Annotated in this window: 64 protein-coding genes (2 of these 64 cut by a window edge); 34 read left to right on the top strand and 30 right to left on the bottom strand. The window is 37.1% G+C overall.

From position 1 onward, the window contains the following. From hisB to AC1DNH_RS15535, 6 genes are all read left to right on the top strand, one after another. Positions 1-1,047, top strand: partial view of a bifunctional histidinol-phosphatase/imidazoleglycerol-phosphate dehydratase HisB gene (gene hisB / locus AC1DNH_RS15560; RefSeq protein ID WP_477625495.1) — the 3' portion only. 87 nt of this gene lie to the left of the window's left edge; the window shows 1,047 of its 1,134 coding nt (coding positions 88-1,134); its start codon lies beyond the left edge, outside the window; it ends in the stop codon at positions 1,045-1,047. 227 nt (positions 1,048-1,274) lie between these two features. Further along, positions 1,275-1,868 (top strand): imidazole glycerol phosphate synthase subunit HisH, encoded by a 594-nt coding sequence (gene hisH, locus AC1DNH_RS15555; protein ID WP_477579266.1) that lies wholly within the window; start codon positions 1,275-1,277, stop codon positions 1,866-1,868. A gap of 1 nt (position 1,869) precedes the next feature. Next, positions 1,870-2,619, top strand: coding sequence for a 1-(5-phosphoribosyl)-5-[(5-phosphoribosylamino)methylideneamino]imidazole-4-carboxamide isomerase (gene hisA / locus AC1DNH_RS15550; protein ID WP_477579264.1), 750 nt, complete (start codon positions 1,870-1,872; stop codon positions 2,617-2,619). A 172-nt stretch (positions 2,620-2,791) separates the two neighbouring features. Further along, positions 2,792-3,547, top strand: a complete 756-nt coding sequence (gene hisF / locus AC1DNH_RS15545; protein ID WP_057932516.1) for an imidazole glycerol phosphate synthase subunit HisF — start codon at positions 2,792-2,794, stop codon at positions 3,545-3,547. Between the two features lie 107 nt (positions 3,548-3,654). After that, positions 3,655-4,257: a bifunctional phosphoribosyl-AMP cyclohydrolase/phosphoribosyl-ATP diphosphatase HisIE gene (gene hisIE / locus AC1DNH_RS15540; protein ID WP_477625494.1), complete on the top strand. Its 603-nt coding sequence runs from the start codon at positions 3,655-3,657 to the stop codon at positions 4,255-4,257. An 81-nt stretch (positions 4,258-4,338) separates the two neighbouring features. Continuing rightward, complete coding sequence (locus AC1DNH_RS15535) at positions 4,339-5,235, top strand: WD40 repeat domain-containing protein (RefSeq protein ID WP_477625493.1); 897 nt, start codon at positions 4,339-4,341, stop codon at positions 5,233-5,235. 56 nt (positions 5,236-5,291) lie between these two features. Here the strand turns inward: AC1DNH_RS15535 and AC1DNH_RS15530 are convergent, their stop codons facing one another. Further along, positions 5,292-6,050, bottom strand: coding sequence for a carboxypeptidase-like regulatory domain-containing protein (locus tag AC1DNH_RS15530; protein ID WP_477579260.1), 759 nt, complete (start codon positions 6,048-6,050; stop codon positions 5,292-5,294). 39 nt (positions 6,051-6,089) lie between these two features. Beyond that, positions 6,090-6,875 carry a C40 family peptidase gene (locus tag AC1DNH_RS15525; RefSeq protein ID WP_477579258.1) on the bottom strand — a complete coding sequence of 262 codons (786 nt, stop codon included), beginning with the start codon at positions 6,873-6,875 and terminating at the stop codon, positions 6,090-6,092. Positions 6,876-6,985: 110 nt separating this feature from the next. Between AC1DNH_RS15525 and AC1DNH_RS15520 the strand changes: the two genes are divergently transcribed. Beyond that, entirely contained in the window at positions 6,986-7,438 is a 453-nt protein-coding gene (locus tag AC1DNH_RS15520) for a universal stress protein (protein WP_477608387.1), read from the top strand. A gap of 323 nt (positions 7,439-7,761) precedes the next feature. On the opposite strand, the gene AC1DNH_RS15515 is transcribed toward AC1DNH_RS15520, so the two are convergent. Further along, complete coding sequence (locus tag AC1DNH_RS15515) at positions 7,762-8,112, bottom strand: 4Fe-4S dicluster domain-containing protein (protein WP_025143125.1); 351 nt, start codon at positions 8,110-8,112, stop codon at positions 7,762-7,764. 78 nt (positions 8,113-8,190) lie between these two features. On the opposite strand from AC1DNH_RS15515, the gene AC1DNH_RS15510 reads away from it, so the two are divergent. The 9 genes from AC1DNH_RS15510 (at position 8,191) to AC1DNH_RS15470 (ending at position 16,573) form a co-directional block, all read left to right on the top strand. Beyond that, positions 8,191-9,207 carry an acyl-CoA reductase gene (locus AC1DNH_RS15510; RefSeq protein ID WP_477579254.1) on the top strand — a complete coding sequence of 339 codons (1,017 nt, stop codon included), beginning with the start codon at positions 8,191-8,193 and terminating at the stop codon, positions 9,205-9,207. Positions 9,208-9,283: 76 nt separating this feature from the next. Next, positions 9,284-11,230: a gliding motility-associated C-terminal domain-containing protein gene (locus AC1DNH_RS15505; RefSeq protein ID WP_477579253.1), complete on the top strand. Its 1,947-nt coding sequence runs from the start codon at positions 9,284-9,286 to the stop codon at positions 11,228-11,230. A 51-nt stretch (positions 11,231-11,281) separates the two neighbouring features. Continuing rightward, a complete protein-coding gene (locus tag AC1DNH_RS15500) occupies positions 11,282-11,485 on the top strand; it encodes a hypothetical protein (protein ID WP_029278679.1) in 204 nt (67 codons plus the stop codon). Position 11,486: 1 nt separating this feature from the next. After that, positions 11,487-12,170 carry a cell division ATP-binding protein FtsE gene (locus AC1DNH_RS15495; RefSeq protein WP_477579251.1) on the top strand — a complete coding sequence of 228 codons (684 nt, stop codon included), beginning with the start codon at positions 11,487-11,489 and terminating at the stop codon, positions 12,168-12,170. Positions 12,171-12,298: 128 nt separating this feature from the next. Next, complete coding sequence (locus AC1DNH_RS15490) at positions 12,299-12,880, top strand: nucleotide exchange factor GrpE (RefSeq protein WP_029278681.1); 582 nt, start codon at positions 12,299-12,301, stop codon at positions 12,878-12,880. An 89-nt stretch (positions 12,881-12,969) separates the two neighbouring features. Beyond that, a complete protein-coding gene (dnaJ, locus tag AC1DNH_RS15485) occupies positions 12,970-14,130 on the top strand; it encodes a molecular chaperone DnaJ (RefSeq protein ID WP_029278682.1) in 1,161 nt (386 codons plus the stop codon). Between the two features lie 238 nt (positions 14,131-14,368). After that, a complete protein-coding gene (locus AC1DNH_RS15480) occupies positions 14,369-14,665 on the top strand; it encodes a hypothetical protein (RefSeq protein WP_477625492.1) in 297 nt (98 codons plus the stop codon). A 33-nt stretch (positions 14,666-14,698) separates the two neighbouring features. Then, complete coding sequence (locus AC1DNH_RS15475; protein ID WP_477579247.1) at positions 14,699-15,415, top strand: DUF72 domain-containing protein; 717 nt, start codon at positions 14,699-14,701, stop codon at positions 15,413-15,415. A 243-nt stretch (positions 15,416-15,658) separates the two neighbouring features. Further along, positions 15,659-16,573: a Ppx/GppA phosphatase family protein gene (locus tag AC1DNH_RS15470; RefSeq protein ID WP_477579245.1), complete on the top strand. Its 915-nt coding sequence runs from the start codon at positions 15,659-15,661 to the stop codon at positions 16,571-16,573. A 54-nt stretch (positions 16,574-16,627) separates the two neighbouring features. On the opposite strand, the gene AC1DNH_RS15465 is transcribed toward AC1DNH_RS15470, so the two are convergent. The 10 genes from AC1DNH_RS15465 to AC1DNH_RS15420 all read right to left on the bottom strand — a co-directional run bounded on the left by AC1DNH_RS15465 (position 16,628) and on the right by AC1DNH_RS15420 (position 24,779). Next, positions 16,628-17,305 carry a peptidase associated/transthyretin-like domain-containing protein gene (locus AC1DNH_RS15465; protein ID WP_477579243.1) on the bottom strand — a complete coding sequence of 226 codons (678 nt, stop codon included), beginning with the start codon at positions 17,303-17,305 and terminating at the stop codon, positions 16,628-16,630. A 52-nt stretch (positions 17,306-17,357) separates the two neighbouring features. After that, on the bottom strand, positions 17,358-17,924 hold the full coding sequence (locus AC1DNH_RS15460) for a Maf family protein (RefSeq protein WP_477609122.1): 567 nt from the start codon (positions 17,922-17,924) through the stop codon (positions 17,358-17,360). Positions 17,925-17,993: 69 nt separating this feature from the next. Beyond that, positions 17,994-18,383: a Spy/CpxP family protein refolding chaperone gene (locus AC1DNH_RS15455; protein ID WP_086545265.1), complete on the bottom strand. Its 390-nt coding sequence runs from the start codon at positions 18,381-18,383 to the stop codon at positions 17,994-17,996. A gap of 102 nt (positions 18,384-18,485) precedes the next feature. Beyond that, entirely contained in the window at positions 18,486-19,316 is an 831-nt protein-coding gene (locus tag AC1DNH_RS15450; protein WP_477579239.1) for a universal stress protein, read from the bottom strand. Positions 19,317-19,791: 475 nt separating this feature from the next. Next, entirely contained in the window at positions 19,792-20,319 is a 528-nt protein-coding gene (locus AC1DNH_RS15445; protein ID WP_215125761.1) for a KdsC family phosphatase, read from the bottom strand. 71 nt (positions 20,320-20,390) lie between these two features. Continuing rightward, positions 20,391-20,633: a Fe-S cluster assembly protein IscX gene (gene iscX / locus AC1DNH_RS15440; protein WP_057932363.1), complete on the bottom strand. Its 243-nt coding sequence runs from the start codon at positions 20,631-20,633 to the stop codon at positions 20,391-20,393. Between the two features lie 98 nt (positions 20,634-20,731). Next, positions 20,732-21,064 carry a 2Fe-2S iron-sulfur cluster-binding protein gene (locus tag AC1DNH_RS15435; protein ID WP_029275355.1) on the bottom strand — a complete coding sequence of 111 codons (333 nt, stop codon included), beginning with the start codon at positions 21,062-21,064 and terminating at the stop codon, positions 20,732-20,734. A gap of 40 nt (positions 21,065-21,104) precedes the next feature. Next, a complete protein-coding gene (locus AC1DNH_RS15430; RefSeq protein WP_477609124.1) occupies positions 21,105-21,869 on the bottom strand; it encodes a Rossmann-like and DUF2520 domain-containing protein in 765 nt (254 codons plus the stop codon). Between the two features lie 4 nt (positions 21,870-21,873). Next, on the bottom strand, positions 21,874-24,339 hold the full coding sequence (gene ccsA, locus AC1DNH_RS15425) for a cytochrome c biogenesis protein CcsA (RefSeq protein ID WP_477582578.1): 2,466 nt from the start codon (positions 24,337-24,339) through the stop codon (positions 21,874-21,876). Between the two features lie 5 nt (positions 24,340-24,344). Further along, on the bottom strand, positions 24,345-24,779 hold the full coding sequence (locus AC1DNH_RS15420; RefSeq protein WP_477582580.1) for a cytochrome c maturation protein CcmE domain-containing protein: 435 nt from the start codon (positions 24,777-24,779) through the stop codon (positions 24,345-24,347). A 255-nt stretch (positions 24,780-25,034) separates the two neighbouring features. Here AC1DNH_RS15420 and AC1DNH_RS15415 point away from each other — a divergent pair, with 255 nt between their 5' ends. From AC1DNH_RS15415 to AC1DNH_RS15405, 3 genes are all read left to right on the top strand, one after another. Continuing rightward, entirely contained in the window at positions 25,035-25,715 is a 681-nt protein-coding gene (locus AC1DNH_RS15415; protein WP_477582582.1) for a hypothetical protein, read from the top strand. Positions 25,716-25,950: 235 nt separating this feature from the next. Further along, positions 25,951-27,987: a hypothetical protein gene (locus tag AC1DNH_RS15410; RefSeq protein WP_477625491.1), complete on the top strand. Its 2,037-nt coding sequence runs from the start codon at positions 25,951-25,953 to the stop codon at positions 27,985-27,987. A gap of 63 nt (positions 27,988-28,050) precedes the next feature. Further along, a complete protein-coding gene (locus AC1DNH_RS15405) occupies positions 28,051-29,394 on the top strand; it encodes a hypothetical protein (RefSeq protein ID WP_477625490.1) in 1,344 nt (447 codons plus the stop codon). A gap of 395 nt (positions 29,395-29,789) precedes the next feature. Here the strand turns inward: AC1DNH_RS15405 and AC1DNH_RS15400 are convergent, their stop codons facing one another. The 4 genes from AC1DNH_RS15400 to AC1DNH_RS15385 all read right to left on the bottom strand — a co-directional run bounded on the left by AC1DNH_RS15400 (position 29,790) and on the right by AC1DNH_RS15385 (position 33,449). Continuing rightward, a complete protein-coding gene (locus AC1DNH_RS15400; protein WP_029275363.1) occupies positions 29,790-31,211 on the bottom strand; it encodes a Glu/Leu/Phe/Val family dehydrogenase in 1,422 nt (473 codons plus the stop codon). Between the two features lie 651 nt (positions 31,212-31,862). Next, the gene (locus tag AC1DNH_RS15395; protein WP_477625489.1) at positions 31,863-32,081 is read right to left on the bottom strand and encodes a CcmD family protein; all 219 of its coding nucleotides are present in this window, start codon (positions 32,079-32,081) and stop codon (positions 31,863-31,865) included. Between the two features lies 1 nt (position 32,082). Continuing rightward, complete coding sequence (gene ccsA, locus AC1DNH_RS15390) at positions 32,083-32,745, bottom strand: cytochrome c biogenesis protein CcsA (RefSeq protein WP_477584512.1); 663 nt, start codon at positions 32,743-32,745, stop codon at positions 32,083-32,085. Between the two features lie 38 nt (positions 32,746-32,783). Continuing rightward, positions 32,784-33,449, bottom strand: a complete 666-nt coding sequence (locus AC1DNH_RS15385) for a heme exporter protein CcmB (RefSeq protein ID WP_477584514.1) — start codon at positions 33,447-33,449, stop codon at positions 32,784-32,786. Between the two features lie 242 nt (positions 33,450-33,691). On the opposite strand from AC1DNH_RS15385, the gene AC1DNH_RS15380 reads away from it, so the two are divergent. Next, positions 33,692-34,171 (top strand): methylated-DNA--[protein]-cysteine S-methyltransferase, encoded by a 480-nt coding sequence (locus AC1DNH_RS15380; protein ID WP_477584731.1) that lies wholly within the window; start codon positions 33,692-33,694, stop codon positions 34,169-34,171. Between the two features lie 19 nt (positions 34,172-34,190). After that, entirely contained in the window at positions 34,191-34,580 is a 390-nt protein-coding gene (locus AC1DNH_RS15375) for a cupin domain-containing protein (protein WP_029275368.1), read from the top strand. 41 nt (positions 34,581-34,621) lie between these two features. Here AC1DNH_RS15375 and AC1DNH_RS15370 read toward each other — a convergent pair whose 3' ends face one another. The 4 genes from AC1DNH_RS15370 to AC1DNH_RS15355 all read right to left on the bottom strand — a co-directional run bounded on the left by AC1DNH_RS15370 (position 34,622) and on the right by AC1DNH_RS15355 (position 37,400). After that, positions 34,622-35,020, bottom strand: a complete 399-nt coding sequence (locus AC1DNH_RS15370) for a hypothetical protein (protein WP_477584730.1) — start codon at positions 35,018-35,020, stop codon at positions 34,622-34,624. 185 nt (positions 35,021-35,205) lie between these two features. Further along, the gene (gldC, locus tag AC1DNH_RS15365; protein ID WP_057932380.1) at positions 35,206-35,541 is read right to left on the bottom strand and encodes a gliding motility protein GldC; all 336 of its coding nucleotides are present in this window, start codon (positions 35,539-35,541) and stop codon (positions 35,206-35,208) included. A 141-nt stretch (positions 35,542-35,682) separates the two neighbouring features. Further along, positions 35,683-35,955, bottom strand: a complete 273-nt coding sequence (locus AC1DNH_RS15360) for a hypothetical protein (RefSeq protein ID WP_477584729.1) — start codon at positions 35,953-35,955, stop codon at positions 35,683-35,685. Between the two features lie 98 nt (positions 35,956-36,053). Beyond that, on the bottom strand, positions 36,054-37,400 hold the full coding sequence (locus tag AC1DNH_RS15355) for a DEAD/DEAH box helicase (RefSeq protein WP_477608391.1): 1,347 nt from the start codon (positions 37,398-37,400) through the stop codon (positions 36,054-36,056). Positions 37,401-37,667: 267 nt separating this feature from the next. Between AC1DNH_RS15355 and AC1DNH_RS15350 the strand changes: the two genes are divergently transcribed. From AC1DNH_RS15350 to AC1DNH_RS15335, 4 genes are read left to right on the top strand one after another with little or no spacing between them, the layout of a single operon-like run. Continuing rightward, positions 37,668-39,002 (top strand): dihydroorotase, encoded by a 1,335-nt coding sequence (locus AC1DNH_RS15350; RefSeq protein ID WP_477608393.1) that lies wholly within the window; start codon positions 37,668-37,670, stop codon positions 39,000-39,002. A 34-nt stretch (positions 39,003-39,036) separates the two neighbouring features. After that, positions 39,037-39,234: a DUF2683 family protein gene (locus AC1DNH_RS15345; protein WP_029275374.1), complete on the top strand. Its 198-nt coding sequence runs from the start codon at positions 39,037-39,039 to the stop codon at positions 39,232-39,234. Continuing rightward, positions 39,225-39,494, top strand: a complete 270-nt coding sequence (locus tag AC1DNH_RS15340; protein ID WP_029275375.1) for a Txe/YoeB family addiction module toxin — start codon at positions 39,225-39,227, stop codon at positions 39,492-39,494. Before AC1DNH_RS15345 ends, AC1DNH_RS15340 begins: the two co-directional genes overlap by 10 nt. Before the next feature lie 3 nt (positions 39,495-39,497). Further along, positions 39,498-40,571, top strand: coding sequence for a DUF3810 domain-containing protein (locus tag AC1DNH_RS15335; RefSeq protein WP_477584726.1), 1,074 nt, complete (start codon positions 39,498-39,500; stop codon positions 40,569-40,571). Between the two features lie 36 nt (positions 40,572-40,607). On the opposite strand, the gene AC1DNH_RS15330 is transcribed toward AC1DNH_RS15335, so the two are convergent. Beyond that, a complete protein-coding gene (locus AC1DNH_RS15330) occupies positions 40,608-41,189 on the bottom strand; it encodes a MiaE family protein (RefSeq protein ID WP_477608399.1) in 582 nt (193 codons plus the stop codon). 94 nt (positions 41,190-41,283) lie between these two features. On the opposite strand from AC1DNH_RS15330, the gene AC1DNH_RS15325 reads away from it, so the two are divergent. The 6 genes from AC1DNH_RS15325 to AC1DNH_RS15300 all read left to right on the top strand — a co-directional run bounded on the left by AC1DNH_RS15325 (position 41,284) and on the right by AC1DNH_RS15300 (position 47,099). Beyond that, a complete protein-coding gene (locus AC1DNH_RS15325) occupies positions 41,284-41,472 on the top strand; it encodes a hypothetical protein (protein ID WP_477625488.1) in 189 nt (62 codons plus the stop codon). Positions 41,473-41,567: 95 nt separating this feature from the next. Continuing rightward, a complete protein-coding gene (locus AC1DNH_RS15320; RefSeq protein ID WP_477625487.1) occupies positions 41,568-42,374 on the top strand; it encodes a glycosyltransferase family 4 protein in 807 nt (268 codons plus the stop codon). Positions 42,375-42,523: 149 nt separating this feature from the next. After that, positions 42,524-44,380 carry a molecular chaperone DnaK gene (gene dnaK / locus AC1DNH_RS15315; RefSeq protein ID WP_477608403.1) on the top strand — a complete coding sequence of 619 codons (1,857 nt, stop codon included), beginning with the start codon at positions 42,524-42,526 and terminating at the stop codon, positions 44,378-44,380. 551 nt (positions 44,381-44,931) lie between these two features. Further along, on the top strand, positions 44,932-45,441 hold the full coding sequence (locus AC1DNH_RS15310) for a 2'-5' RNA ligase family protein (RefSeq protein ID WP_477625486.1): 510 nt from the start codon (positions 44,932-44,934) through the stop codon (positions 45,439-45,441). A 106-nt stretch (positions 45,442-45,547) separates the two neighbouring features. Continuing rightward, the gene (locus tag AC1DNH_RS15305) at positions 45,548-45,982 is read left to right on the top strand and encodes a hypothetical protein (protein WP_477585894.1); all 435 of its coding nucleotides are present in this window, start codon (positions 45,548-45,550) and stop codon (positions 45,980-45,982) included. Positions 45,983-46,067: 85 nt separating this feature from the next. Continuing rightward, positions 46,068-47,099, top strand: coding sequence for an Atu2307/SP_0267 family LLM class monooxygenase (locus tag AC1DNH_RS15300; RefSeq protein ID WP_477610842.1), 1,032 nt, complete (start codon positions 46,068-46,070; stop codon positions 47,097-47,099). A 1-nt stretch (position 47,100) separates the two neighbouring features. Here the strand turns inward: AC1DNH_RS15300 and AC1DNH_RS15295 are convergent, their stop codons facing one another. After that, complete coding sequence (locus tag AC1DNH_RS15295; protein ID WP_477585125.1) at positions 47,101-47,544, bottom strand: DUF4395 domain-containing protein; 444 nt, start codon at positions 47,542-47,544, stop codon at positions 47,101-47,103. Positions 47,545-47,789: 245 nt separating this feature from the next. Between AC1DNH_RS15295 and AC1DNH_RS15290 the strand changes: the two genes are divergently transcribed. From AC1DNH_RS15290 to AC1DNH_RS15280, 3 genes are all read left to right on the top strand, one after another. Further along, entirely contained in the window at positions 47,790-48,242 is a 453-nt protein-coding gene (locus AC1DNH_RS15290) for a DUF1569 domain-containing protein (protein ID WP_477585126.1), read from the top strand. Positions 48,243-48,357: 115 nt separating this feature from the next. Then, entirely contained in the window at positions 48,358-48,783 is a 426-nt protein-coding gene (locus tag AC1DNH_RS15285; protein ID WP_477585127.1) for a VOC family protein, read from the top strand. Positions 48,784-48,836: 53 nt separating this feature from the next. Continuing rightward, positions 48,837-49,793, top strand: a complete 957-nt coding sequence (locus AC1DNH_RS15280; RefSeq protein ID WP_477585128.1) for a zinc dependent phospholipase C family protein — start codon at positions 48,837-48,839, stop codon at positions 49,791-49,793. On the opposite strand, the gene AC1DNH_RS15275 is transcribed toward AC1DNH_RS15280, so the two are convergent. From AC1DNH_RS15275 to AC1DNH_RS15245, 7 genes are all read right to left on the bottom strand, one after another. After that, positions 49,794-50,480 (bottom strand): DedA family protein, encoded by a 687-nt coding sequence (locus AC1DNH_RS15275; protein WP_426328283.1) that lies wholly within the window; start codon positions 50,478-50,480, stop codon positions 49,794-49,796. It lies immediately after the preceding gene. Positions 50,481-50,544: 64 nt separating this feature from the next. After that, complete coding sequence (locus AC1DNH_RS15270) at positions 50,545-51,246, bottom strand: DUF4397 domain-containing protein (RefSeq protein ID WP_477585130.1); 702 nt, start codon at positions 51,244-51,246, stop codon at positions 50,545-50,547. A 59-nt stretch (positions 51,247-51,305) separates the two neighbouring features. Next, positions 51,306-51,983 (bottom strand): DUF4397 domain-containing protein, encoded by a 678-nt coding sequence (locus tag AC1DNH_RS15265; RefSeq protein WP_477610446.1) that lies wholly within the window; start codon positions 51,981-51,983, stop codon positions 51,306-51,308. Positions 51,984-52,068: 85 nt separating this feature from the next. Beyond that, entirely contained in the window at positions 52,069-53,193 is a 1,125-nt protein-coding gene (dnaN, locus tag AC1DNH_RS15260; RefSeq protein ID WP_086545224.1) for a DNA polymerase III subunit beta, read from the bottom strand. A gap of 33 nt (positions 53,194-53,226) precedes the next feature. Next, positions 53,227-54,912, bottom strand: coding sequence for a gliding motility-associated ABC transporter substrate-binding protein GldG (gene gldG / locus AC1DNH_RS15255; RefSeq protein ID WP_477584652.1), 1,686 nt, complete (start codon positions 54,910-54,912; stop codon positions 53,227-53,229). After that, positions 54,912-55,637: a gliding motility-associated ABC transporter permease subunit GldF gene (gene gldF, locus AC1DNH_RS15250; protein WP_477625485.1), complete on the bottom strand. Its 726-nt coding sequence runs from the start codon at positions 55,635-55,637 to the stop codon at positions 54,912-54,914. Before gldF ends, gldG begins: the two co-directional genes overlap by 1 nt. Before the next feature lie 438 nt (positions 55,638-56,075). Then, positions 56,076-56,519, bottom strand: the 3' portion of a protein-coding gene (locus AC1DNH_RS15245) for a porin family protein (RefSeq protein ID WP_477610338.1). Its footprint extends 213 nt past the window's final position; 444 of the gene's 657 nt are visible here — the last part of the coding sequence; its start codon lies beyond the right edge, outside the window; it ends in the stop codon at positions 56,076-56,078.

The following is a 56,519-nucleotide window of genomic DNA, read 5'->3' as shown; positions in this document are numbered from 1 at the left end:
TTTTATCCACGCTCATTATATTATTTATCTAAAATTGCTACCGAACTGGATTACGAACTGGTGATGGTTACCAACCAGGATGGATTGGGAACTCCTTCAAATCCTGAAGAAAATTTCTGGCCGATCCATAATTTTATGTTGGAAACTTTCGAAGGCGAAGGTGTTCATTTTAGTGAGATTGTGATTGATAGAACTTTTGCGAAAGACAACGCGCCTACACGCAAACCAGGTACTGCTTTATTAACCAAATATTTTAGCGAGGATTACGATCTGAAAAATTCTTTTGTTATCGGAGACCGATTAAATGATGTGGTTTTAGCCAAAAATTTGGGTGCTAAGGCAATTTTCCTTCGTCAGAATGATGCATTGGGTTCAACTGAAGCACTGGATAAACATGAAACTTTGTTGGATGTGATTATTCTGGAAACCAAGAAATGGGAAGACATCTACAACCTGCTTAAGGCAGGAAGCAGAAAAATTCACCACGAACGCAAAACCAACGAAACCGATATTACCATTAACCTTGATCTGGATGGAACAGGAAAAGCCAAAATCGAAACAGGCTTGAACTTCTTCGATCATATGCTTGATCAGATTGCCAGACATGGAAGTGTAGATTTAGAGGTAATTGCAAAAGGCGATTTACACATTGATGAGCACCACACCATAGAAGATACCGGAATTGCCCTTGGAGAAGCATTTGCTAAAGGATTAGGCAATAAACTAGGCATTGAAAGGTATGGTTTTTGCTTACCAATGGACGATTGTTTGGCGCAGGTAGCCATCGATTTTGGAGGAAGAAACTGGATTGTTTGGGATGCTGAATTTAAACGTGAAAAAGTTGGCGATATGCCTACAGAAATGTTTTATCATTTCTTTAAATCGTTCAGTGATGCCGCAAAATGCAATTTAAACGTAAAAGCAGAGGGCGATAACGAGCACCATAAAATTGAAGCTATTTTTAAAGCATTTGCAAAAGCAATTAAAATGGCAATCAAACGTGATGCTGAGAAAATGGTTTTGCCAAGCACTAAGGGGCTATTGTAAGAAAGGTCGAAGGCCGAAAGGTTTAAGACGGAGGGTTTTAACGCCCATCCGCTGTTAAATAAACCCGATAGAGCGGAATAGCCCGCATCCCGATTCTTCATCGGGAGAGGACTATAAGCGATAGCGGGACTACAGCACCTTTGAAAAGCTGACACTCGTTTTCAAATTTATAAAGCAATAAAATGAGCATCTTATCTTGATACCCGATACTAATATTTGATATTAAAATGATTGGAATAGTAAATTACAGAGCAGGCAACATCTTCTCCCTTACCGCAGCATTAGATCGCTTAAATCTAACCTACGGCATGGTAAACACCGAAAACGACCTCGAAAAATATAGCCACATCATCATCCCTGGTGTTGGCCATGCGGGTGCCGCCATGGAAAAATTAAAGGGAACGGGCTTGGTTGAAGCCATTAAAAAACTAACAAAACCTGTGCTTGGCATCTGTGTGGGCATGCAGCTCATTACCGAACATTCGGAAGAGGGCGATGCAGCGCTTTTAAATATCGTTCCGGTTAAAACCAAAAAATTCGATAAGTCGCTGAATATCAAAATACCACACATGGGATGGAATGCGATTAGTCCGAAAAACAATTCGCTATTTGAAGGTGTTGAAGATAATACACAATTTTACTTTGTGCATTCGTACTTTATTGAATATAACCCTACTTTTGACATCGCATCTGCTGATTATGGTTTAAAGTTTTCGGCAGCAATACAAAAAGATAATTTTTACGGCGTTCAGTTCCACCCCGAAAAATCGGGAAAAGCCGGTGAACTAGTATTAAAAAATTTTTCAAACTTAAGCTTATAAAATGTACATAATACCTGCTATTGATATTTTGGATGGAAAAGTTGTCCGTCTTCGTGAAGGCGATTACAACCAAAAAACGGAATATGATGTTTCAATCCCCGAAATGATAGAAAAATACCGTTCAAATGGTACAGATTTCATCCATATTATTGATTTAAACGGAGCCAAAGGCGATTTTAGCAATCAAAAAGCACTTTTTGAGATCATTAAAAAAACCGAAATGAAAGTGCAGTATGGTGGTGGCATCAGAACCATTGAGCAGGTGACCAATTTGCTTGATGCTGGCATTCACCGCGTAATTGTAGGTACACAGGCCATTACCAATCCTGATTTTTTACCTCAACTAAGCGAAACTTTTGCTAAAAAAGATGATTATGCAAACCGCATAATAATTGCAATTGATGTTTTGGATGAGGTAATCAAATATTCGGGCTGGATGGAAAGCTCGCCGATTAAACTGATGGATTACGTTGACAAATGTCTTTCACTGGGTTTTTTCCGTTTCTTATGTACCGATATCAGTAAGGATGGAAAATTGGGTGGCGCAGCGATCGATTTATACCAAAAACTGCTTGAACACTCTCCTATGATCAAACTGATTGCTTCAGGTGGTGTAAGTTCGATGCAGGATATTTATGATCTGGCTAAATATCCAATTAGAAGTGTGGTGGTTGGAAAAGCGATTTACGAAGACCGCATTACCATCGAAGAAATTAAAGAGTGGAACTTGAAAGCCTTGAGTTCGATTTAAAAAAGAATTTATATAATATTGGCTCATTGCATTAGGCGATCGTCATGCTGAATTTATTTCAGCATCTTTTATACAATAAAGACCCTGAAATAAATTCAGGGTGACGAACCGCGCGAAATAAAAGCATTAAGATTGCTTCGTGCCTTGCAATGACAAAACCCAAACAAGTTAAATGCTAAGTAAAAGAATAATCCCTTGTTTAGACGTTAAAGACGGCCGTACGGTAAAAGGTGTAAACTTTGTTGATTTACGTGATGCGGGTGACCCGGTTGAACTGGCCGCCCAATATGCACAACAAGGTGCCGACGAATTGGTTTTCCTGGATATTACCGCAACCCACGAGCGTCGGAAAACGATGATTGAAATGGTTAAATCGGTTGCCAGGCAATTAAATATTCCTTTTACTATTGGTGGTGGAATAACTGAAATTGCCGATGCAGAAGCGTTATTAAACGCAGGAGCGGACAAAATCAGCATCAATTCGGCAGCAGTTAGAAATCCGAAATTGATTGAAGACCTGGCTAAGACCTTTGGGGTGCAGTTTGTGGTTTTGGCAGTCGACACCAAATATGTAAACGGTAAAAATATGGTCCACTTAAATGGGGGAAGACTAATTACCGAACTGGAAACCGAAAATTGGATCAAACAGGCAGAAGATTTAGGTGCAGGAGAGATTTTGTTAACTTCGATGGACCACGATGGCACCAAAGCAGGTTTTGATTGTGGGTTGCTCAGTAAAGTAAACCAAATGATCAATATCCCGATTATAGCATCAGGCGGAGCGGGTAGTATGGCGCATTTTACAGAGGTTTTTCAAAAGGCCAATGTTGATGCTGCACTGGCAGCTTCGGTATTTCATTATGGCGAAATCCTGATTCCCGATTTAAAGCAGGAATTGAAAAGAAATCATATTCCTGTTAGAATATAATAATACACTCGTCATTGCGAGGCACGAAGCAATCCTAAAGCTATGGGTTCGAAAGCCTGCACAATAAGATTGCTTCGTGCCTCGCAATGACGAAAACATGATAAAAAATGAATATCGATATATCAACCCTTGATTGGGATAAAACAGCTGGCTTACTCCCGGTAATCATTCAGGATTATAAAACTTTGGAGGTTTTAATGCTGGGTTATATGAATGCTGAAGCACTGGAAAAAACGCAGGCCGAAGGCAAGGTAACTTTCTTTTCGCGTTCTAAAAACCGCCTTTGGACAAAAGGCGAAACCAGCAATAACTTTTTGTTTGTTAAAGAACTTTTTGTAGACTGTGATAACGACACCATTCTAATCAAAGCGGATGCCGTTGGTCCAACCTGCCATACGGGTAGCCGCAGCTGTTTTAAAACAGATTTTAACCAGAACTTTATTTTCGAACTCGAAAACATCATTAATGATCGATATGAAAACCCGGTTGAGGGTTCTTACATCAACAAAATGCGTAGCAAGGGATTAAATAAGATTGCCCAAAAAGTTGGTGAAGAAGGCGTAGAAACGGTTATCGCAGCACTTGCTGAATCGGAAGAAGAGCTCATTGGAGAAGCATCAGATCTTGTTTTCCACCTTTTATTTTTATTGAAAGAAAAAGGACTATCTATTCAGGATATTGCAAAAAATTTAGAGAAAAGACATAAATAAGGTTTAAGGTAAAAGGTGTAAGGTTTTAGGTGCCAGATGCCTAACCTTACACCCTAAACCCTAAACCCTAAACCTCAAGAAATGCTCAAACACCTGCAAACACTTCCCGGACACCAAAACCCTGTTTATGCGCTTGCCAACTCAAATGAGGATGGCGTATTTTTTAGTGCGGGGAACGATAAGGGGGTTGTAGAGTGGTCGTTAAATACGATGGCTTTTGTAAAGGTTAAAATGCCGGTACAGAGCTCGGTATATTGTTTACACTATTACAATCAACAACTATTTATCGGTGAACGCAGTGGTGCGTTTAGCGTTTATGATTTTAATGATCAGAAAGTAATTGCCAGAATAAATGCACATACCAAACCGATTTTCAACATACAAACGGTAAAAGGCAAAAATGAGCTTTTAACCACTGGCGAAGATGGAACGGTTGCGGTTTGGTCGTTGGTAGACTTTACAGAGATTTACCGTTTTCAGGTGGCTTACGATACGGTTAGGGCTATTGCAATTGCACCTAACGAAAGTGAAGTGGCCTTTGGCTGTAAAGATCACCTGATCAGGATTTATAACCTGGCTGATTATAGCCTCAAACAATCGCTGGAAGGGCATTCATTACCTGTTACCTCTTTGGCATATCATCCTACTGGTAAATACTTAATCTCGGRCAGTAGGGATGCACAGCTAAAAATATGGAACCTGCCAAATTATGAGCTCAGGGAAACGGTTCCGGCACATATGTTTACCGTTTACGATATTGCCTTTCACCCTACCCTACCTTATTTCGCCACGAGCAGTCAGGATAAAAGCATTAAACTCTGGGATGCAGAGAACTTCAAATTATATAAAATTTTAAGCCTAGAAAAAGCAGGTATAGGGCATACTCATTCGATTAATAAAATTATCTGGAGCCATGATGGTAAATACTTAATTTCTACAGGAGATGATCGGCAGGTGATGGTTTGGAAGATGGAATAATTTAAGATTTATTTTTGTTGAGTGTTATCGTCACACTGACCTGTAGCGCAGCTAAGCTATTTTTTATTCGTATAAAACGGATTGATATCTTGAAGTAGATTTCTCATTTTAAAATATACTTTTTTCCAGAAGGGCGTTCTAGTCACAACAATATCTCCCATAATTTCACCGCTAAGACATAGCTCAAGATTCAGGTTTTTATTGTCAGCTAAATCTACCAACGAATTCAAAGGCTTATAGCCAATGTAACTTACGGTTAAAATACAATTTTCATCTTCGAAATTTGCAGGCAACTTAATTTCAAAATTTCCTTTTTGATCGGTAGAAGCAAAAGCTAACCGGTTGTTTACCATAACAGATACTGAAGGAAGTGGCTGCTTGTCATCTTTATCTATTACCCTGCCCTTTATTGTTTTTAAGGTATCGCCTAAAATTTCTATTTTCTTTTCAAAAGAAGTGTTCTTGCGGTATCGATCTGTTTGATTAAAGGGTGTTTTGATTACTTTGGCGTCACTTAACTTCGGAACACTCAAAAAAGCCAGCAAAGATGCTGCAATCAGGTTTGGTTTAAATCTATTGAGTTTATAATTCTCTTTCACACGGATTAAACGATCAAGCTGCTCTGGCTTAAATCTTCCACAACTCTCCCCTTGATTTTGGTTAAACCATTGTTTTAGCGCTGCATCAGTAAAATGAGTAAAGTCTACTACAGATTTCTGGCAGGGCCCACAAAATTTTCCATTTGAATCAGCTTGCATTGCCGCCCACTCTTCATGGCAGGGATTTGAGATTTGAATTTTAAATTTAGATGGCATAAAAAAATGTATCTTTTATATAGGATACATTTTCGGCTACTATTCCACAAAACGTTTGATAATTCTGAGCTTGTGCGAATATTTACCCAATTCCTTATTAAAAATCCCTTGATCATCAATTGGATCAATTTTTACTTTGGCTGAGGAATGGATAATTTCATTTGGACTGAGCATGATACCTACGTGAGTAATTCTGCCTTCGTCGTTATCAAAAAAAGCAACATCACCAGCCCTGCATTCAGCCAAAAAGCCAACCAATTCGCCTTGTTCGGCTTGCTGTGAGGCATCTCGGTTTAACTTAATACCCAACATTTTAAATACGGTTTGTACAAAACCAGAGCAATCTAAGCCAAACAAATTCCTTCCACCCCATAGGTACGGGATATTTTGAAAAAATTTCGCCGTTTCAGTAACTTTATCGGTAAAATCCACAGCACTATTATTATATACTTCGAAATTCAGTTTAAATTTTTCCGTTCCAGCATAACAGAATCCCTCTTTTAAAAAAGGAAGGTTGCTTGCCGGACTTAAATGATATGAACTTCCATCAGCTGCTGTTAGCACATTATTGAAACTTAATGGGGCAAGCAATTTACAATCGTGCATTGCTACAAACTGGCTTTGGGTAATCGGGGCCAATTGTCTGAAATCCATCCAGCCTTCATATCCATCGTAGCCATTTTGAATGAGCCACCAACGTTCTTCTTTCTGAATAATTTCTACATGATCGCCGAATAAAAGTTGCGAAACAATTTCTGCTTTATCTGATGCATCTGCTCTCAAAGGTGCTACAGCAACCCTACAAATACCGTATTGATTTTCCATTTAAATATGCTCGTGAAACTATTGTAAAACTAATAAAATACATCCATTGCCTAACATTTTGCGCACAAATTTGTTATTTTTATGATGATCACCCTTTAAATATGCTCGCCATGAATTTTAAAAAAATATTAATTGCCGTTGATAACAGTACCTGCTCAGAAAAAGCGGCAAAAGCCGGTTACGACATGGCTGAAAAATTTGGAGCAGAAGTAGCATTGGTTAACATTATCGAGCCTATTCCCGCCAATGTAAACCCCGACTTAACTTTGGCGCCAGTGTTTTTAGAGACATACGACAATAGCGAAGAAAACAGCCACATTTTGCTCAAAGAAATGGAGACGAAATATAGTAAAGGTACAAAAACCACTTATTTAAGTGTTGTTGATACCGCAGCGCATGGTATTATCCAACAATCGGACGAGTGGGGATCTGATTTAATTGTTATTGGCACTTATGGACGTACGGGCTTGTACCATTTTTTAATGGGAAGCGTTGCCGAACACGTGGCGAGAAAATCTGCTTGTCCGGTTTTGATTATTCCTAATAAATGTGACATAGACTAGTTCATTGGTTAACTGGCCAATAGTTCATTAGTAACTGCAAGTTGCCTACTAAAAACTGAATACTCATTTATTGCTTATTAGTTGCTGTTTCCATCTCTGAACATTAAGAAATTAAGGACATTAAGATTTTAGCGATTGTTCATTGGTAATTGCAAACCGCTAACCGAAAATTCTTTAACACGAAACAAAAACATCTCCGCGTTATGCTGTGCTTCCTTGGCAGAAAATCTATCGGAAACTAAAAACTGTTAATTAAATTCAGTTTTAAACAAAAAAAGTCCCGGCATTTGCGGGACTTTCTTGTTAAAATATGTGATATAAGCTTATCCTTCCTGGTGCAACCAAGCTTTCTTAGCTAATAATTCTTCTTCTGTTTCGCGGATATCTTCGTCATCTACGCAACAATCTACCGGGCAAACTGCCGCACATTGAGGCTCATCATGAAAGCCCTTACACTCTGTACACTTATCGGATACAATGTAATAAACTTCATCCGAAACTGCTTCTTGAGCTGCATCAGCTTCAATTTGTTGATTACCAAAATCAATGATACCATTTAAATTTGTACCATCAGAAAAACGCCATGCAGTACCGGCATCGTAAATTGCGTTATTAGGACATTCTGGTTCGCAAGCCCCACAATTTATACACTCATCTGTTATTTTAATCGCCATGTTTTCGTCTAATTCTTTTGCTTAGTTTACCTTTGCGCTGCAAATATAAGATATAATCACTTAATAATAATTCTAAATATGTCAGCATTAACTCAAGAAAAAGTAATAATCGCGTTCAACAAACTAGGTAAATTGCTTACAAACCCTACTGACATACTAGGAAATGCATTTTATACCGCTGAAAGCACTAATGCATGGTTTACTGCAGAAAACATAAAAAAATCTATTTTATCTTTTGCTGAGATGTTAAATGAGGCTGATTTGGCCATTTGGTTCAAATCGATTAAGTTTAGTACCACTCCAAAAAAGGTGGGTTTAATCCTGGCAGGGAATATCCCCCTAGTTGGTTTACATGATGTTTTAAGTGTATTGGCCACAGGTAATATTGCTTTAATCAAACTTTCTTCGGCTGATGATAAATTAATTAAAGCCGTAATTGCAGAACTCGTTAAAATAGAACCTGCTTTTGAGGATAAAATAGAATATGTAGAGCGCTTAAAAGATTTTGATGCTGTTATTGCAACCGGAAGTAACAATTCATCTCGCTATTTCGACTATTATTTCAGTAAAGTGCCCAACATTATCAGAAAAAACAGGAACAGTGTTGCCGTTTTAGACGGTTCGGAAAGTTTCGAGGATATCCAAAAGCTAGGTAACGATATTTTTGATTATTTTGGCCTAGGCTGTAGAAATGTTTCTAAAATCTATTTTCCAAAAGGTTACGATATCGCAAATTTTTACGAAGGCGTAGAAAGTTTTCAACCTATTATCAACCACTTTAAATACAATAACAATTACGATTACAATAAATCTATCTACTTGGTTAATGCTGCCAAGCACTTCGACAATGGTTTCTTGTTATTAAAAGAAGATGAGAACCTGACATCGCCTTTGGCTGTTCTTTTTTATGAAGAATACGAGCAGCTGCAAGCGCTTGAAGATAAACTGAAAAACCAATCAGAAAACATTCAATGTGTGATTAGCAAATCGCCTTTAAGTTTAAATACTTTCAGTTTTGGTCAAAGCCAGCACCCCAAACTTTGGGACTATGCAGATAATGTAAATACCGTTGAGTTTTTGAATGGGTTAAACTAATATTGGTGAGTGACTTTGCTTATTGATGCGTTTAGATTTTAAATTTATTTAATATTGTATAAATCTGAACCAGTAAATGCACGCACTATCAAAAGCTTTATTCTTTCTTTATATTCTCCTGTTTACAAATTTTGTAAAAGCACAACTTTGTAGCGGGACCTTCGGACAACCACTCATTAGTCAGACCTTTGGGCAGGGAAACAATACTGATAGCTGGTATGGGCCATTGGCACAATATGCACCAGGCGCTTCTACTTATACAACTTTTGTTGGTCCTCCGGGAGTAAGCCCACGTAATTTAACTGCCAACCAATCGGGTTTGGTTAAAACGCCTGCAACACCGGGTAATCCCTTACCCATTTATTGGCAGCCGCATGCTGATCATACCGGAGATCCTAGTGGTTTGATGCTTTTAATTGATGGTATAGCAACTCGAACTGTATTTTTTGAGCAGCGAATGGATAATCTATGCCCAAATACCACTTTACGTTTATCCATTTGGGTATTAAATACAAATTCGCCTGCTGCCAATGCTCAAAATCCAAATATGATCTTGCGTATAACCGATCCCAATAATAATATATTAGGCGAAAAACCAACCGAAAATGTACCCGCAGATGGAACATGGCATCAATATTCCGTTGACTTTAGTAATAGCAATAGCTCAACGGTAATCTTACAGTTGGTTAATAACACACCAACAAATAGTGGTAATGATTTTGCTTTGGATGATATCACCGTACAAGCTTGTGGCCCAGCTATCGCTCCATTTTTCAACACGAATGCCTCTTTATTAAACATGTGTGAAGATAATACCGACAATTTCATTTTAGATGCAAATATTACTGCAGGATATACAAACGCAGTTTATCAATGGCAGGAAAGTACAGGTAGCGGCTGGGCTGACATTGCTGGCAAAACAACGAAACAAGCTGCTATAGATTTTTCAAATCGTATAGCTGGCACCTATCAATATCGGTTAATTACGGCTATGAATGGTAATATTGATAGAACTTATTGTAGGGCGATATCAGAGCCTATAAAGGTTACTGTAAACCCATTGCCAACAGCCTCGGCAGAAAATTCTGGACCGGTTTGCATTAGTAGCACCATTCAACTAAATGCTTCTGGTGGAACAAGTTATAAATGGTCAGGGCCAAATCAATTCACATCAACAGAGAAAAACCCAACTATTGCCAATGCAACTAAAGCGATGGAAGGCACTTATACTGTTCAGGTGACTGCAAATGGGTGTACATCTCCTGCAACAACAACCGTTGAGGTTTTAGCGCCAATAATTCCGATAACCAATATCCAAAGCGCAACCATTTGCGAAGGTAAATCGGTTCAAATTGAGGCGTCAGGAGGCAGCTCTTACCTCTGGACTCCATCCAATGGCCTTTCCAATCCGCAAGCATCTAATCCAATTGCTTCGCCAACTGAAACAACCACTTACACTGTAAAGGTTTCCAATGGTGGCTGTTTTGCAACCACAGAAATCACCGTCAATGTGAATAAAAATGTAATGGCCGATGCAGGTGCTGATCAAACGATCGTTACCGGACAATCAACAATTTTAAACGGTAAAGTGAGTGGAGATGATTTTACCTATTTCTGGACACCATCAGATTATCTTGATGATCCCACCAAACTCAACCCCATTGCTACACCAACTGAAGATATTACCTATACTTTACATGCCAGCTCAAATTTAGGCTGTAACAGTAGTACTGATGAGGTTTTCATCAAGGTTTATCCAAAAGTGGTAATCCCCAATACCTTTACGCCAAATGGTGATAATGTAAACGATAGCTGGAATATTCCATCTATTACATCTTTCCCCAATTCAATTGTGAAAGTAACCAACCGATATGGCCAGCTTGTTTACCAGAGCAACGGAACTTTTAAAGCCTGGGACGGAAAAATGAATGGCAAAGATCTTCCTCCGGCAACATATTATTACAGCATTTATTTAAACAAAGATTTTAAAACCTATACTGGCTGGGTAATGCTGATGAGATAAAAAGGACTTCTTACTTCCGCTTATCATTTGGAAATGCTATTTTTGGACACAATGTATATCGTTAAAGTTAAAGGCATAGCCAAAATTCCAGATTACGTACAGCTAAGAGATGACAAGTTTACACTTTTAGCTTATTTTAGGGTTGATAGACCTGATAAGTCGCTGGAAAAACTCGGACTTGGCGACAAGCAAGAATACATTATGGAAATGGTTAAAGGTTTGCCTTTCGGGCAGATTGCAAAATTAGAAATATAATATGGCAGGCAACTCAGTAATTCATTTAAGCAATGTTGATGTTTTTCAACAGAAACATTTAGTCCTCTCAAACGTAAATTTACACATCGAAAAGGACGAATTTGTCTTCCTGATCGGTCAAACAGGTTCGGGTAAGAGCAGTTTGCTTAAAATATTATATGGCGACTTACATATTGGTAATGGCGAAGGCAATATTGCTGGTTTCGACCTTAAAAACCTAAAAGAAAGTCAGGTACCATTTTTGCGCCGTAAATTGGGTGTAGTTTTTCAGGATTTTCAATTGCTTACCGATAGAACGATTGAAAAAAACCTTGAATTTGTGCTCAAAGCAACAGGTTGGAAAGACGAAAAACTAATTAACGAACGCATTAAAGATGTTTTAGACAAAGTTGGTTTGCGTTCTAAAATCAAAAAAATGCCACACGAAATTTCTGGTGGCGAGCAGCAGCGTATTGTTATTGCAAGAGCTTTGTTAAATGATCCAGAAATTATTCTTGCTGATGAGCCTACCGGGAATTTAGATCCGGAAACATCAGAAGAAATTGTAACCCTTTTAAAACAAATTAGCCAGACTGGAACTGCGGTTTTAATGGCCACACACGATTACCATATCATCCGTACTTTCCCTTCGCGCATTATTAAATGTGAGAATGGGATTGTGCACGAAGATGCACAAATCGTATAAAAAATTCTGACATCCGTCAGCTAATCAGCCAATCTGTTCAGATAAATACAAATAAATCTGACAGCTTGGCTGATTTCCGTTTATGGCAAAATAGTTGAGATCAACACAAAAAAATTCAGCCCAGTATTATGTTTAATAAGAAGAAAAATAACGATAAAGAAGAAAATATAATGAATCCTGAAAATACATCAGAAAATACTGCTGAGAATGTAGAGAATACTGATGCTCCTATCGCTGAAACTGAGCAGGCGCCCGAATTATCTGCAGAAGAAAAATTGCAAGCGGAAGTTCAACAACTTAACGACAAATATTTACGTTTATACGCTGAGTTCGATAATTATAAACGTCGTACACAAAAAGAACGTGTAGAATTATTGCAAACGGCTGGTAAAGATGTAATTGTGTCACTTTTACCTGTTTTAGATGATTTCGACCGTGCATTAAAAGCAATGGAAACTGCTGCTGATGTTGCCCCGGTTAAAGAAGGCATTTTATTGGTAAGCACAAAGCTAAAAAACACTTTAGCACAAAAAGGATTGAAAGATGTAGAAAGCATCAGTCAACCTTTCAATACCGATTTCCACGAAGCAATTACCAATATCCCTGCTCCTAGCGATGATCTTAAAGGGAAAGTGATAGACGAAGTTGAAAAAGGTTATACCTTAAATGATAATGTAATCCGCTTCGCTAAAGTTGTAGTTGGAGCGTAAAAAATAATTATTGAATGATTGAATTTTGAATGATTGAATTAACATTCTCTCATTCCATCACTCAATCATTTAATCATTTTATAAAGAAGATGAGTAAAAGAGATTATTACGATGTATTAGGCGTAACTAGGGGCGCAGCCGCTGATGAGATAAAGAAAGCTTATCGCAAGATGGCGATTAAATATCATCCAGATAAAAATCCAGGAGATAAAGCTGCTGAAGATAAATTTAAGGAAGCTGCCGAAGCTTACGAAGTTTTAAGCAGCCCCGATAAAAAACAACGTTATGATCAATACGGTCATGCGGGTGTTGGTGGCGCAAGTGGCGGTGGTTACGGCGGTGGCGGCATGAACATGGACGATATTTTTAGCAATTTCGGCGATGTATTTGGCGGTCACAATCCTTTCGAAAGCTTTTTTGGTGGTGGTGGCGGTCAGCAACGTGGTGGTCGTCGTGTAGCCAAAGGCTCTAACCTACGTATAAAAGTTAAATTAACACTGGAGGAAATTGCACATGGTGCAGAAAAGAAAATCAAGGTTAATAAACTAATTGTTTGTAAAACCTGCGATGGCTCTGGTGCGAAAGATAAATCATCAGTAAGTACCTGTGGTACCTGCGGTGGTAGCGGCCAGGTGCGTAGAGTAACCAATACCATTTTAGGCCAGATGCAAACAGCATCTACCTGCCCTACCTGTAACGGTAGCGGTCAGCAAATTACCTCAAAATGTACAGTTTGTCATGGAGACGGCGTTGTACGTGGCGAAGAAACTATTACCATTAATATTCCTGCTGGTGTAAGTGAAGGTATGCAGTTAAGCATGAGTGGAAAAGGAAATGCTGCACCTAATGGCGGTATCCCAGGCGATTTAATTATCTTAATTGAAGAAACGCCACACGAAACCTTAAAACGCGAAGGCAACAATATCGTTTACGATTTACATTTAAGCTTCGTTGATGCTGCTTTAGGGATGAGCATTGAAGTACCAACCATCGATGGTAAAGCAAAAATCAAAATCGATCCGGGTACACAAAGCGGAAAATTATTACGCTTAAAAGGTAAAGGTTTGCCAGAAGTGAATTCTTACCATAGAGGTGATGAGATTATCCACATCAATATCTGGACACCAAAAGCTTTAAGTAGCGACGAACGTAATGCTTTAGAGAAATTACGTGAATCGCCTAACTTTAAGCCTCAACCGGGTAAAAATGATAAGAGTTTCTTCGAAAGAATGAAAGAATACTTCGAGTAATTAATTAAATATAAATTGAAAAACCGATGTCGCAAGCATCGGTTTTTTTGTTTTATATAAAGCATCATACCAAAACCCATGCTTTAGTGAAGTCAGATGTTACCACCTGACTATAAGAAATATCCCAGTAAACATGGATAATCCATTTCTCTGTATCAGATGTTACCATCTGACACCACGGGTATTTTAGTTTGTTTTTGGGTTACCATATCCATATAACAGGTATTAATCCCAAAACATGAACGAACTCACTACCGCTTTCAGAAAGTATCCAATAGCATCGGTAATATTTGCATTGTATTTAATCGGTTGGATTTCTCCGGTCCTGATTGAGATTTTCTTTGCTTCGACAAAAAAAGAATCGCAATTAAAAAACAATCATTCCCCGTTTGCTGGATTTTTAACACTTTCAATTTTCTACCTGTTAATTATGTTAATAATAGGTTTTGTAGCTAAGAGAAATAATTTCTATTTAAAGTTATCCGGCTATATTGGTATCTCATTAATTATTTTCAGTGCAATCTATAACGGATAATAAACCTTTTCATTTATAGTCTGTTTTCTATACATGAAATGGAGAATTGGTTGCTCAGGCTTCTATTATCGCGAATGGAAAGAGATTTTCTACCCAAAAGGTTTGGCACAAAAAGATTGGTTTAAGTATTATTGCGAGCACTTTAATACAATAGAGATCAATTCTACTTTTTATAAAATGCCAACGCAAAAATCGTTCGATAAATGGTATAGTGAAAGTCCGGGTGATTTTTTATTTACAATTAAGGCACCCCGGCTGATTACACATTATAAACAGTTCAATGAATGCGAGCAACTCATAAACGATTTTTACGAGGCCATTCAAATTGGGTTAAAAGAGAAATTGGGCTGTGTACTGTTTCAGTTTCCGCCAAAGTTTGATTATAGTGTAGAACGGTTAAATCTGTTGATCGAAAATTTAAGACCTGATTTTAAAAATGTGGTAGAGTTTCGTCACATCAGTTGGTTTGATGAAGAAATTTATAAAAACCTCGCTCAAAAAAACATCATATTTAGCGGTCAAAGCTACCCTTCTGCCCTACGTGATGATGCAATTCAGAATGCAGAAACTGTGTATTACCGTTTTCACGGGAAGCCTGTGCTTTACAAATCAGAATACGACATCAATGTAATTAAGGATTTCAAAAATCAGATCAAGGATACAGAAAGCGAAATTTTTGTATATTTTAACAATACCTGGGGAGTTGGAGCATTACATAATGCGAAACAATTGCAGGATTTAGTGAAATAGGTTTATTTTGTGAGGTCAGATGTTACCATCTTTCACCACGGGAATAAAGGCAGCGATTTACCGCTTAAAGGACACTGTTATTTTTACCTAAACCGACAAACCTGAATAAAATAAGCCTGATAGCTATGGTATTTAACTCTACTACCCTTAATTTAGCACCCACAATAACGAGATTTAATGGATAGCAGGAAATAGTTACCAAAGAACCGTTGTAAAGCTTTCCAAAACACAAAATTATAAACTATGCGCATTGCTGTTATCGACCTGGGCACGAACACTTTCCACTTGCTTATTGCTAAAATAACAGGAAATCAGCCTGAAATTTTATACAAAACCAATGTGCCTGTTAAATTGGGCGAAGGAAGAATTAACGACAATATTATCATTCCTGCAGCCTTTGAAAGAGGTGTGAACTGCCTTGAAACGTTTAGCCATACAATGGCTGAATATCAGGTTAGTGAGCTAAGGGCTACCGCTACTTCGGCGGTTAGAAGCGCAGAAAACGGGCAAGATTTTGTTGATGCTGTAAAAGAAAGAACTGGAATAAGCATCGAAACGATTAGCGGCGATGAAGAGGCTGAATTAATTTACCAAGGTGTAAAACTGAGCGGAGCAATTACAGAGATATCTTTGATTATGGATATAGGCGGCGGAAGTGTTGAATTTATCCTGTGCGATCCCGAAAAACTGATCTGGAAGAAAAGTTATAACATTGGGGCGGCACGTTTAATGCAGCAATTCTTTAAATCAGATCCCATAGCCGACGAGGAGAAAAATGCCATTTTATTTCACATTCAAAATCAACTGGCAGATCTTTTCGAAATCTGTGAAAAATACCATCCAGAAATTTTAATCGGATCTGCTGGGGCATTCGAAACATTTGCCGAGCTTATTATTAGAAAAAACAGCTTAAAAGCGGATATTAACACTGCCAAAACTTTCGCATTCAATTTCGACGACTACATTGCAACTTCGATCAAACTACTCAATGCTACGCATAAAGAACGGGCGGAAATGCCTGGAATGATCCCTTTAAGGATAGATATGATTGTGATTGCGGCTTTAATTACCAATTATGTTTTAGGCCGATGTAAAATAAACCGCTTAACGCTTTCTACTTACGATTTAAAGATGGGTGTTTTGGCCAGCCTGATATAAAAAATGATCCATACAGGATATGGATCATTGAGAGTTTAGCCTATATAATTTAAGTTATTTCTTTTTAGGTGCAATCATTATCTCGCCCATAATCATGGGTTCAGCTTTTTTAAGCGTAAGATTGTTTTGTTTTTCATCTGAAAAATTGAGTGTAATAAAAGCGCGATACTGAATGCTATCAACCACCAATTGGTTATTCTTGACATCAAATTTCTCATCTAAAGTAATTTCATACCGCCCATTTTTATCAGTGAGTGCGAAAAACCCTGTATTTACAATAACTAACCTTATTCCAACAGCGGGTTTATTATCTGCACCAATAACATAGCCATATATTTTTTTGGGTACAACCGGTTTTGTAACATCGGTTCTCTTATTTATACTATTTGTTATTTCGATTGGTGTTTTAAAATTTTCTGCCCTGGCATCCATTACAAAAATGCTCATGCCAATAGCCAATACACCAAGATATTTCATCCAGTTTCTATTGCTTGTTGGAACAATGGACAAATGATAATTAAGTTGGTTTAATTGGGTTTTGCTTAAACGGCCACATACAGAAGAACTGGCTCCAGCCAATACACTGATAATTTCGGCATTGGTATAGCCCGAAAAGTCAATTACATTCTTGCTACAGGTTTTACAGAAACTAAAGCCCTCTCCTTTATCCATTTCATCCCAGTTCTGCAAACATGGCTCGGCTATGGTAACTTCGTTAATTCTCGTTTTCATCGTGGTTGTTTTTAGAGATGATGAAACTTTCAGGAGAATTCCACAAGAGGTTTTAAATAAACTTCAACAGTTCGTTGTATAGCTTTTCTGTTGGTAAGCCCATTACGTTAGTATAAGAGCCTTCAATCCGTTGTACTACTACGATACCCCACCAATCTTGCACGCCATAACTCCCAGCCTTATCAAAAGGTTTATAATTATCAATGTAGAAATCAATTTCCTCGGCTGTAACAGATTTACAGTAAACCGCTGTCCTATCGTAAAACGAATGAATTTTATCGCCTTTAACAAGAGTTACAGCTGTAAAAACTTCATGCCTGCTTCCCGATAGCTTTTTTAACATTTCTTGTGCATGCGCCCTATCTTCAGGTTTACCTAAAATTTCTCCGTTTAAGGCTACAATGGTATCAGCTGTAATCACTATTTCACCATTAGCAGTAAAAGCCTTAGCCTTCTGTTCTGAAATGTAAACGGCAATTTCTGCGGGACTTAAATCCGATGGGTAGCTTTCATCTACATCTTTTAGTTCTACTTTAAAATTTAAGCCCATAAGCGTTAAAAGCTCTTGTCTACGTGGCGATTTAGATGCTAAAATAATGGGAGGGAAATTGGCAGGCATATTTTATTTTTCTGCTAAAATAAGAAAAGCGACATAAAGCCGCTTTTCTTATTTGATATTTTACCAAGATTAGTTATTTCCACCACCTTGTCTACGTTTTTCCATTTCAGCACGTTGCTCTTTTTGCCAAGCTTCGTAAGTTTTTTTCTGATCGTCTGTTAATACTGCAGTTACTTTTGCATCATTATCAGCACGCATTTTTTGCATTTTCTCTCTCATTGCATCTCTATCGCCACCACCTTGCATTTCTTCACGCATTTTTTTCATGGTTTCCGCCTGCTCAGTAAAAACAGTGGTTAACTTTGTTTTTTGATCATCAGATAACTTTAATTTTTCGTCTAACTGTTTTACGCGTTCTTCAGGCTTCATCATCATTCTGCCTTGTCCACCACCTTGTTGCGCGTTAGCGAAACCAGCTATACCTAGCATTAATCCGCAAATCATCATTAATTTTTTCATGTTGTTTTTGTTGTTTTTGGTTGAAAATTGAGCTAGTTGGAGTGTGCAAAAAGACGAAAGTTTAATCTGTAAATGTAACTTAGCTGTTGCAGATTAAAACAGTTAATCTTTTAGCAATAACACGGGCACATGTGATTTAATGGTCAATTTTTGAGATACACTTTCATGCAATAAACTTTCGAAAAAACTATATTTTTTGGGCAATGCGATAATCAGCTGCGCTTCTTCATTTTTAGCAAATTTTACTATTCCTTTAATTGCATCAGGATGATCCGCATAGTGATAAGCGGGAGAAAAATCTTTGAGCATTTCGTGTAAAAAGTGCTCTTCCTTCAAATCAATAACATCACCAGAGTTAATATTAAGCACCAAAAGTTCTAAAGCATGTTTGCTTAAAATATTTTTAAGTGCGTGCATGGGAATCACCTCTTTAACCTTTCTAAAATCGCAGGCCAAAATGGCTTTACGGATTGATTGATAATCGGCCTTAGGCGGAACAACCAAAACCGGAACCGGGCTTGATTTAGAAATTTTGATCGCATTAGAGCCGATATCACTTTCGTCTTTCGCTTTTTTACCGTTACTACCAATAATAATGAGTTCGATCTCTTCCCTATTTACCCGATCGATGATAGAACGCAGGAGTGTTTCTCTAGTGAGGTAAATTTCTACTTCAGCCTTCGGATTGATCCCGAGCATTTTTACCTTAAGTTTTTCCAGTGCTTCGAGCCTTCTCGTAATTTCATCAGCGATATGAGCATCTGTGGTAACAATTAAATCGGGTGTTGGCAAAATGCTTTCGTATTCTGAAACATAATAGGCATTAAGCAGTATAATTTTTGAGTTCGTCATCGCAAAACTCAGCCTGGCGGCATATTGGGCTGCGTGATCTGCTGTGTTCGAAAAATCTACTGGTACAAGATATGTGCTCATGTGATTAAATTTAACATTTTTTACGTTAACAAATTAATCAATCGATTGATTAATTTGTTAACGTAAATTTCGCACATAATCTGATGTATTGCAAATTTTAATGTCTGAGATTTATAATCTTATTTGGAGTTACCGGCATTCTGAACTTGTTTCAGAATCTTACATGCAGAATGATATTTTTTTAGGAGGGCTTAAATTATCTGGCTGATAAAGACCCTGAAACAAGTTCAGGGTGACGGATCGCAAAAGATCCTTCGACTCCGCTCAGGGATGACTATAACTTGGGCCGTCATTTCGACTGGAGCACAGCGAAATGGAGAAATCTTTAAGTTAATTAGCTATTTGGATGGATGACGAAAAGATCCTGAAACAAGTTCAGGAAGACGGCTCTTGGTAGCTGTCGATTTGTTCAGGAAGACAATCCGCTTAGAGACTTCCTACCAATGAACGAATGGCTAATGAACTATTGAACTAATTACATCCCCGAATCGGCAGCATTTGGATTTTCATCGTGCCATCTGCCCTGTACTTTCATTACTTTTTCGATAATATCGCGGACAGCGGTTTTGCCTCCATTGTAAGGAGAAATGAATGTAGATATCGCTTTTATTTCTGCTACGGCATCAGCCGGGCAGGTTGGAAGCCCTACAAGTTTCATTACTTTTAAATCAGGAATATCGTCGCCCATGTAAAGCACTTCTTCTGCAGCAATGTTTTTATCCTGAAGATACTGATTAAAAATGGCCACCTTATCTCCCGTACCGAGGAAAACATCGGTTACACCCAGATTGAAAAAACGCTTCCCCATGGCAATACCATCTCCACCAGATATAATACAGATGTTATATCCTCTCTTAACGGCCAACTGCATGGCATAGCCATCTTTAATGTTAAAAGTGCGCAACGACTGGCCATTATCAGTAACCTGAACTGATCCATCGGTAAGCACACCATCTACATCAAAAATGAAAGTGGTGATCTCTTTTAGTTTCTGTAAAAACATTCGCACGTTTGGCGTTTAGGGTTAAGCGCTCGGTGCCGACTCTCGACTGAGGACTCCGAACTCAGGACTAATTATTGATTATCTCTCCACTCGTAAACCCAGGCAGATTGAATTTGCTCTAAATGACCTTCACTGCTTTCTTCGCGGGTGCCTTTAAAGTTTGGCAACGCTAAAACCCACTCTAGAAGTTCGGTAAAGCGGATACGGTAGATTTTGGCTTCTGTAAAATCATCACCAAATTTCTCATATAAAGACATTGCAATATCTTCGTAATCGTTCCAGTAAAAAGGTAAAGCAAATTTATCGTTATTCATGTTGTTTTGTTGTTGGTTAATTGTTTGAATTGGTTAATCGGTTAACTGTTTAAATCGGCTAATCGACTCCCGACTGAAGACTTTGGACTCCAGACTAACTAGTGTCCCATAAAGTCAGACTGATCTGGAATGGTAACTTCAATATCGCCGTTAATCACCACACATTGGCAACCTAAGCGAGAAGTAATTTTCGGACGAACAGCTCTATCAATAAAGTCTTCTTCTTTATCAGAAATCTCTTCGATATTATCCATGCCTTTTGTTACGTATACATGGCAGGTACTGCAACCACAAACACCACCACAGTTGTGTTGTAATTCGATTCCGTTATCCAGACAAACATCTAAAACAGATTCACCGGCAGCTATTGGTAATTCAATAGATTCGTGATCTGCTTCTTCAAAATTTATTTTTAGTTTAAAAATGCTCATAATTATTTTGCAAAAGTAATAAGCAGAAGCCGTAATTATGCTATTTCAGCGTTAATTTTATGCTATCGCTCAATGTTTGATAAATGTTCTGCAATTCGGGCATATCGTTTAACATGCTCAAATGCTTATTTAAAGTGCTTTCGTCAGCCCTCACTGCTGGCCCAGTCTGCACATTTTCAGGCAGATTGCTCATTACCTTATCGGCGGTTTCGGCAATTAACGGCCTGATGATTTCGAAATCCAAACCGTTCTGACTTAAAATTTTATTTGCCAAAGCGTATAGGTGATTCGGAAAATTGCAGGCAAATACTGCTGCAAGGTGTAATACTTTTCTTTTCTCGCCACCTAATTCGTACACCTGACGGCTAATTTTAGTTGCCAGATTGTTTAAAATCGCCAATTGACTTTCATCGTTCGCTTCGATACACAGCGGTATATTTTCAAATGAAACTTCTTTACTTTTCGAAAAAGTTTGCAAAGGATAAAAAACACCTGCTTTTTTTACCTGCGACGATAAAATATTAATATCGGTAGTTCCTGAGGTATGCACCACCAAACGGCTTACATTTTTCAATGATTTAGCTACGGTTTCAATGGCATCGTCCTTTACTGAGATAATATATAAATCCGCGTCCTGTTTAACCTCATTTAAATCGCTTACGGCCTCAGCTGCTATTAAATCAGCCAATAACTTTGCATTATTAAGGTTTGGGCTGTACACCTGTACCACATCTTCACCATTGGCTTTTAATGCTTTTGCTAAGTGTGTGGCAACGTTTCCCGAACCTAATAAAACGATCTTCATGATTTTATGCGGTTTTGGCCTCTTTTCTTCTTCTGAAAATTGAAAGTAAGAAACCAACAACCATTACAATAGTACCTGCCCAATATAAATTGATGAAAGGAAATTCTATTGCTTTAAAAACTACCCAGTCTTTAGCCTGCTGAGGTTTTTCAAAAATCTGAAGCTCCACTTTTTTCTCATCTGGTAATACCCTGGCAAAACGGAATTTCAAATCCAATTCATCCACCTTGCGTGCGAAATCGAAAGTGTTATTTCCTTTGATCAAGAAAATAGGTTCTGTATTGTAAACTTTACCGGCAGCATTAATCTCTAATGGTAAACCAACAGCATAATCACCTTGCCCTAAAACTAAATCTTTTGCGATAGGTTTTCTATTTAAATCCTTAACCGTAACAATGCCGCTTGAGGTGTGAATGGTATCTCCTACTGAAACCTTAACAATACGCGGTGTTTTATAATTTTCATCGTCAGAATGACCTTCGTGATCATCGTGCGATTCTTTTTTAATAGCGGCACTGGTAATGTGGGTGTAAACATCATAGGTTAAATAATGCTTGGTATCAGGAGAAGCAATTAAACCCATTTTCTCGTTATCCTGCACATGTGGATGTAAGTTAAAATCTTCTTTAACCTTACCTTCTTTATCTAAAACTTTAAAATTAAGGGTATAAATGGTATTGGGTGCTACCGTGGTATCGGCTACATAGGTTACAGTGTACTTACCCATTTTCTTAGGCTCGTTTTTGTATAACATGATGTTTTCACCTGGTTTTTCTGTTTTCTCGAAATCTTTTACCGGAATAAAATTATTCGCGTTGATGGATAAAGGTTTGTTTGTAGCTGCAGAAATTAATGCACCTAAGATCAGGAAAGCAAAACCAATGTGTGCAATTGCAGATCCGGCCAATTTTGCCTTGCCACCGAAAGCCTGATATAACACCGCAGCATTTGAAAGCACAGCGAATAAACAGCTGAAGGTGATGAGGATATACATTGTGTTGGTGTAAATATTAGCCACATATACCAAACCCGCTGTTAACACAATGGAGAAAATAATTGCCGAAACCAGGCTACTATAAAATTTGCGTGGATCGGTTCTTTTATACTTTAGATATTGAGAGAAACCTGAAATCAAAGTAATTAATACTGCGAAAGGTGCCTGCCATTGGTTGTAATATTTTACAGCATCAATTGGTGGAGTAAAGTTTGTTCCAAACGCCTTATTGAATACGGGTACCGAGGTGGAGAATATTACCTGGATACAAGCTATAGTTACAACTAAAGCGCCAATAAACATCCAAAATTCGCGAGAATAAGTTTCTTCATCTTTGGTGGTAATTGGCAATTCTTTCCATCTTAATACAATGAGCACAACCGCTAAAACAGCGAAAACAACATTGTATAAAATCAAGTGGCCAAACATACCCATATCAGTAAATGAGTGAACTGATGTATCACCTAAAATTCCACTGCGGGTTAAAAACGATGCGTAAAGCACCAATAAGAAACTTAAGAATACTAAAGCAATTGCAGTAAAATAAGCATGACCGGTATTTTTATACGCAATCATTACGTGTACCGCACCAATTAGGGTTAGCCATGGAATTAAAGATGCATTTTCAACAGGATCCCAAGCCCAAAAACCGCCAAAGTTTAACGCTTCGTAAGCCCAGAAAGAACCCATAATAATACCTGTACCTAAAACCATCACCGCAAAAAGCGCCCAAGGCATAGCTGGTTTAATCCATTCTTTATATCGTTTTTGCCATAGTGCCGCAATTCCATAGGCAAAAGGCACAATCATACTGGCAAAACCTAAAAACAAGGTTGGTGGGTGGATCACCATCCAATAGTTTTGCAACAATGGATTTAATCCTCTGCCATCGGTAATAAATTTTAAATAATTAGCGAAGTTTTCAGGGTTTGCGAAAACTACAGGAGCCATTGATTTTAGATCAAGGGAATCTCTTAATAGAATAAATGGAGAACTTCCGATGCGCTCACCCAAAATCTCTACACCTAAAAGCATTGAAGTCAAAAACACTTGAGAGAAGGCCACAACTGTCATTACAGGGCGCTCCCAGGTTTTAGCTTTCCAGATTAATAAAGTACCTAGAAACGATTGCCAGAAGGCCCAGAGCAAGAAACTTCCTTCCTGCCCTTCCCAAAAAGCAGAAATAATATAATGAATTGGAAGTTGTTTTGAAGAGTGCCAATAAATATAACTGTATTCATTGTAGTGGCCCAATACCAGGTAGAACAAAATTGCTCCGATACCAATTATACAGCTAAAATTAACTAAGAATCCAATCCGGCCTAAGTTACGCCAAGATTTATCTTCTAAATTTTTATCGCGACTGGCATAAAAGTATGCGATTGTTGAAAGTAATGATGCACTAAACGCCAGCACAATAAAAAACTGCCCGATTTTACCCGGTAGCAGGTTTTCGCCTACAAATTGAATATCCATTAAAATTAGTTATATTTTTTCTCGCCGTACTTACCTACCGTGTCAACCTTACCGTCTTTATTAATTTCAACAAGGTTATCATTATATTTAGATGGGCATTTCATTAAAATTTTCGACGCGTAAAACTTGTCTTTGTTCATCTTACCGATTAACACAAGCTTTTCTGATTTTTCGAAATCCTGCGGTTTGGTACCTGCGTAAATTACCTCTCTCACTTCTCCCTTTTCATCTTTCATGTGGAATGCAAAATGGTTAGCGTCTTTTACGGCGTCGTAATAAGTACCCATCGATTTTACCCAATAGCCCATAACATGCTCTTCTTTCTCAGAAAGGGTTGCCTGTTTGAAATTAGAGTAGGTGTCGGTATTTGCGTTCAAGCTAAATAAAATCCCTACGGAAATTGCGATGGTAATCAATCCAATGATTGCACTTTTCTTCATGGTTATACTTGTTGTAAAAGCTGGCAACAAAGATAGAAAAATCGGCTTAGCCAGCATTCTTTTACATTTTTCTTGTCTTTATATTGACAATTATCTGATTTTTAAAGTAAAATATTTTCTCAAAAGCCACTATTTATAACCGATCTTAAGTAATATCTTAAATCATTTAAAAGTTTGGGCTGAAATTGTTAAGTTTGGCTTATCAGGTAATCATCCCTTTTTTACATCCCACAATAGAACATAAACCGGATTAACATGAAATTAAAGCAGTTTTATACGCTTTTGTTATTTATAGTTTTGATACCTTTTTTAAGCTCTTGTTTTGAAGTAATTGAAGAAATTGCCATGAAAAACGACGGAACCGGCGATATGGTACTCACCATAAACTTAAGCCAGAGCAAAACCAAAGTGGCTTCGGTAATGCTTTTGGATAGCGTACAAGACTATAAAGTGCCCAGCAAACAAAAAATTCAACAGGAATTAAATGAAGCAGTGGCCTATTTAAGAAAATCGGAAGGAATTTCGAATGTAAAAAGCACGAGCGATTTTAATAATTACATCGCAACCATTAGTTTTTCTTTTAAAGATGTTTCAAATATCAATAATATTACCAAAAACATTCTTGCCCAGCAAAAAATTAAGGCTACTAACACCTCCTCGTATACTTATAACAAGGCCACCAAAACCTTTAGCCGAAAATATCAGGCAATAGGTAGCGCTAAAACAGAATTCAATAAATTAAAAGCAAAAGACAAGGCAATTTTTAACGGCGCAACTTACACCAGCATCTATCGTTTCGAAACTGTTGTAACAAGTAGCACCAACCCGGCATCAAATGTATCGAAATCTAAAAAAGCCGTGATGTTAAAAAGCAGCATTATGGATTTAATTAACGGAAAAATTAACGTATCTAATTCTATACAACTATCTAAATAAAATGAAACCAACGTGTAATCCTCGATAGTTTCATCTCCACTGAAAACAAATTATATCTAATGAAACCATCAGGAGCATACCGTTCACAAACTGAGATGAATATGCTCATGATAGCTTCATAACCGCTAAAAACCAAAATAATATCTAATGAAACCATCAGGAGCATACCTTTCACAAACCGAGATGAATCTGCTCCTGATAGCTTCATAACCGCTAAAAAAACAAATTATATCCAATGAAAAAAATTCTAATTGCAATCGCTCTTTTCTTATCGTTTAATCTGGCCAAGGCTCAGGATCTAATTAAGAAAATACCTGCAAATGCCTTCACAGTTGCCACAATTAAAGGCGATAACGTATTTAAATTGATGTTTGTAAAAGATTTTAACGAATCTTTTGTAGGCAAGAAATTATTGACAGAAACATCAAAATCACTTGATAAAAGTTTTACCAGTATAGAAGATTTCGGCATCAACCTGGAGAAAAACATGTATTACTTTAATCAGTTAAGCGATAGTATTACCTATAACTGTTTTCTTATTCCGATAAAAGATGCTAAAAAATTCGAAAATCTGATTGACACCAAAGAGAAAAAGTTTACACAGCAGGGCGATATCCGTACGATGGTTTTGCCTGATAGCACGAGCATTATTAAATGGAACAACAACATGCTGTATTTTGTAACCGGAAGCATAAAAGGATCTTTCTTTGCTGATTCAGTTAAATCTGCACGTTATGGGATTAAAGATATAAGGTTCCAAAGTGACGATGCAATAGTTGCTGATAGCGCGGCTGTGGCTGTAGACTCTGCTTATGTAACAACAGATGAGCCTATGGTAGAAGCAGTTGATGCCCCGGTTATTGAAAAAGTAAAAGTTCGGAAAAAATCGACGGCTAAAAAGAATACTAAAAAAACTGCCGGAACGAAAAAAACCGGTAAAAAGAAAACGGCCAAAAAATCTAAAAAAGTTGCTAGAATAGATTCAGATGTTGAAGAATCCAGAGAAGCAAGAGAATTCGCAGTCGATACTGCGAGCGCCATGACTCCTGTTCATGGTATTGTTGATGAGCAATATGATGCCTACCAACAAGAGCGTTTGGAACAAGATGCAAAGAAAAAGAGATTGGCTTTTACCTGGATGACCGCCCAGGCTGATCAGATTTTCACTGGCAGTTACGAGTCTATCGAAAATAATAAATCATACACGGCAAGTTTAGATAATAAAGCCATTGCAGAACTTTGGGTATCGAGCCTTCAAGATGTTTATAATTCGATTTCTCCTGAATTTGGTGCTTATGGTAAAGCAGGGTTAATGAAAGGTTATGGCAGTTTAAATGCGAAACTTTTTATGGACGACAAGAGTTTCCGCATCTCAACAGGCTTAGAATTGGCGCAGGAACAGGCAGATGCGTATAAAAAAATCATGAACAGAAAGTTAAACAAAAACTTTTTGAAATATGTAAACAGCGAAAAAGCGCTCGGTTTTATGAGTTATTCGATTGATACCAAAGCTTATCTGGAAGAATTCCCTAAATTAATGAAACAAACCTATGGTTCTTTATTGGGGGGCAAAATGGATGAAGAAATTGATCTTGGTACTGAGCTCTTCAGTCTTTTGCTAGATGAAGAAGCTGTAAGCAAGGTAATTAAAGGCGATGCGTTATTCGTAATTAATGGATTAAACACAAAAGACGTTACTTATACCACTTACGAATATGATGATGATTACAAACAAAAAGAAATAGTTAAAACCAAGAAAGAAACATTGCCTGATTTCCTTTTTATGTTTTCATCAGAAGATCACAGATTGATTAACAAACTGATTAAATATGGTGTAAACAAAAATTATGTATCTGTTGAGAACAACATTTATAAAATATTGGAAAAGAAAAGCCCGATTGATATTTACTTTATGATTAAAGATGGTATTGTATTTTTCGGCAATTCGTTAACTGAAATGCAGGGCATTAGCAACAATCAATACAACAGCAATAAATTAAGTAAACTGCACAAACAACTATTGAGCAAAAACAATTTCAGTTTTCTGTTTAATGCCAAAAACCTGGTGGGCAAAGTACCAGATTCGGAAATTGGTGGTGAAGAAACCGCTAAGAAATTTAATAGCACTTTAGAGAAAATGGGCAATGTATACATGAAATCGAACCCGATTAAGGGCAGACTGGTTTCAGCAGATATTAGCGCAGAAATTCCGAACGGACATGAAAATGCATTGAAATATCTGTTTTCTTTAATTGAAAATGCAGCTAAGTAGTTTAGTTGGCAATTATCAGTCGGCAGTTTACAGTTAACCGATTTAAACAGTTAACCATATTCCATGAAGAAATTTTTAAAAATAACAGCAGCAATAGTTTTATTGCTGCTTATTTTTTTTGTTGGTGTTTCTAAATACAGGAGATACGATGCCGAGCAAACCTTAATTCCGAAAAATGCGACGAGCTTAATAAAAATCAATGTTGATGAGCTTTACAAAACACTTTTCGCGAATATAGTGAGTAACCCTGGCTATTATTTTAAATCTGACTTTAAAAAGGACACCTCAAATAAGCCCGACAAATTTAATAATGGTTTAGAAATACCTGCAAGTTTATATTTCTATACTTTACAGGGCAAATCTGGAATTTACTTTTCGCGATTTGAAGTTAAGAATGTCAATGATTTTGAAAACACTTTAAGAGATTTATTGCATTTGGAGATAACTAAAAAGACTGAGGGTATAAATGTCGCTAAATCGAAACTGGGTAATGTGGTTATTTATTACGACAGTAAAAGTGCCGCTGTTTCGTTATCGGTTAAAATAGAAAATGTTGACGGAACTTTGATGAACATATTAAGCCAGAAAAACTTTATAAAAGTAACCGAGAGCAGGTTTAAGCATACAGCAAAATCTGTACAGCACATTGCTTTCGAAACCGCATTACATAAAGGATCTGTTAATTTTGATAATGGAGTAGTTAATTTTAGCGATATGGTTACTGCCAACGAGATTATCCCAACGAATACACAGAGCAACCGTGGGCATAATAAAGATGCTATTGCCAGTTTGTGGCTAAATGCTGATTTCAAAAATATAACTCATCGGGCTTTTAAAACAAAGAATTTCAGCATTGAGGCCGATAGTGTATTAAAATATTATAAAGGCAGTGTAGATTTTAATTGGTCAAGTACGATACAACAAACAGATTCTATTGTTACTTATGATTATAACGATGATTTTGAAAAAGTAGCAAAAGTAAGTCTGCAAAAAAGAGATGTACCACAATTCTCTATTGCTATACATGCAGATGCAAATGGTCTAAAAAATTATTTAGCCAAACAAAAAATTATTAATTTAGATAGCAACCAAGTTAACAAAAGTGCATTTCCGCTCTATCAGGTTTTCGTAGAAAGTGATCTCAAAAAGCTTTATTTCGGAACAAAAAGACAGATGTCTTTCAAAAATGTACCCGCCCCCTCTCCAGATTTTTTCTACTTCTTTATTAATTTTGAAAAGCTGCATAAACAATCAAATATGGCTCAGTTTAGCAGTTATCTTAAAACATACAAAACACTTCAGGTTATCGGAAAATTAATTGGTGGAAAGCAGATGCGGTTTGACGGGAACTTAACATTGATGAATAAGGATATTAATTCGCTTTATCAAATATTGAAAGGACTATAAAGCATTTTTTGTTTTTTTGTTGATTTAAGGTGATTGGCATAGATTAAATAGCCCGTGGAATAACGCTGTCCTTCAACAGGTTCAGAACAGATATAGTCATCCTCTTTGTGCACTTTGCCAACTACCCCTTGTTTCTAAACCTGATGGGACGGATGCCAATTCCTTCAATTGGCAGGAGGTACAGCAGGGCCAACCCGCCCCTATGCAATACAGACCATTTATTTCCAAAACAAAAAAGCTAGAAATGGCTTACACGATCAGCTAAATATTCAAATCGGAATTTGTGATAACGAACTTGGACACAAAAAAGCCCTGCAGTTTTAATCCTGCAAGGCTTCATAATAAGATTGCCACATTCCGATAAAGGATCGGGATTCGCAATGACGATTAGTTGATTATGGCCAAACACCTAAATTCATATAAGAAACCGCAATTTTATCGATTGAATTTACAAAAGCAGCTGTTCTTAATGTTTGAGTTGCCGGTTTGTTCATTAATGTTTCGCGGATTTCATGGTAAGAATGGATCATAGTGTCTTCTAAACCAGAGTTTACCAATTCCATTTCAGATGCACCTTTAACAATCATTAAACGATGCTCAGGAAGGATCGTTTTACCGGTTAGGTTTTCTAAAGTATTGATCAGATTTGCATTTGAATTAGCTGCATAACGGTTCTCCATACGACCGAAAGCCACGTGAGAAAGGTTTTTCAACCACTCAAAATAAGAAACCGTAACACCGCCCGCATTGCAATACATATCAGGAATGATGATACCGCCCATTTCGGTAAAAATTGTTTCAGCTTCTGGCGTTGTTGGACCATTTGCACCTTCGGCAATAATTTTTGCCTTGATATTACGGATATTTAGCTCGGTAAATTGGTTTTCTAAAGCTGCAGGAACAATGATATCACAATCTTGCTCTAAACCTTCCATCGAATTTTTAAAATCTTTAGCGCCTGGGAAACCTAAAATTGAACCCGTGTTTTTACGGTGTGCAAAAACCTCATCAACATTTAATCCGTTTGCATTGTAGATAGCACCTTCAAATTCGCATAAACCTACAATGGTAGCACCAAATTCTGCCAAGAATTTAGCCGAGTGGTAGCCCACATTACCTAAACCTTGAACGATTACTCTTTTATCGCCTAAACCAGCTTTAAAGCCTATTTTAGCCATATCTTCTGCCACTTCTACACATTCGCGTACGGCATAAGCAACACCACGCCCTGTAGCTTCCTTACGGCCACGGATACCATGTAAAGCAATTGGTTTACCAGTTACACAGCCTAAAGCGTCTAACTGACCAGGATTCATAGTCATATAGGTATCGGCAATCCAGCTCATTTCGCGTTCGCCAGATCCATAATCAGGAGCAGGAACATCGATACCAGGGCCAATAAAATTTTTCTTAATTAATTCTGTAGTATAACGGCGGGTGATGGTTTCTAACTCGGCAACACTGTATTGTTTAGTGTTAATTTTAATACCACCTTTTGCGCCACCAAATGGAACGTTAACAATAGCGCACTTGTAAGTCATTAAGGCAGCAAGCGCCATAACCTCATCTTCGTTTACCATTTCACTGTAGCGGATACCACCCTTGGTAGGGCTCATGTGGTGAGAGTGTTCTACGCGCCAAGCATCAATTACTTCAAAACCGTTTCCGCGGCGGATTGGGAACTGGAAACGATACACACTATTACATGTTTTAATCTGGTTCAATAAACCTTCTGGATGATTGGTGAATTGAGCCGCACTGTCAAAGTTCTTACAAACATCTGCAAAGAACTTGTTCTCGTCTGCTAGATTAGCCATTATTTATTTTTTATATTGAATAAGTTTTCGGTGCAAAATTGCCTAAAAAAACTGCACATATCCAAATGCAAAAAGACTTAGTGTAAAGCAAACACCATTCTATTTTAGCTCAACAACAGTTTTTATACCCGTTGGAGAAAACTGTCGAAAAACCATACCCAAACACGTTTAAATGCAGATATCTTAGGTAGCCTACATCATAAAAACGACTATTTTTATAGGTTTTACACAGGCTATTTTGATCTAAAAAAATTTATAAAAAAAATATTCAAAATAGCCTTTTGTTGCAACGTTCAATAAATAGAAGCTAAAAAACAGATCAATATTACGAATATTGCAAATACGAATAAAAAACAGGACATAAAAAAAGTGACCAATTGTGTTGACCACTTCTTAATTTAACCTAAATCGTCCCGTTGATTTAATTTATAACTAACCAAACTTGATCAATAAATTACCAAAAAACAATACTGTGATGTAGGTATTTTATGTGGTTACTACTCTGTATTTTTAATTAGGGCTTTTAAAATTAGCAAAAACCTCTTTTACAATGAGATAAACACAAAAAAATAACAAATTTAATCTTAAAACATAGCTACTTACCAGCCATTAAAGCCTAATATGGTTTTAACCAGAATCGTATTTACGCTATTATTTATCAGTTTGGTTTTCTTTTTCGATTTTCTTTAATCTTTTATCGATTGAGAACAGGTAGGCCAACAAACCCACAAGAATAATTACGATACATATTACCACAACATATATCTTTCCATTGCTGCGAAGGCTATCAGCCATTTCTACGCCATTATCCTGCGCAAATAATTGCATGGCGGCCATCATTAATATCAGGGAGRAAAGAGTCTTCTTCATGTTAGTTTTCTTGTTGTTTGTTTTCTAATGAACGTAATCTAAAACGAATAGTATAAATCCAAAAGCCAATAATTGACCAGCCAATAAATGCCGGATATAAAACGGCTCTCATTCTGCTATCTAAATCGTAACTGTTAAAACCAGGATTTCCACCATTACCAGGGTGTAATGAGTCTGATAATCTTGGGAGTACCATAATAAGTACAACCATCATAGGAAAAGCAAAGATATTATAGATGGCAGATATTTTTGCTCTTTTTTGTTCTTCATCAATTGCATTTCGAAGAATTAAATAAGCAAAATATAATAATATGGCAATCGCACTAAAATTTTGCTTTACATCAAAACTCCAAAACTGCCCCCAGGTAAATTTAGCCCAAAAAGATCCTGTTATTAAGCCAAGTATACTAAAAACCACACCTACATTTACACTTTCAACAGCTTTTGTATCGTAGCTTTCTTTACCCTTAAGTAAAAACATAACACTATAAAAAACTGAGATAGAAAATAGTGTAATCATGGCAAACCACATTGGCACATGAAAGTATAAATTTCTTATGGTCTCATTCAAAATTGCCAATCTAGGTACACCGATCAGTAATCCTCCAATTGTTGAATACAAAACCAATATGGAGCCCAAAATTTTCCACCACGTTTTACGCATATATTATTTATAAATTATTTTGATTTATATTGGCCAATTTAATCCCTCCAAAGGTAAGGAAATAACAATAAAGCGGTTGCAACCGTAACTGCATTAACTGCTAAAAGCATGCCTATTTCATCATAACTGGTATCCCATGGTAAACCATCCACAGCATTCTTAGCTAATCTAATTAAAAGTATAAGAATGGGAATAATAATTGGAAAGCTTAAAATCGCCATTAACATTCCACCATTACCGGCTTTACTTGCTATGGCCGAAACCATTGTAAAAACGGTTGAGAAACTAATTGCACCTAGTACTATAGCTAGATAATACATTAATAAATTCGTGTCATTATATGTACCAAAAACCAAAATATAAAAACCAAGGGCAAGTGTGGTTAAAACAAGCATTAAAAGCACGTTGTAAATCATCTTTGAAATAAGAACAGCTGCCGGACTCGCCAAAATGTAACTGTACAACTGCTGGCCTTTAGTTTCTTGCAAAAAACTTTTCGATACGCCATTGATAGAGGCAAAAAGCATGATAATCCAAAACAAGGCATTCCATGTTAATTTATCGCCCAAGCTAACAAAAGAGAGGTAACAAGTAAAAATGGTAGAAACCACATAGAGCAATACACCGTTAATGGTATATTTGGAGCGCCACTCTAACAATACTTCCTTGTGAATTAAATATTTAACCTCTTTGGCCAATTGCATAACCGCAAAGATACTTTTATTGATAAATATTGCACGCTTAAATTGTTGTATTGTTGTAATTTTGTTTAAAGTTTAGGTGGCAGAAAAAAGTTTTGAACCACAGATGAAGAGAATAAACACAGATGGCATTTTTTCGTAGCAGCACAAATGTTCTAAAGCTCTAAATTAGGTGCGGAACACAAAAAAATGTCCACAACAATCTGTGTTCATCTGTGAGAATCTGTGGTTAAAGTAATTATGATATGAACTACGCATCAGTTATAGCATCGCCTGTTGGCACAATAACCATCTTAGCTGATGACGAATTTGTACATGTAATTACTTTTGCTGAAAAGGATATTACAGGATTATCAGAAAACGCACTTACGGTAAAGGTAGCCAATCAGTTAAATGATTATTTTAAAGGCGACTTAAAGGATTTTGATTTCCCGTTGAAGCAAAAAGGGACTGAATTTCAACAGGAGGTCTGGCAGAATTTACTGACTATACCTTTTGGCGAAACCACTTCATATGCCAAATTTTCTGCACACAATCCATTAGCGATACGGGCTATTGCTGCAGCAAATGGAAAAAACAATATTGCCATTGTAGTACCATGTCATAGGGTAATTGGCAGTAACGGCAAACTGGTGGGGTATGCAGGTGGTTTATGGCGTAAGCAATGGCTACTACAACACGAACGTGAGGTTGCCAAAAAAGGACAAACTGAATTAAAATTTTAAAACCCTATTTTTTTTGCAGATGAATACAGACCAAGCCGAAACAACTAAAAATTATATAAAAGCCATCCGTTTAATTAATATTGAAGATAACAAGTGTGCTTTTGAAACGGGTACAATCCCTATCCGTCAACATATCAATGCCAATTATTTTTTCGCCCAAACCGATGTATCAACTTTAGAGAAGATCCCTCATCCTGCACCAAGGCGTCAATACGTAATTACGCTTAAGGGTAAACTTCGGTTTACAGTAAGCAATGGCGAAACATTTATTATCGAGCCGGGGATTATACTCATTGCCAATGATACGGCCGGAGAAGGGCACACCTGGCAAGTTATAGAAGGCAATGAATGGGAAAGAATCTATATTCCCCTGGAAGATGATACCAACGATTATTTTATCGCAGATTAACGTTTTTAAAACCAGCTAAGCTCATAATTGCACAAAAAAGCTTAAGCGGTAATTTTTTCACCACGTTTAACACTGAAAAGCATAAATATAACACCGACCAAAAGTACAATCCAGCCCCACTGGAAATGAACAACTTTACCGATAAGTTTATTGGCGAAGCCATATTTAGTATAATTATTTGCAGTAAAATAAACAGCAACTACCGCTAAAACATACCAGATAGCCATTACGAAACTCATAAACTTAAAGGCACCAACTTTTCTGATAAACAGAAACAATACCGAAATGGCAATAATGGCATAAGTGATCAAAAACAAACGTGCATCTGATTGATACAAATTCCAATTGCCTTTAATGGGTACTTTTAACATTGGGCAGAAACCTGCAATAATACATAACAAAATGCCTAACCAAGCCCTGAATTTATTTAATACTAACATATTTTTTGGTTAATCGGTTAACTGTCTAAATTGGTTAATTGTTTATGACAGAAGTTAATGATTAATAGTTTAATAGCTAACTTGTCTGGCATTTTTTAATGACTAATGACTAATGACTAATGACTAATGACTAATGACTAATGACTAATGACTAATGACTAATGACTAATGACTAATGAACCAAACTATTGTCCCTCAATAATCCCCATCTTATCTGCGAAGTGGGCACAGTAATCACGTAAATCTTCAACAATCAACGTTTCGTTTGTGGCTTTTAAAAAGCTATCGCCCATGGTTTGCAAAGTTTCGTAGAAGAAACGTTTCATCTCATCAACAGGCATATCCTTTGTCCAAAGATCTATCTTTAAAGTGTTTTTATAATTGTGGTCCCAAACCGATAAAAACATCGCCTTTGCAGGCACTTTATCAGCGTTTCCAGCATCTGTACTCTCCCAAAGTATATTATCTGGGTTATTGCCTTCATCTAACTCAACGGTTATTTTTATTTCTGCTTTTTTCATATAATATTGATTTCACCGATTTAACCGATTCCTCCGATTTAGACCGACTAATTTTTCCGGATGCAAAGATGCTTATTTAATTTGATTCCACAGATTGGTTGATTACACCGATAAAGATTGTTGAGAATTTTTACGTTTTAATTACGCTACTTTTTGGAGTATCAGCATCAAAACAGCTGCAATAACGATAAATATCAATTCAACCACCCAGATCCTTTTAATATCTTTTAACGTGAATCGGAAAATCATATCAGTAATAAAGGTTACAAGGATAAGGCAACCTAAAATCAGGAGATAAAAGCCGCTCATATCCACATGGCGTGGTGCTGTGCTTTTCTCTGAAACTAAATTTACAACCACTAATCCCAAACCAATGGCGCTAACGATATTTAAAGGCGTAATCCTAAAGTTCATCTGTGTTTATTTATTTGTTTTCAATTGTCAGATGGAGCCTTTGACAATTGAAATAATTATTTAGAAAATTAATAATTATTTTAATTGTGTCGGGTTCATTACTTTTTCTTATCGAATTTTTTACCTTTTTTAAAAGTCTTTACCTGCTTACCAGCCTTTGCTTTAGCTTTTTCTCGTACCTTTTTCTCTATCGCAGCAGCGTGTTTTTTCTCATGGAAAGCCCCTTTAAAATCAGGATCTTCCTTACGTTTCTGCATATCGATTTCCTTTGCAATATGCTGACGCTCCTCGTAAGGCGTTTCATCAATAAAAACACCTTCCGGAATTTCAGCCACTGGAATATATTGGCGGATCAATTTTTCGATCTTGCGGATATAATATTTTTCGGCATCCGTTGCTAAGGTAATCGCATCACCTTTGGCAAAAGCCCTACCAGTACGGCCAATACGGTGTACATAATCTTCGATAATGATGGGCACATCGAAATTGATCACATGACTTACATCACTCACATCAATACCCCTACTTGCCACATCTGTAGCCACTAGAACCCTGATATTACCTTCTTTGAAACTATTTATGGAGTTAATTCTGGTATTTTGTCCTTTATTGGCGTGGATCACACGGACATTCTCAGCACCATATCTGCGCTCAATGAAACTGTAAATATTATCAGCAACGGTTTTTGTTTTACAGAAAATGATCAGACGGTTAAAAGCCTCATCATTCTTCAGCAAATGCTGCAATAAATTAATTTTAGTTTTGAAATTGGGAACGTAATACAAAGTCTGCGTTACATTTGCTGCAGGAGTTGCTTGCGCAGATGCTTCAATCACAAGTGGATTATTCAAGAAATCGCCCGCAATTTTCTGCACTAAATCGCTCATGGTTGCCGAAAACAATAAATTTTGGCGTTTACGCGGTACGATTTCCAAAATCCGGTGTATAGAGCCAATAAAGCCCATATCCATCATTTTATCCGCTTCATCCAGCACCAAAAATTTTAGGCTCTGTGTATTAATATCACCAGCTAAATATAAATCCAGGAATCTTCCGGGTGTGGCAATTAAAATATCAACCCCTTTTGCAATTTGCTCTTTCTGTGTTTTCGGACCAATTCCACCAAAAATTACCAAAGAACGTAAATCTGTATAAGTAGAAAACAACTTTACCTGCTCGGCAATCTGCATTGCCAGTTCGCGTGTTGGAGATAAAATCAGCGCTCTTGGATTATCGCCCTGAGCATATTTCAATTGCATTAAAATTGGCAAAACAAAAGCAGCGGTTTTTCCTGTACCAGTTTCGGCAATACCGAAAATATCCTGTCCAGATAGTACTGGTGCAATTGCTTTTTCCTGTATCGGCGTGGCAACGGTGTAACCTGCATCCGCAACTGCATTTAAAATTTGCCTGTTTAACTTAAATTCTTCGAACGATTTTGCCATAGCGCACAAAGATAGGCTTTTTAAGCGGAAAGCTTAAAAGCAAGTCTAAAGCAAAAAGACCAAAGCTATTTAGAAAAGCAATTTCAGTAATTCTTCGGTTCCGGCAGCCCTGCTATCCGTTTTATCCCGATGAAAATCGGGATGCCCACTACTATCAGGTTTATCTAACCAAAAACAGTAACATTAAACTCAATTCCCCTATCCACAGCATCAAAATCTTGATACTTGATACTAACTACTTAACACTAAATTACTACCTTTGAAACCATGAATACTTACCTGATAAAAGCTGCCACAATTGTAAATGAAGGACAAAAAATTGTTGCCGATGTATTGATAAAAGATGGATTGATAGCCAAAATCGGTCAAAATCTATCTGCACCTGATGCGCAAGAAATTAACGCAGAAGGACAATACCTTTTACCAGGGATGATTGACGATCAGGTACATTTCCGCGAGCCAGGTTTAACCCATAAAGCCGATATTTTTACCGAAAGTATGGCCGCTGTAGCCGGAGGAATTACCTCTTTCATGGAAATGCCCAATACGGTACCCAATACCTTAACACAGGATTTATTAGCTGATAAATATGAAATTGCTGCCCAAACTTCGTTAGCGAATTATTCGTTTTATATGGGGGCCAGTAATGACAATATTGAAGAGGTTTTAAAAACCGATCCTAAAAATGTTTGCGGGATTAAAGTTTTTATGGGTTCATCAACTGGAAATATGCTGGTTGATAACGAAAAAACCTTAGAAAACATTTTTAGCAAAGCACCAATATTAGTGGCCACCCACTGCGAAGATGAAGCAACTATACGCGAAAACTTAGCCAAGTTCAAGGCGCAATACGGTGAAGACCTGACCATTGATATGCATCCTTTAATCCGCAGCGCAGAGGCCTGTTATAAATCTTCATCATTAGCGGTCGAACTGGCTAAAACTTATCGAACCCGCTTGCATATCTTACATATTTCTACTGCAAAAGAAATAGCACTATTCGATAATATTACCGTGCTAAAGGATAAAAAAATTACGGCTGAAGCTTGTGTGCACCACCTTTGGTTTAACGATAAAGATTACGCTTCAAAAGGAAATTTCATTAAATGGAACCCTGCGGTAAAAACCGAAGATGATCAAAAAGGTGTGCTTAAAGGTGTTCTTGAAGATTATATTGATGTAATTGCAACAGATCACGCGCCACACACACTAGCAGAAAAGCAGCAGCCTTACGCCCAAGCCCCATCTGGTGGTCCATTGGTACAACATGCCTTACCAGCACTACTAGAAATGCATTTACAGGGTAAAATCTCTTTAGAGAAAATTGTTGAAAAAACAGCACACAACCTGGCCATCTGTTTTGATATCGAAAAACGCGGTTTCATCCGTGAAGGGTATTGGGCAGACTTAGTGTTGGTAGACCTGAAAGATTCCTGGACAGTAACCAAACTTAATAATTTCTATAAATGTGGTTGGAGTCCGTTCGATGGAGATACCTTCCAGGCAAGCATTACCCACACTTTTGTATCAGGAAACCTGGCTTATCAAAATGGCAAATTTACGACCGATCAGATTGGAAAACGCCTAACTTTTGCAAGATAGATTTGTTATATTTGTTTTATCACAATGAAATAACATGGAAACACTAATCGTACATCCAAAAAACGAAGAACAATCAACAGCTTTAAAAGCAGTTATGAAAGTTTTGAAGATTGATTTCGAGACTGAAAAAAGCCCATACAATCCTGAGTTTGTTAAAGAAATATTAAAAGCAAAAGAAGATATCAAAAATGGCAAAGGCGTAAAAATTGCAGTCGAAGATTTATGGAAGTAATATTTGCTCCAAAGGCAATTGAGCACTTAAACTATTGGAAGAAATCGGGTAACAAAGCTATTCAGAAAAAAATTGAGCAGTTAATTATAGCAATTCAAGAAAATCCGTTTGAAGGGATTGGCAAACCAGAGCCACTTAAATATGAGTTATCAGGCTCTTGGTCTCGTAGAATAAATGAAGAACACCGCATTATTTATGAAATTCACAACGATGGATTAATTGTCATCCTGGAAATTCAATCCCTAAAAGGCCATTATTAAGGGGTGATTAAGCATTTTAAACATACAAAACTGATTATTCTAATCAGCCTCGCTATACTCATTTACCTCTTTGGTTTTTACCCTGGTCTGGTCCAAAAATATTATTCAACAGGTTTTTATCTTTACATTTCTTCAGCATTAAGGTTTATATCATCTATTTTTCCTTTCGCCATTGGCGATATCATTTATGCCTTATTGATTGGTTTTGTACTTTATAAAATTGTGAGGTTTTATAAACAACGAAAATCGCTAAAAAGACAGGATAGGATTCTTGTTCCTTTACAAACTCTCAACTTCTTCCTGATGCTCTATATCATATTCAAAATTGTATGGGGTTTAAATTACAGTCGGCCAAGTATCAGTGAAGAGCTGGGTATTGGCAATGAAAAATACAATGTTAAAGAATTGGTTGTTCTTGGCGATTATTTCATCCAAAAAACCAATAATCTAAAACTAAAACAGGGCAAAGTCCCGACCTACACGATAGATGAATTAGAAAAAAAATCGGCAACAGCCTATTCGCTTATGTCGCGAAAAAATAAATTATTCCAATATCCAAACCCTTGCTTAAAGTCTGTTTTAAATTCATGGCTAATCAGTAAAATTGGCATCGAAGGCTATTACGCCCCGCTTTCTGGCGAAGCCAATATGAATATGAATTTACCAGATTTCGTTAAACCTTATGTAAGCTGCCACGAAATAGGCCATCAATTGGGCGTCGCTTATGAGGATGAAGCCAATCTTTTGGGTTATCTCACGGCAAGCAACAGCGTTGATCTGAATTACCAATATTCTGCCAATTATGAAATGTTGCGGTATATTTTGTTTGAGATCAGGATGAAATCACCTGACGATTATAAATTACTTTATTTGAAACTCGTACCGCAGGTTTTAGCCGATTTCAAAACTGAAAAAGAATTCTGGCGAAAATACAATGGCAATATGTTCGGTTATATGGATGCCGCGTTCGATAGTTTCTTAAAACTGAACAATCAGAAAAAAGGAATCGATAGTTATCAGGATATTGTAATTTGGCTATGGAATATACATAAAAAGGAGTTGACAGTTGCCAATTAACAGTTGATGATGAAAAACTGCAAACCAAAAACTGAACTATCCGTGTATTGCTTCTTTAGTTCCAAAACTCTGAATCAATTCCCCTTCAAAATCTAACCATTCTTTCCAGCGTTTATCTACATCAACATCGGTACTGTATTTACGCGCAAAATTTAAAAATGTGGTATAATGCCCGGCTTCTGACACCATCAGTTCGTGGTAAAACTTGGCCAGCTCCTGATCTTTTATATTTAACGAAAGTACCCTGAAACGTTCGCAGCTTCTGGCTTCAATCATCGCCGCAAATAATAACCGGTCAACAAAAGCCATATTCCGGCTTCCATCTTTTTTGCTAAATTTCACCAAACGACCAACATAGTCATCTTTTCGCTCGCGACTTAAAGTATAACCACGTTTTTTTATAATTTCAATTACCATCTGAAAATGCTGCATTTCTTCGATAGCAATCGCTGTTAATTCATCTACAAGATCCTGATGTTCTGAATTTTGAGTAATTAAAGTAATGGCATTGGTTGCCGCTTTTTGTTCGCACCAGGCATGGTCAGATAAAATTTCTTCTAAATTTGATTCCGCAATATTTGCCCAACGTGGGTCTGTCAATAATTTTAATCCTAACATGTGGTGCTTGTAATTGAGCTGCAAAATTAGAAATAATCGGCACGGTTTTAAAATTGTGAGCTAAAAAGCCCTTATTTTGCAGAAATTTTAAATCATGGCTACTAAGAAATTATTAATTATTGGATTTGTTTGGCCCGAACCAACTTCATCGGCAGCAGGCACAAGAATGATCCAATTGGTTGATTTATTTCTGTCTAAAGGTTATCAGATTACTTTTGCATCGGCAGCGAGCAATATGGCTGGCGGGTTCAGCAGGAATGCCCTAATGCAGTTAGGATTTTAGATACCGAAGATTTACATTGCCTGAGAAGTGCCCGGCAGCAAAGTGACAAGAAAAAACAAACTTTAGATTTATTCTCTGATACTGCCAAAAGAGAAATGGCTTCAATTTTACGCTGCGATTTATCTATAATGATTTCGGAAGTGGAGATGGATATACTGAAAAATCAATTCAAAATTGATCCTTCACTGATCTATTATTTACCATTTCTCGAAGAAGAGATCGATCAGCAAGTTATCGAAAAATGGATTCCCTTTGAAAATCGGGCAGATTTTGTTTTCATTGGCAATTTCCTTCATGAGCCCAATTGGAATACCGTTCAGGTTTTAAAAACCAAGATCTGGCCAGTGCTCAGAAAAAGGCTTCCGAATGCGAATTTGAATATATTTGGGTCTTATGCCTCGCAAAAAGTGCTGCAACTGGATAACAAAAGTGAAAAATTCCTAATTAAAGGAAGAGCTTTAGATGCTAAGGAAACCATTGCTCAACATCGGATATTGCTTGCTCCTATTCAGTTCGGTGCAGGTGTAAAAGGTAAATTTATCGATGCCATGCAGGTAGGTACACCCTCGGTTACCACATCTGTCGGTGCAGAAGCCATGAAAGGCAATTTAGATTGGAACGGCGGCATTGAAGATAATTTAGAGTTATTTATTGATGAAGCTGTAAAGTTATATCAGGTTAAAAACTCTTGGCAAATTGCACAACAGAATGGCGTACAGATTATTAACCAAAGGTATTCTGCTAAATATTTTACAGATCAATTCATACAAGAAGTTGAAAGATTAGCTTCACATTTAACGGCACACCGGCAAAATAATTTTTTCGGACAGATTTTAAACCACCACACCGCGCAAAGCACCAAATATATGTCGTTGTGGATTGAAGAGAAAAATAGAAAGTAGTCCAGAGTCTTTAGTCCGAAGTCGGGAGTCCGAAGATATAGCGATATCAATAAAACTCCCGACTTTCGGACCTCCAACCTCGGACTTTTTCAACTAAAACTTACAACTTAACAACAATTTTAGCACAACATTATTGTAAATTTGCAGCCATGGCAAAAATATCAATTAACCTTGCTACAGGTTCGTTTCAAAAGGAAGAAATTATAGTTGGAATAGATTTAGGCACAACCAATAGTTTGGTGGCGTTTATCAATCCAGATAAAAATCCGCAGGTAATTAACGATGCAGGTAAAGGAATATTGGTACCATCTGTGGTATATTTTAATGGCCAGAATGAAGCCGTTGTAGGTAACGAGGCTAAAGAATACTTAACCACTGACCCTTCAAACACCATTTTTTCAGTTAAAAGATTACTTGGCCGCTCTTACAAAGATGTAGCCGAACATGCAGCTATTTTTTCTTACAAAATTATAGACGATGATAGCGATGCTTTGGTGAAAATCCACGCTGGCGACCGTTTCTACACACCGATCGAATTATCGGGAGAAATTTTGAAAGAACTTAAAGCAAGAGCAGAACATGCCTTAAAAACACCGGTTAACAGGGCTGTAATCACTGTGCCTGCATATTTTAACGATAGTCAGCGTCAGGCCACACGAGATGCCGGAAAACTGGCCGGTTTGGATGTGATGCGTATTGTAAATGAACCTACCGCAGCAAGTTTGGCTTACGGAATTGGTTTAGATCCCTCACAACAAAAAACAATAGCGGTTTACGACTTAGGAGGTGGAACATTTGATGTTTCTATTCTGCAGATCCAGAATGGAATTTTCGAGGTATTGGCCACAAACGGCAATACTTATTTGGGTGGTGATGATTTCGATAGGGCCATTTTACACTACTGGTTGGAGAAAAACAACCTAGATGTAGCCGTAGTTGCTCATGACAATATTTTGATGCAAACCTTACGTCTACAGGCTGAGGCTGCTAAAAAAGCACTATCTACCCAGAACTTATACAACGAGCAAGTTGGCGAAATCTTGTGCACACTTGATAAACAAACTTTTGAGCAGTTAATTTCGGCGAAGGTTGAAGAAACCATCACTGCTTGTAAAAATGCATTAAAGGATGCAGATCTATCAGCCAGCGATATAGATGAGGTAATTTTAGTAGGAGGTTCTACCCGTACACCTTTTGTAAAACAGGCTGTAGAAAATTTCTTTGGTAAAAAACCACAGGATAATATCAATCCTGATGAAGTAGTAGCACTTGGTGCAGCCATTCAGGCCGATGTTTTGGCAGGAAATCGTTCTGATATCTTGTTGTTAGATGTTACGCCACTTTCTTTGGGTATCGAAACCATGGGTGGCCTAATGGATGTAATTATTGCCCGTAACAGTAAAGTACCTACTAAAGCCGGCCGTCAATACACCACTTCGATAGATGGACAGGTAAATATGAAAATCTCTGTTTATCAGGGTGAGCGAGATTTAGTGAAAGAAAACAGAAAACTGGCTGAATTCGACTTAAAGGGAATTCCTGCAATGCCTGCGGGTTTGCCAAAAGTAGACATCAACTTTTTACTGAATGCAGATGGAATTTTAACCGTTCAGGCGATAGAGTTACGCTCGGGTGTTAAACAAGAGATAGAAATTACGCCAAGTTATGGCTTAAGTGACGATACAGTAGAGAAAATGCTCCTCGACAGTATAGAACATGCCAAAAGTGATGTGGAGCAACGTATGCTCATTGAAGCGAGAAGTGAGGGTGAGCAATTGCTTTATACCGCCGAACGTTTTATCGAAAAACATGCCGAACATTTAACTGAAGAAGAAATTTCAGATACTAAAGTGCACATCGAAGCACTTAAAACGGCTTTAGCTACTCAAGAAAAAGATACCATTTTGAAGAAAGCAGACGAGCTGAACGAATTTACCCGCCCTTTTGCCGAACGGGTGATGGACGCAGCGATTTCCACTGCCATGAAAGGTAAGAAGATAGAGTAGTTTTCAGTTGGCAATTTAACATAATCGCGTCATTCTGAACTTGTTTCAGAATCTTTCCTGTTATTGAGGCCAATACATTTGTTTTTTTGTTTTGGAAAGCAAAGGCAATGCTTATCGGTTCCGATAGTCCCGCTTACCGCTTTATCCCGATGAAAAGATCGGGATGCTCGCTATAATCGGGTTTAGCTAACTCGGGATAGCATAAAAAACTCAGGTTGCAGGGCGCTTAAACAATTTTAATCTCCAGTTTTCAGTTAGCAATTTAATACAATCGCGTTAATCCTGATCCGATAGCTATAGGCTGATATGACCTTATGTTCCTTATATGGTTCAAATCTGTTTAAAATTTTCATTCCGAACTTTTATTTGGAAAGCAATGCCAATGTTTATCGGCTCCGAAAGCCCCGCTTTTGTTTCTGCCGATGCTAAGTTAGTGCCGATTCATCGGTAAAGAATCGGCATCCACGCCAATCGGGTTTGAACAACTCGGGCAAGTAAAAAAACTGAGATTGCAGGGTGCATAAACTAAATTGTAAGTATTATCTTCGGGTATGCTTAAAGTCAGACGTCAGCTTACATTATTTCTCACCGAACAAAATGAAAACATCGAGAAAATCAGAGCTGAGTTTAATCCTGTCCAACATAATTTAATTCCGGCCCACATAACTTTGTGCAGGGAAGATGAAATTGGAGAGTTGGGAAAGATTATAACGAATATGCAATCGATAAAACTCAACAGCCCTATCAAAATTCAGTTTAAAGCTGTTGAACGATTCCAAAACGGCAAAGGTGTCTTTATTCCCGGAAAAGACCACAATCGTGATTTCGACCAATTAAGAGCGTCTATATTAAGCGGAATAATCAACTCCCCAAGAATACAGCTTCCTCATATTACACTAATGCACCCTAGAAATTCAACATGTAGTGACGAAATTTTCAAACAGATAAAAGTTTATAAATTACCTCATGAAATAAGTTTTAATCAGGTAATTTTAATCGAACAGGTAAACGAGAGCCCGTGGAAATCAATTAATAGTTTTCGCATTACAATAGCCCCATAAAGAAGCCATGGAAACACTCGATATTCAACGAATGAGCAAAGTAATTGATGGCGTTTATAACGGGATCATTTCTATGAAGCTGTAAAAACCAACGCCTGTTTCAAACATGATCACATCGATAAAAGTTAAAGACAATAGCAATTTGGGCCCATTACTCTATATTTTTGGTTTCTTCCCATTATTTTTAGTTAATCTCACTTTTATCTTTAACCTGAGTTATCTTCAATCAACATTAATTACAATGACGATATTGATAGTCTTTCTGATATTCTTTTTCAAAAATCTAATAGCTAAACAAGAGGAATATGCCATCATAGCAGATGAAAATGAGATCACATTCTTAAAATTGGGAACTTTTAAGTGGAATGAAATCAAAATGATTAAAGCTATTCCTGATCTAGCATTTAGCCGTAACAGGTACAAATTCATGAATATTACTTTACAGAATGGTAAAAAGTTTAAGATCGACACTACCAACTTCGATTATCCCAATCACGAACTCGAAACCATTTTTAAGACTTTAGGTAAACTGGCTGATTAATTATAAGTCTTTACCTCTTTTCTTAACATACATCAAAAATGGCTAGCCCTGTATCCATTAACTTTGTTAAAATTATTTTAACATTATGGAATTAGGTATCGGTATGTTTGGCGATTTGCAGATTAATGCAAAAGGAGAAATTCAACCCGCTCAGCAAAGACTTCAGGAAATTATAGCAGAAATAAAACTAATGGATGAGGTTGGTTTAGATTTTTATGGAATTGGCGAACATCATCGCCCTGATTATGCCGTATCGAGCCCCGAAATTATATTGGCTGCCGCTGCTACTATAACCAAAAACATTAAATTAAGCAGTGCAGTTTCGGTTTTAAGTTCATCCGACCCCGTTAAATTGTATCAAAATTTTGCCACAATAGATTTAATTTCAAATGGCAGGGCCGAATTAATGGCTGGTCGTGGAAGTTTTATCGAATCGTTTCCACTGTTTGGTTATAACCTACAGGATTACGACGAGCTTTATGAAGAGAAGTTAGAATTACTCCTTAAAATAAACAAGGAGTCCAAAATCAGCTGGAAAGGCAAGTTCAGACCAGAACTAAATAACCAGGAAATATTACCAAGAGCCGTTAACGACAATTTAAAAATTTGGGTGGCCGTTGGTGGAACACCCGAATCGGTAGAACGGGCTGGTAGATTAGGCTTGCCTGTAATGTTTGCCATCATTGGTGGTCAGCCGATACAGTTTAAGCCGCTTTTCGACTACTATAAACGAGTTTATGAAGCTCATGGGCACGACAAGAGTAAATTTGAAGTAGGTGTACATATGCACGCTTTATTTGGCGAAAACAGTAGCGAAGTTGCAGATTACTACTACCCACTTTATTCTGCTCAGATGAACAGGATTGGTAAATCACGCGGCTGGGCACCTTATCAACGCAATCAGTTCGACGCCGGCCGAAACAGTAGTGGTGCTTTAATTATTGGCGATGTAAACGAATCGGTAGAGAAGATTTTAGCCATGGAAGAAACCTTTGGTTTAACACGTTTCTCAGCACACATGGATGTAGGGGGGCCATCTCACACAGCCTTAATGAAATCAATTGAATTATTCGGAAGCAAAATTGCTCCAAAAGTACGCGAGGCTTTAAAGAAATAAATTAAGCCTCATTCTTTTTAGTGAAAATCTGCAAAAAAGAATAGATATAACAACCGACGCAGATGGCGAATAAACTCTCTAACAAAGCAAAAACGATCATGATGGAGGTAAAAATCAGCGCTGCATTATAAAAATCAAATAGAAATACCGCGGTAATCAAAAGGCAGAATCCAAAGCCTAAGGTTGCCGCGAACTTTTTTGGGGCCAGATCCTTCATTTTCGGCGAAAGCGAAAGTGCGTCGGCTATTTTAATCGCAATAAATTTCAACAAACTAAATTTACCCGTTGTAAATGCCCTTAAAGCAAAATCAAATATTAGAGAAACAATTGCCCAATAATTTGAAAACACAACACAAGCAATTGCGATTACAGCAACCATAAAGGCAATAATCCTAACTACATTTTCATTTACTCTTTCTGCTGATATTGGGCAAGATAATTCCATAGGGACAATTTGAGGCAAATTTAAGGAATTTATTTAACCACAGATAAAAAAGGATGCACACAGATAATCTCAAATACAAAAATCTGTGTTTTATCTGTGTGCATCAGTGGTTGAAAACACCAAACTTCATTCTACAAGTGCAGTAAAAGCAATGTCTCAATTCATTCACTCATGTTTTTCACCTCCTTATAAAATACATCCTTATATTTAGTGAAATAAATTACGCACTACCAGATAAACAAACCATGAAGACCATTTTCCAACCCGCAGTAACTAGCGAAATTATTGAAAGAATTAACAAACTTACTCCTACTACCACTCAACTTTGGGGTAAAATGAACGTTGCACAGATGTTGGCACATTGCAATGTAACTTACGAAATGGTTTACAATGACATTCATCCAAAACCGGGGCCAATAATGAGGTTTATCCTGAAAAAACTAGTCAAAAGCAAAGTAGTAAGCGAAAAGCCTTATCCTAAAAATAATCAGACAGCCCCTCAATTTATTATTAAGGATGAAAAAGATTTTGAAAAAGAGAAGATGCGTTTAATCGATTACATTAATCAAACCCAACAACTCGGCGAAAATCATTTCGATGGGAAAGAATCACATTCATTTGGGCCGTTAGCAAAAACGGAGTGGAACAATATGTTTTATAAACACCTGGACCACCATTTAGCACAATTCGGAGCTTAGCTAAGAACATAACAGCAAATTATTGTCCAAATTACCCCCTTAAATCGTCACTTTTAAACCTTACACAGGCTAAAAATCTTGCTTAACTTGTGGTAACATAAAAAATTTATATAAAATGGCAAAACCACTTGTAACATGTCTTTGGTTTGACGGACAAGCCGAAGCAGCAGCAAAATACTATTGTACAGTTTTTAAAGATTCCAAAATTACGCAGGTTACTCCTATGGTAGTTACTTTCGAATTAAACGGAAATAAATTTATGGGCCTTAATGGCGGTCCACAGTTTAAATTCGATGAAGCTATTTCTCTTATGGTAAACTGCGACAGTCAGGAAGAGATAGACTATTATTGGGATACTTTCTTAAATGACGGGGGCACAGAGAGCGTTTGCGGATGGCTAAAGGATAAATTCGGACTTTCATGGCAAATTGTTCCATCAAACATCGGTGAGCTAATGGCAACGCCCGAAAGAGCAAAAAGAGTAATGGACGCCGTTATGAAAATGAAAAAGCTTGATATGAAAAAAATGGAAGAGGCATAATTTTAACTTCTACACCCTTTGAGTTACAAAGAAAATTGCTTATCTTAGGCTATATGAAAAGATTAACGATTTTAACCGCGTTAATCATCCCTATATTTCTTTGTACCTCTTGGGGGTTCTTTGCACATCAAAGGATAAACAACCTTGCTGTTTTCACTTTGCCTTCTGATATGATCGGTTTCTATAAAAAGAATATCAAATACATTACCGAACATGCCGTTGACCCAGATAAACGTAGGTATGCTGATACGCTCGAAGCACCGCGGCATTACCTCGATGTGGAGAACTATGAGAAAAATATTGATAGTATTCCCGAAAAATGGGATGATGCCCTGGCTAAGTACGGCAAAAAAAAACTAAACACTGATGGTATTATCCCCTGGCATATACAGCGTAGTTATTATGGTTTAGTTAAAGCCTTTAAAACGCGTGATTCGATAAAAATTCTAAAATATTCTGCAGACCTGGGTCATTACATTGGCGATGCTCACGTTCCTTTACATACTACCGCAAACCACAATGGCCAACTCACTAATCAGGTAGGTATACATGCCTTTTGGGAAAGCCGTTTACCCGAATTGTTTTCAACTCATTACAATTTTGTTGTTGGCAAAGCAGATTATATTGAAAACCCATTACAAGAAATCTGGAAAATACTTAAACACACACACAGTTTGGTTGATACCGTATTAACTTTCGAAGCTGAACTGAATGCATCATTTCCTTCCGACAAAAAGTATAGCTTTTCTGAAAGGAATAATACTGTACTGAAACAATACGCTATGGCCTATTCAAAAGCTTACCATACTAAAATGAATAACATGGTAGAAAAGCAAATGCGTGCTGCCATATTAAAAACGGGATCATTCTGGTATTCTGCCTGGGTTGATGCGGGTCAGCCAGTGCTTAAAAACCTAATTAAAACAGCATTATTACCTGATGAAAAAATAGAAAGTGAAGCGGTAGAAAGGAAATATCAAAATGGTTCTCTAATTGGTAGGGAACTATAATTATGCCTTTGTATCCTCTCCTTCAATAATTGCCTCAATCTTTTTAGGTTGAAAACGGCTTCTGATGGCTGCCCAGATGGCGGGAACAAAAGTTACCACAGCAATAAAAATAATAACCAGTTCGAAGTTGTTTTTAATTACCGGAATCTGTCCTAATAAATAACCGCCTAACAATAATGCAAATATCCAGGCTACTCCACCAATAATGTTATAATAGGTAAAACGACCGAAAGGCATTTTGGCTATTCCAGCTACAAATGGTGCAATGGTTCTGAAAATTGGAAGAAACCTACTCAACATAATGGCCTTACCACCATGTTTCTCAAAAAATTCGTGAGATTGATGATAATATTTAAGCTTCAAAATCTTATTTTTTTCTTTAAATACACCTGCGCCTAAAACACTTCCGAGTTTATAGTTAACTGTATTTCCTAAAATTGCTGCTACAATTAAAATAATGAGCATGATCCAGATATTTAAACCAGTTTCATGTTCGCCAGCAATTAAAGCGCCCATTGCAAAAAGCAACGAGTCGCCAGGAAGGAACGGTGTTACCACAAAACCAGTTTCAGCAAAAATAATCAGGAATAAAATGAGGTAAGTCCAGGTACGGTATTCGTTAACAATTTCAGCTAAATGTACGTCTATATGAAGAATAAAATCTATAAGCTGCTGTAGTAGTTCCATTTATCTAATTTTGGGCAAAAGTATGAATATCAAAGGGATTAAATGCTAGTATATTGCAATAAAATTAGTTGGCTGAGATGATTCGATTTTTAAGTTCTCCCTTTTTATCGCCATCAAATAATATAAGGTAAACCCTACCATTATTGATATTAAGAGAATCTAAGCGTGGTACCACAGGTGGTGGGTTTGTCGCAGTAGGACTAGTTAATTTAAAGGCAAATTTCATGTTTTTATTAACTTTAACCTTTAAAGTTTTAATCGCTCCATATGCAATTGTAGATTCTACAGGTTTGGCTGTATCTGTGCTATCGGTAATTACAACACTAGAGCCTAGTGTGTAACCAAGGTTTAAAAAAGTTAGTTTAGCTGAATCAAGATCTGGTTTTACATCATCGGTATAAACTTTTAATTTTGCAGGATCGCCAGTTTTTTCTTTATAATAAAAAACAGAATAATTCTGTCCGATTTTAAATGTTTGCTCTCCTAATGAAGCTACATCAACACCTGTATTTATATTTCGTGTGGTTATATTATAAGCAGCATCACCTGCAACAACTACATAACTTGTATTTGTATTGTAAGCAACAGGTGTTCCTATTTGTATTCCATTTAAATAGAAACTTTGCGTAGTATCAGTTGAAGCAGCCTGAAAGAATCGAACTTTAGCATCACCTTCAATTAAATTATCGTTTTTGATGCATGAGCTGATTAAAACGGCAAGTATAAGAAGAAGAAATATTTTAGGAAACAATACTTTGTTTTTCATAATTAATCGCTGATGCTAATAAAACGTAAAGATAGCAGAAAGCATATTAAACTTTGAAATTAATTATCGGTAATGATATGTGCTTCTAAGGTTGCTGCCGTTGTGCCACTAAACCAAATGGTATATATCTTTCCCCCTTCTAAAGCCGTACTTTGAATGGTTTTAACATTACCAGAACCCACTACAGTATATCTTAAATTAAATCCTGTATCTACGGCAAAATAGTTAGATGCTTCTTTAAAAGCCAATCCATTAACAAACTGGGTACCGCCTTGTACCATAACATTTATACCAGTGGCAAAATTTGGCGTCAGATTAATTAGTTTGATTTTAGCTTTATCTGACTCTGTATTACTTAAATTATCTTCATAGCTCACTATTTCCATCTCTCCTTTTTTATTGGTAACCAAAAAAGTAGTGTAAGTAATAGATGGCGTAAAGTTTAAAGAGGTATCAGTAGTTGTATTATTTGTGCCGGCATAAGAAACATTTCTATTACCAGAAGGTATTTTTACATAATCGCTGGTTTCGCCAAAGGCTAAAGCAACAGTGGTTAGTTTTTCATTATCTAAATAAACATCCTGATGTATATCGGCCTGCGACGCATTGACCATTTTTACCTTGGCCTGGCCTTTTACTACTTCATCTGGATTGTCCTTTTTACAGGATAATAGGCCTATACTACATAAAATGATGAGCAAAATCAGTGATTTCGAGAGATTGTTATAGATTTTCATTGGTTGTGTGAGTTGATTATAAACAAAAATGGCTCGGTCAAAAACCAAGCCACTTTGTTAATAAAACTAATAAATTAGTTTTTTTTTAATAACTATTATTTAGCATCACAGGCATCACCAACATTAAAACATCCTCATTTTCATCATTGGTTTGTGGAATTAAAAGCCCTGCTCTGTTTGGTGTCGAAAGTTCTAAAGTAACTTCATCACCACTTAAATTGCTCAACATTTCGATTAAAAAGCGTGCATTAAAGCCTATTTCGAGGTCTTCACCATCATATTGGCAGCTTAAACGCTCGTGTGCTTCATTAGCAAAATCTAAATCCTCTGAAGAGATATTTAATTCGCTTCCGCTAATTTTCAGTCTTACCTGATGTGTCGTTTTATTCGCAAAAATTACAACCCTACGAAGTGTATTTAAAAACAAACTTCTGTCGATAATTAGTTTGTTAGGATTATTGGTTGGAATTACCGCCTCATAATCTGGATAACGCTCGTCTATTAAACGACACACTAAATTGATATTTTCGAACTTAAAGAAAGCGCTTGTTGCATTATAATCAACTGATACATTAATATCAGTTGAAGGTAAAGCAGCCTTCAAAAGTGTTAAAGCTTTTTTAGGGAGAATAAATGAGGTTGCTTTATCTGCCTTGCTATCCATACGGCGGTATCTTACCAGTTTATGTGCATCGGTAGCTACAAAGGTAATGTGCTGAGGGGATAACTGACAGAATACACCTGTCATGGCCGGGCGCAACTCATCGTTACTTACCGCAAAAATAGTTTTTGTAATGGCTTCAGTTAAAACAGACGCGGGTAAGTTTACAGAAGATGCGTTTTCCACTACTGGAATCTTCGGAAAATCATCACCATTTTCACCACTTAATTTATACTTACCATCTCCGGCACTGATCTCGATCGCAAAAGTACTATCATCGATATTAAATGCGATAGGCTGATCTGGCAATGTTTTAAGCGTATCTAATAAAATTTTAGATGGAACAGCTACTTTACCTTCTTCCTTTGATTCTACAGCCAAAGCAGTTGTCATGCTGGTTTGCAGATCGGTAGCAGAGATAGTTAAGTTTCCATCTTTAATTTCGAAGAGAAAATTTTCTAATATAGGCAAAACCGTACTGCTGCTTGATGCACCATTTACGGTTTGTAAGTGTTTTAATAGAGTTGATGTGGATACAATAAATCTCATGATATTATTTAGTCTTCTTCAAAAATATAAAAATTATTTAGCGTACTTGTATTTGCGGTGATAATGTTGAAAAATCGCAAAGAATATTAACAATAGCAAGGGTGCCACTACATTTATAAATTGCCATTTCGTTTTTTCGAGCTTAATTTTGGCTTTATCCAACAATCTGATTTTTACTTCTTTATTTCGTAGCGCAATTAAGTTGTCGTTATCCGTAAAATAATCAACAATATTGAGCAATAATGCCTTATTACCAAAAGTACGCTGCGAATAACGGTCGAAACCTAGTGGAGAAGGAGTTCCATTTTGCTCCGATACCTGGTTTTTAAAAATATCGCCATCTCCTATCACAATCATTTTAGCCGGTTTACTTATACTTTCCAGGGTGTAAGGTTGCGTAATGGTAGCTGGTAAGGGGCGCCCGGCAAAAACCGATGGAAAATTACCTTCTAACATTAAACCAACATGCTGTGGTTTACTTTGGAAAGACCGTGGATCTAACTGTTCGCTCACCATTTGCAAGCTAAACAATTTCGGCACATTATACACTTTATTATAGGGAGATGTAGCTAAAATATATGATTTCTTTACACCTTTAACACCAATAGTATCTACTGTACTGGGAAATTCAGATTTCACACCATCCAGCTTTTTCACAACGCTTTCTACAGTATCCGGTAATAAAATCGGGTAATAAATCCAGGGCACCAATTGCATCTGGTTCTGCCCGCCTACAACACCTGTAGAAACCGGAATCTCGGCACTGTTTGCCGGATCGGCAATAATATTATAATTAATCCTTGCACCATACATAAAAAGCATATCATCAAGGTTCAAATTACTGTTAACTGCCATCTGCCCACTTTTTCCCCGCAAGCTATCCAATTCGGCACTTACCTGATCAATACTCCAAAGTACCCTCCCGCCGTTCATTACGAAATAGTTAATTTTGTATTTCTCAGTTTCTGTAAAAGGTTTTTTGGGTTTGGCGATAATCAACATTTTCAATTTATCAAGCCCTGTTTTATCAATGCTATTTAAATCAATCCGGCCAACCAGATAACTGCTAGATAGGGTGTGAATGGCATCAGCCAATTGTAAATCAGATAGTTCGCCATTTGATTCTGAAAAACCAATCCGAGGGTTATCACCAGAAAGTACTTTCTTTAAACTCGAAGTAAAAATATACTCCAGGTTTTCAATAGAGCGGTTTATATTGTCTTCGTAATTTCCGCGGGTATCTAAATTTTGAAAGAGTTTAATGGGAAATTCCTTTCCTTCGCTTTCCATCATCGCCATCGGAAATACGAGTTTCTGCGTTAATCCACTTTCAGTTTTAACGCTTAAACTGGTTGCTTCTATACCGCTTTCGTACAAATTATTGATTACTGTATCTTGATCAGCCTGATTAAGACCCGCTATCGGGTCAACAAAAACCACCTTGACCCCGGTTTTAGCATAGGCTTGATAATCAGATAAAATATCTGACACCGCAGCCTGCAAACGTTTAAACGCAGGTGGTAACTCTCCCGCTAAAAATACAGTAATGATTACCGGTTTTTTATTTTGCTCCAATAAAGATTTCGTTTTATCACTTAAAGTAAAACGCTTATCGGCAGTAAAATCAAAACGATGAAAAGCGTACTGACCTACGATATTTAAAATAATTAACGCGGCTATAACGATGATAGCATTAAGCCATTTATTCTTCAGCTTCATTATCGTTTTCCTCCCATTATTAATTTGGTGAACAATAAAAACAGCACAGAAAATGAAATAAAGTAAATTAGATCTCTGGTATCTAAAACACCACGGCTTATCGAAGTATAATGTTGATTAATCCCTAAATTGCTAATAATATGCTCCATACTTTGAAATGCAGCAAGCTGACTGCTGTAATCAAAACCTAAAAAAGCGAATGCACATAAAGCAGCGCTGATTACAAAAGCAATCACCTGATTTTTAGTCAATGCCGATGAGAAAATACCTATGGATGTAAAGGCAGCACCCAATAAAAATAAACCGATATAAGAGCCAATAACCGATCCTGAATCGATATTTCCTTCAGGAAAACCCAGTTTTGAAATGCTGTAGTAATAAATTACTGTTGGAATTAGGGCAAAAAGTACCAGAACCAAACTTGCTAAATACTTTGCCAAAACAATCTGCCAGATTTGGATGGGCCGGGTAATTAAAAGCTCATAAGTCCCCTCTTTCCGCTCTTCGGCAAAAGAGCGCATGGTAATGGCCGGAATAAGAAACATGAAAAGATAAGGCACTAAACTGAAAAAACCATCAAGTTCGGCATAACCATAATCAAGTACCGAGGTATCAGGAAAAAACCAGAGTAACAGGCCAGAAACCAATAGAAAAATGCCAATGGTAATATAAGCAACCATCGAACTTAAGAAACTGAATAACTCGCGTTTAAAAACTGCGTACATGTGCTATTAAAACGCCGAAGTTAACCATTTATTCCTGCAAATTTAAAAGGAATTGATTAAATGAATGTATTAGTAAATCAGCAATATTTAAATTTAAAAAGAGGCTGTATCATAAATTTCGAATTATCATCCTGAAGGTTAATTTATTGTATAAAAATCGATACGAATAACTGATTTTTTTTTGCAAATGTTAAGTTACGAGGGATCGTCATTCCCAACTTGATTGGGAATCGTAATGCAAGCGCTTTAAGATTCCCGCCTGCGCGGGAATGACGATTATTCTATTTAAGTCTGTCAATGGTAGCCTGTCGAAGAACTTAATTAAATAAACCTTTAATGTGTTTCGACAGGCTCTCCGTAGGAGTCCTTTGGACGACATGACAAAATCTGAGAAGAATTGTCTTTATGATACAACCTCTTCTTTATTTCTCGGTTCTTTTAGAAAGAAAAACCTACCCCTAATGAGAAAACTTTATTTTTAAAGGTAATCTCATCCGAAAGATCTGTATCTGCTATACTGCTTAGACCTAATCCGTAGCCTGCATGAATATTAAAACCATTGTTTAATTGGTAACCAGCTAAAAAGTTTAGACCAAAATCAGTTCGTTTAAATTCCGATTCTGCCTCGCCAAATTTGATATCTTCTTTTACCGACCCATATTTACCATTTGCGCTTAAGGCGTAAGCAACGTACGGTCCGGCACCAAGAAACACCTTACCAGCGCTTCCTACTTTAAAATTCGCCAATAGGTTTACCGGTAACTCCAGATATTTAAAGTTTAATGTTGCCTCTTCAGTGGTTGCAATGTCATTATCTTCGAAATCCATATCACCGCTGGCCAGTTTTGTTCCTTTGTTTATAAAAGTTAAACCAGGTTGAAT

Source organism: Pedobacter sp. 01N310 (genome assembly GCF_056399805.1).
This window is presented reverse-complemented; position numbering and strand designations above follow the sequence as displayed.

Excerpts from the sequence above, each read along its gene's own strand:
- hisH (WP_477579266.1), top strand. The coding sequence starts at position 1,275 with ATGATTGGAATAGTAAATTACAGAGCAGGCAACATCTTCTCCCTTACC.
- hisA (WP_477579264.1), top strand. The coding sequence starts at position 1,870 with ATGTACATAATACCTGCTATTGATATTTTGGATGGAAAAGTTGTCCGT.
- hisF (WP_057932516.1), top strand. The coding sequence starts at position 2,792 with ATGCTAAGTAAAAGAATAATCCCTTGTTTAGACGTTAAAGACGGCCGT.
- hisIE (WP_477625494.1), top strand. The coding sequence starts at position 3,655 with ATGAATATCGATATATCAACCCTTGATTGGGATAAAACAGCTGGCTTA.
- AC1DNH_RS15530 (WP_477579260.1), bottom strand. The coding sequence starts at position 6,050 with ATGCCATCTAAATTTAAAATTCAAATCTCAAATCCCTGCCATGAAGAG.
- AC1DNH_RS15525 (WP_477579258.1), bottom strand. The coding sequence starts at position 6,875 with ATGGAAAATCAATACGGTATTTGTAGGGTTGCTGTAGCACCTTTGAGA.
- AC1DNH_RS15520 (WP_477608387.1), top strand. The coding sequence starts at position 6,986 with ATGAATTTTAAAAAAATATTAATTGCCGTTGATAACAGTACCTGCTCA.
- AC1DNH_RS15515 (WP_025143125.1), bottom strand. The coding sequence starts at position 8,112 with ATGGCGATTAAAATAACAGATGAGTGTATAAATTGTGGGGCTTGCGAA.
- AC1DNH_RS15510 (WP_477579254.1), top strand. The coding sequence starts at position 8,191 with ATGTCAGCATTAACTCAAGAAAAAGTAATAATCGCGTTCAACAAACTA.
- AC1DNH_RS15505 (WP_477579253.1), top strand. The coding sequence starts at position 9,284 with ATGCACGCACTATCAAAAGCTTTATTCTTTCTTTATATTCTCCTGTTT.
- AC1DNH_RS15500 (WP_029278679.1), top strand. The coding sequence starts at position 11,282 with ATGTATATCGTTAAAGTTAAAGGCATAGCCAAAATTCCAGATTACGTA.
- AC1DNH_RS15495 (WP_477579251.1), top strand. The coding sequence starts at position 11,487 with ATGGCAGGCAACTCAGTAATTCATTTAAGCAATGTTGATGTTTTTCAA.
- AC1DNH_RS15490 (WP_029278681.1), top strand. The coding sequence starts at position 12,299 with ATGTTTAATAAGAAGAAAAATAACGATAAAGAAGAAAATATAATGAAT.
- dnaJ (WP_029278682.1), top strand. The coding sequence starts at position 12,970 with ATGAGTAAAAGAGATTATTACGATGTATTAGGCGTAACTAGGGGCGCA.
- AC1DNH_RS15480 (WP_477625492.1), top strand. The coding sequence starts at position 14,369 with ATGAACGAACTCACTACCGCTTTCAGAAAGTATCCAATAGCATCGGTA.
- AC1DNH_RS15475 (WP_477579247.1), top strand. The coding sequence starts at position 14,699 with ATGAAATGGAGAATTGGTTGCTCAGGCTTCTATTATCGCGAATGGAAA.
- AC1DNH_RS15470 (WP_477579245.1), top strand. The coding sequence starts at position 15,659 with ATGCGCATTGCTGTTATCGACCTGGGCACGAACACTTTCCACTTGCTT.
- AC1DNH_RS15465 (WP_477579243.1), bottom strand. The coding sequence starts at position 17,305 with ATGAAAACGAGAATTAACGAAGTTACCATAGCCGAGCCATGTTTGCAG.
- AC1DNH_RS15460 (WP_477609122.1), bottom strand. The coding sequence starts at position 17,924 with ATGCCTGCCAATTTCCCTCCCATTATTTTAGCATCTAAATCGCCACGT.
- AC1DNH_RS15455 (WP_086545265.1), bottom strand. The coding sequence starts at position 18,383 with ATGAAAAAATTAATGATGATTTGCGGATTAATGCTAGGTATAGCTGGT.
- AC1DNH_RS15450 (WP_477579239.1), bottom strand. The coding sequence starts at position 19,316 with ATGAGCACATATCTTGTACCAGTAGATTTTTCGAACACAGCAGATCAC.
- AC1DNH_RS15445 (WP_215125761.1), bottom strand. The coding sequence starts at position 20,319 with ATGTTTTTACAGAAACTAAAAGAGATCACCACTTTCATTTTTGATGTA.
- iscX (WP_057932363.1), bottom strand. The coding sequence starts at position 20,633 with ATGAATAACGATAAATTTGCTTTACCTTTTTACTGGAACGATTACGAA.
- AC1DNH_RS15435 (WP_029275355.1), bottom strand. The coding sequence starts at position 21,064 with ATGAGCATTTTTAAACTAAAAATAAATTTTGAAGAAGCAGATCACGAA.
- AC1DNH_RS15430 (WP_477609124.1), bottom strand. The coding sequence starts at position 21,869 with ATGAAGATCGTTTTATTAGGTTCGGGAAACGTTGCCACACACTTAGCA.
- ccsA (WP_477582578.1), bottom strand. The coding sequence starts at position 24,339 with ATGGATATTCAATTTGTAGGCGAAAACCTGCTACCGGGTAAAATCGGG.
- AC1DNH_RS15420 (WP_477582580.1), bottom strand. The coding sequence starts at position 24,779 with ATGAAGAAAAGTGCAATCATTGGATTGATTACCATCGCAATTTCCGTA.
- AC1DNH_RS15415 (WP_477582582.1), top strand. The coding sequence starts at position 25,035 with ATGAAATTAAAGCAGTTTTATACGCTTTTGTTATTTATAGTTTTGATA.
- AC1DNH_RS15410 (WP_477625491.1), top strand. The coding sequence starts at position 25,951 with ATGAAAAAAATTCTAATTGCAATCGCTCTTTTCTTATCGTTTAATCTG.
- AC1DNH_RS15405 (WP_477625490.1), top strand. The coding sequence starts at position 28,051 with ATGAAGAAATTTTTAAAAATAACAGCAGCAATAGTTTTATTGCTGCTT.
- AC1DNH_RS15400 (WP_029275363.1), bottom strand. The coding sequence starts at position 31,211 with ATGGCTAATCTAGCAGACGAGAACAAGTTCTTTGCAGATGTTTGTAAG.
- ccsA (WP_477584512.1), bottom strand. The coding sequence starts at position 32,745 with ATGCGTAAAACGTGGTGGAAAATTTTGGGCTCCATATTGGTTTTGTAT.
- AC1DNH_RS15385 (WP_477584514.1), bottom strand. The coding sequence starts at position 33,449 with ATGCAATTGGCCAAAGAGGTTAAATATTTAATTCACAAGGAAGTATTG.
- AC1DNH_RS15380 (WP_477584731.1), top strand. The coding sequence starts at position 33,692 with ATGAACTACGCATCAGTTATAGCATCGCCTGTTGGCACAATAACCATC.
- AC1DNH_RS15375 (WP_029275368.1), top strand. The coding sequence starts at position 34,191 with ATGAATACAGACCAAGCCGAAACAACTAAAAATTATATAAAAGCCATC.
- AC1DNH_RS15370 (WP_477584730.1), bottom strand. The coding sequence starts at position 35,020 with ATGTTAGTATTAAATAAATTCAGGGCTTGGTTAGGCATTTTGTTATGT.
- gldC (WP_057932380.1), bottom strand. The coding sequence starts at position 35,541 with ATGAAAAAAGCAGAAATAAAAATAACCGTTGAGTTAGATGAAGGCAAT.
- AC1DNH_RS15360 (WP_477584729.1), bottom strand. The coding sequence starts at position 35,955 with ATGAACTTTAGGATTACGCCTTTAAATATCGTTAGCGCCATTGGTTTG.
- AC1DNH_RS15355 (WP_477608391.1), bottom strand. The coding sequence starts at position 37,400 with ATGGCAAAATCGTTCGAAGAATTTAAGTTAAACAGGCAAATTTTAAAT.
- AC1DNH_RS15350 (WP_477608393.1), top strand. The coding sequence starts at position 37,668 with ATGAATACTTACCTGATAAAAGCTGCCACAATTGTAAATGAAGGACAA.
- AC1DNH_RS15345 (WP_029275374.1), top strand. The coding sequence starts at position 39,037 with ATGGAAACACTAATCGTACATCCAAAAAACGAAGAACAATCAACAGCT.
- AC1DNH_RS15340 (WP_029275375.1), top strand. The coding sequence starts at position 39,225 with ATGGAAGTAATATTTGCTCCAAAGGCAATTGAGCACTTAAACTATTGG.
- AC1DNH_RS15330 (WP_477608399.1), bottom strand. The coding sequence starts at position 41,189 with ATGTTAGGATTAAAATTATTGACAGACCCACGTTGGGCAAATATTGCG.
- AC1DNH_RS15325 (WP_477625488.1), top strand. The coding sequence starts at position 41,284 with ATGGCTACTAAGAAATTATTAATTATTGGATTTGTTTGGCCCGAACCA.
- AC1DNH_RS15320 (WP_477625487.1), top strand. The coding sequence starts at position 41,568 with ATGGCTTCAATTTTACGCTGCGATTTATCTATAATGATTTCGGAAGTG.
- dnaK (WP_477608403.1), top strand. The coding sequence starts at position 42,524 with ATGGCAAAAATATCAATTAACCTTGCTACAGGTTCGTTTCAAAAGGAA.
- AC1DNH_RS15310 (WP_477625486.1), top strand. The coding sequence starts at position 44,932 with ATGCTTAAAGTCAGACGTCAGCTTACATTATTTCTCACCGAACAAAAT.
- AC1DNH_RS15305 (WP_477585894.1), top strand. The coding sequence starts at position 45,548 with ATGATCACATCGATAAAAGTTAAAGACAATAGCAATTTGGGCCCATTA.
- AC1DNH_RS15300 (WP_477610842.1), top strand. The coding sequence starts at position 46,068 with ATGGAATTAGGTATCGGTATGTTTGGCGATTTGCAGATTAATGCAAAA.
- AC1DNH_RS15295 (WP_477585125.1), bottom strand. The coding sequence starts at position 47,544 with ATGGAATTATCTTGCCCAATATCAGCAGAAAGAGTAAATGAAAATGTA.
- AC1DNH_RS15290 (WP_477585126.1), top strand. The coding sequence starts at position 47,790 with ATGAAGACCATTTTCCAACCCGCAGTAACTAGCGAAATTATTGAAAGA.
- AC1DNH_RS15285 (WP_477585127.1), top strand. The coding sequence starts at position 48,358 with ATGGCAAAACCACTTGTAACATGTCTTTGGTTTGACGGACAAGCCGAA.
- AC1DNH_RS15280 (WP_477585128.1), top strand. The coding sequence starts at position 48,837 with ATGAAAAGATTAACGATTTTAACCGCGTTAATCATCCCTATATTTCTT.
- AC1DNH_RS15275 (WP_426328283.1), bottom strand. The coding sequence starts at position 50,480 with ATGGAACTACTACAGCAGCTTATAGATTTTATTCTTCATATAGACGTA.
- AC1DNH_RS15270 (WP_477585130.1), bottom strand. The coding sequence starts at position 51,246 with ATGAAAAACAAAGTATTGTTTCCTAAAATATTTCTTCTTCTTATACTT.
- AC1DNH_RS15265 (WP_477610446.1), bottom strand. The coding sequence starts at position 51,983 with ATGAAAATCTATAACAATCTCTCGAAATCACTGATTTTGCTCATCATT.
- dnaN (WP_086545224.1), bottom strand. The coding sequence starts at position 53,193 with ATGAGATTTATTGTATCCACATCAACTCTATTAAAACACTTACAAACC.
- gldG (WP_477584652.1), bottom strand. The coding sequence starts at position 54,912 with ATGAAGCTGAAGAATAAATGGCTTAATGCTATCATCGTTATAGCCGCG.
- gldF (WP_477625485.1), bottom strand. The coding sequence starts at position 55,637 with ATGTACGCAGTTTTTAAACGCGAGTTATTCAGTTTCTTAAGTTCGATG.